Origin of the sequence: Pseudarthrobacter defluvii (genome assembly GCF_030816725.1) — a bacterium.
Taxonomy (GTDB): domain Bacteria; phylum Actinomycetota; class Actinomycetes; order Actinomycetales; family Micrococcaceae; genus Arthrobacter; species Arthrobacter defluvii_A.
In genome coordinates this window covers 4334211-4391881 of the sequence record NZ_JAUSYG010000001.1, presented here as the reverse complement: position 1 = coordinate 4391881, position 57671 = coordinate 4334211, and the positions used below count along the sequence as shown (strand labels likewise).

Annotated in this window: 44 protein-coding genes, 2 pseudogenes and 1 riboswitch (2 of these 47 cut by a window edge); of the genes and pseudogenes, 22 read left to right on the top strand and 24 right to left on the bottom strand. The window is 64.5% G+C overall.

The window, feature by feature from the left end; translation table 11 throughout:
- A pseudogene (locus QF031_RS21510) lies at window positions 1-1163 on the top strand (rhamnogalacturonan lyase) (its annotated part extends 649 nt beyond the left edge of the window); the annotation flags it as partial.
- Window positions 1164-1264: 101 nt separating this feature from the next.
- Window positions 1265-2239 (top strand): acyl-CoA thioesterase, encoded by a 975-nt coding sequence (locus tag QF031_RS20505; RefSeq protein WP_307432567.1) that lies wholly within the window; start codon window positions 1265-1267, stop codon window positions 2237-2239.
- On the opposite strand, the gene dnaB is transcribed toward QF031_RS20505, so the two are convergent.
- Window positions 2236-3621 carry a replicative DNA helicase gene (dnaB, locus tag QF031_RS20500; RefSeq protein ID WP_307432564.1) on the bottom strand — a complete coding sequence of 462 codons (1386 nt, stop codon included), beginning with the start codon at window positions 3619-3621 and terminating at the stop codon, window positions 2236-2238. The genes QF031_RS20505 and dnaB overlap by 4 nt on opposite strands.
- A 753-nt stretch (window positions 3622-4374) precedes the next feature.
- Between dnaB and QF031_RS20495 the strand changes: the two genes are divergently transcribed.
- Complete coding sequence (locus tag QF031_RS20495) at window positions 4375-4941, top strand: hypothetical protein (RefSeq protein ID WP_307433547.1); 567 nt, start codon at window positions 4375-4377, stop codon at window positions 4939-4941.
- A 54-nt stretch (window positions 4942-4995) separates the two neighbouring features.
- Here the strand turns inward: QF031_RS20495 and QF031_RS20490 are convergent, their stop codons facing one another.
- The 6 genes from QF031_RS20490 to rpsF all read right to left on the bottom strand — a co-directional run bounded on the left by QF031_RS20490 (window position 4996) and on the right by rpsF (window position 8453).
- Window positions 4996-5622, bottom strand: coding sequence for an FMN reductase (locus QF031_RS20490; RefSeq protein WP_307433544.1), 627 nt, complete (start codon window positions 5620-5622; stop codon window positions 4996-4998).
- Between the two features lie 116 nt (window positions 5623-5738).
- Entirely contained in the window at window positions 5739-6587 is an 849-nt protein-coding gene (locus QF031_RS20485; protein WP_307432563.1) for a PhzF family phenazine biosynthesis protein, read from the bottom strand.
- A gap of 79 nt (window positions 6588-6666) precedes the next feature.
- On the bottom strand, window positions 6667-7119 hold the full coding sequence (rplI, locus tag QF031_RS20480) for a 50S ribosomal protein L9 (RefSeq protein WP_018769834.1): 453 nt from the start codon (window positions 7117-7119) through the stop codon (window positions 6667-6669).
- A 17-nt stretch (window positions 7120-7136) separates the two neighbouring features.
- A complete protein-coding gene (rpsR, locus tag QF031_RS20475) occupies window positions 7137-7376 on the bottom strand; it encodes a 30S ribosomal protein S18 (RefSeq protein ID WP_003800144.1) in 240 nt (79 codons plus the stop codon).
- A gap of 125 nt (window positions 7377-7501) precedes the next feature.
- Window positions 7502-8077, bottom strand: a complete 576-nt coding sequence (locus QF031_RS20470; RefSeq protein ID WP_141158852.1) for a single-stranded DNA-binding protein — start codon at window positions 8075-8077, stop codon at window positions 7502-7504.
- Window positions 8078-8147: 70 nt separating this feature from the next.
- Entirely contained in the window at window positions 8148-8453 is a 306-nt protein-coding gene (gene rpsF / locus QF031_RS20465) for a 30S ribosomal protein S6 (RefSeq protein WP_013602900.1), read from the bottom strand.
- Window positions 8454-8830: 377 nt separating this feature from the next.
- Window positions 8831-8976: riboswitch (cyclic di-AMP (ydaO/yuaA leader) on the top strand.
- A 6-nt stretch (window positions 8977-8982) separates the two neighbouring features.
- On the opposite strand from rpsF, the gene QF031_RS20460 reads away from it, so the two are divergent.
- The 3 genes from QF031_RS20460 to QF031_RS20450 all read left to right on the top strand — a co-directional run bounded on the left by QF031_RS20460 (window position 8983) and on the right by QF031_RS20450 (window position 12915).
- On the top strand, window positions 8983-10104 hold the full coding sequence (locus tag QF031_RS20460; RefSeq protein WP_307432560.1) for a glycoside hydrolase family 16 protein: 1122 nt from the start codon (window positions 8983-8985) through the stop codon (window positions 10102-10104).
- A gap of 133 nt (window positions 10105-10237) precedes the next feature.
- Window positions 10238-11431 (top strand): glycosyltransferase, encoded by a 1194-nt coding sequence (locus QF031_RS20455; protein ID WP_307432557.1) that lies wholly within the window; start codon window positions 10238-10240, stop codon window positions 11429-11431.
- Window positions 11428-12915: a lipopolysaccharide biosynthesis protein gene (locus tag QF031_RS20450; protein WP_307432554.1), complete on the top strand. Its 1488-nt coding sequence runs from the start codon at window positions 11428-11430 to the stop codon at window positions 12913-12915. The genes QF031_RS20455 and QF031_RS20450 overlap by 4 nt, the downstream gene beginning before the upstream one ends.
- 28 nt (window positions 12916-12943) lie before the next feature.
- Here QF031_RS20450 and QF031_RS20445 read toward each other — a convergent pair whose 3' ends face one another.
- The 7 genes from QF031_RS20445 to QF031_RS20415 form a co-directional block, all read right to left on the bottom strand.
- Complete coding sequence (locus QF031_RS20445) at window positions 12944-13957, bottom strand: aminoglycoside phosphotransferase family protein (protein WP_307432552.1); 1014 nt, start codon at window positions 13955-13957, stop codon at window positions 12944-12946.
- Window positions 13954-15924, bottom strand: a complete 1971-nt coding sequence (locus QF031_RS20440) for a hypothetical protein (protein WP_307432549.1) — start codon at window positions 15922-15924, stop codon at window positions 13954-13956. Before QF031_RS20440 ends, QF031_RS20445 begins: the two co-directional genes overlap by 4 nt.
- Before the next feature lie 50 nt (window positions 15925-15974).
- Window positions 15975-16769, bottom strand: coding sequence for a glycoside hydrolase family 16 protein (locus tag QF031_RS20435; protein ID WP_307432544.1), 795 nt, complete (start codon window positions 16767-16769; stop codon window positions 15975-15977).
- Between the two features lie 16 nt (window positions 16770-16785).
- Complete coding sequence (locus tag QF031_RS20430; RefSeq protein WP_307432542.1) at window positions 16786-19014, bottom strand: hypothetical protein; 2229 nt, start codon at window positions 19012-19014, stop codon at window positions 16786-16788.
- 87 nt (window positions 19015-19101) lie between these two features.
- The gene (locus QF031_RS20425; RefSeq protein WP_307432539.1) at window positions 19102-20400 is read right to left on the bottom strand and encodes a glycosyltransferase family 2 protein; all 1299 of its coding nucleotides are present in this window, start codon (window positions 20398-20400) and stop codon (window positions 19102-19104) included.
- Window positions 20397-21407, bottom strand: a complete 1011-nt coding sequence (locus QF031_RS20420; RefSeq protein ID WP_307432536.1) for a glycosyltransferase family 2 protein — start codon at window positions 21405-21407, stop codon at window positions 20397-20399. Before QF031_RS20420 ends, QF031_RS20425 begins: the two co-directional genes overlap by 4 nt.
- Window positions 21400-22299 (bottom strand): glycosyltransferase family 2 protein, encoded by a 900-nt coding sequence (locus QF031_RS20415; protein WP_307432533.1) that lies wholly within the window; start codon window positions 22297-22299, stop codon window positions 21400-21402. The genes QF031_RS20420 and QF031_RS20415 overlap by 8 nt, the downstream gene beginning before the upstream one ends.
- 436 nt (window positions 22300-22735) lie before the next feature.
- On the opposite strand from QF031_RS20415, the gene QF031_RS20410 reads away from it, so the two are divergent.
- Window positions 22736-24979 carry a PKD domain-containing protein gene (locus QF031_RS20410; protein ID WP_307432530.1) on the top strand — a complete coding sequence of 748 codons (2244 nt, stop codon included), beginning with the start codon at window positions 22736-22738 and terminating at the stop codon, window positions 24977-24979.
- A gap of 106 nt (window positions 24980-25085) precedes the next feature.
- Here QF031_RS20410 and QF031_RS20405 read toward each other — a convergent pair whose 3' ends face one another.
- Window positions 25086-26096: a metallophosphoesterase gene (locus tag QF031_RS20405; RefSeq protein WP_307432526.1), complete on the bottom strand. Its 1011-nt coding sequence runs from the start codon at window positions 26094-26096 to the stop codon at window positions 25086-25088.
- A gap of 218 nt (window positions 26097-26314) precedes the next feature.
- Here QF031_RS20405 and QF031_RS20400 point away from each other — a divergent pair, with 218 nt between their 5' ends.
- The 15 genes and pseudogenes from QF031_RS20400 to QF031_RS20330 all read left to right on the top strand — a co-directional run bounded on the left by QF031_RS20400 (window position 26315) and on the right by QF031_RS20330 (window position 45302).
- Window positions 26315-29065: a helix-turn-helix transcriptional regulator gene (locus QF031_RS20400; RefSeq protein ID WP_307432523.1), complete on the top strand. Its 2751-nt coding sequence runs from the start codon at window positions 26315-26317 to the stop codon at window positions 29063-29065.
- 159 nt (window positions 29066-29224) lie between these two features.
- Window positions 29225-30745: a sugar transferase gene (locus QF031_RS20395; RefSeq protein ID WP_307432520.1), complete on the top strand. Its 1521-nt coding sequence runs from the start codon at window positions 29225-29227 to the stop codon at window positions 30743-30745.
- 27 nt (window positions 30746-30772) lie between these two features.
- A complete protein-coding gene (locus QF031_RS20390) occupies window positions 30773-31897 on the top strand; it encodes a Gfo/Idh/MocA family protein (protein WP_307432517.1) in 1125 nt (374 codons plus the stop codon).
- On the top strand, window positions 31894-32889 hold the full coding sequence (locus QF031_RS20385; RefSeq protein WP_307432514.1) for an NAD-dependent epimerase/dehydratase family protein: 996 nt from the start codon (window positions 31894-31896) through the stop codon (window positions 32887-32889). Before QF031_RS20390 ends, QF031_RS20385 begins: the two co-directional genes overlap by 4 nt.
- Window positions 32886-34049, top strand: a complete 1164-nt coding sequence (locus QF031_RS20380; protein WP_307432511.1) for a DegT/DnrJ/EryC1/StrS family aminotransferase — start codon at window positions 32886-32888, stop codon at window positions 34047-34049. Before QF031_RS20385 ends, QF031_RS20380 begins: the two co-directional genes overlap by 4 nt.
- A complete protein-coding gene (locus QF031_RS20375) occupies window positions 34046-34705 on the top strand; it encodes an acetyltransferase (protein ID WP_307432508.1) in 660 nt (219 codons plus the stop codon). The genes QF031_RS20380 and QF031_RS20375 overlap by 4 nt, the downstream gene beginning before the upstream one ends.
- Complete coding sequence (locus QF031_RS20370) at window positions 34702-35817, top strand: DegT/DnrJ/EryC1/StrS family aminotransferase (protein WP_307432505.1); 1116 nt, start codon at window positions 34702-34704, stop codon at window positions 35815-35817. The genes QF031_RS20375 and QF031_RS20370 overlap by 4 nt, the downstream gene beginning before the upstream one ends.
- A 47-nt stretch (window positions 35818-35864) precedes the next feature.
- Entirely contained in the window at window positions 35865-37289 is a 1425-nt protein-coding gene (locus QF031_RS20365) for an oligosaccharide flippase family protein (protein ID WP_307432502.1), read from the top strand.
- Window positions 37286-38620, top strand: coding sequence for a glycosyltransferase (locus QF031_RS20360; RefSeq protein WP_307432500.1), 1335 nt, complete (start codon window positions 37286-37288; stop codon window positions 38618-38620). The genes QF031_RS20365 and QF031_RS20360 overlap by 4 nt, the downstream gene beginning before the upstream one ends.
- The gene (locus QF031_RS20355) at window positions 38617-39792 is read left to right on the top strand and encodes a glycosyltransferase (RefSeq protein ID WP_307432498.1); all 1176 of its coding nucleotides are present in this window, start codon (window positions 38617-38619) and stop codon (window positions 39790-39792) included. The genes QF031_RS20360 and QF031_RS20355 overlap by 4 nt, the downstream gene beginning before the upstream one ends.
- 49 nt (window positions 39793-39841) lie before the next feature.
- Window positions 39842-40168 (top strand): annotated as a pseudogene (locus tag QF031_RS20350) (acyltransferase family protein); the annotation flags it as partial.
- Between the two features lie 112 nt (window positions 40169-40280).
- Window positions 40281-40511 carry a hypothetical protein gene (locus QF031_RS20345; RefSeq protein ID WP_307433589.1) on the top strand — a complete coding sequence of 77 codons (231 nt, stop codon included), beginning with the start codon at window positions 40281-40283 and terminating at the stop codon, window positions 40509-40511.
- 183 nt (window positions 40512-40694) lie between these two features.
- Window positions 40695-42212 (top strand): polysaccharide biosynthesis tyrosine autokinase, encoded by a 1518-nt coding sequence (locus QF031_RS20340; protein ID WP_307432497.1) that lies wholly within the window; start codon window positions 40695-40697, stop codon window positions 42210-42212.
- 55 nt (window positions 42213-42267) lie between these two features.
- Window positions 42268-43410 carry a glycosyltransferase gene (locus tag QF031_RS20335; RefSeq protein WP_307432495.1) on the top strand — a complete coding sequence of 381 codons (1143 nt, stop codon included), beginning with the start codon at window positions 42268-42270 and terminating at the stop codon, window positions 43408-43410.
- Window positions 43407-45302: a glycosyltransferase family 2 protein gene (locus tag QF031_RS20330; RefSeq protein ID WP_307432492.1), complete on the top strand. Its 1896-nt coding sequence runs from the start codon at window positions 43407-43409 to the stop codon at window positions 45300-45302. The genes QF031_RS20335 and QF031_RS20330 overlap by 4 nt, the downstream gene beginning before the upstream one ends.
- A gap of 28 nt (window positions 45303-45330) precedes the next feature.
- Here QF031_RS20330 and QF031_RS20325 read toward each other — a convergent pair whose 3' ends face one another.
- The 9 genes from QF031_RS20325 to QF031_RS20285 all read right to left on the bottom strand — a co-directional run.
- Window positions 45331-46623, bottom strand: a complete 1293-nt coding sequence (locus tag QF031_RS20325) for an O-antigen ligase family protein (protein WP_307432489.1) — start codon at window positions 46621-46623, stop codon at window positions 45331-45333.
- Window positions 46624-46787: 164 nt separating this feature from the next.
- A complete protein-coding gene (locus QF031_RS20320) occupies window positions 46788-48089 on the bottom strand; it encodes a M18 family aminopeptidase (protein WP_307432486.1) in 1302 nt (433 codons plus the stop codon).
- Window positions 48090-48111: 22 nt separating this feature from the next.
- The gene (locus QF031_RS20315) at window positions 48112-49515 is read right to left on the bottom strand and encodes an amino acid permease (protein ID WP_307432484.1); all 1404 of its coding nucleotides are present in this window, start codon (window positions 49513-49515) and stop codon (window positions 48112-48114) included.
- A 270-nt stretch (window positions 49516-49785) separates the two neighbouring features.
- Complete coding sequence (locus tag QF031_RS20310) at window positions 49786-50679, bottom strand: ABC transporter permease (RefSeq protein ID WP_307432483.1); 894 nt, start codon at window positions 50677-50679, stop codon at window positions 49786-49788.
- The gene (locus QF031_RS20305; RefSeq protein ID WP_307432479.1) at window positions 50679-51602 is read right to left on the bottom strand and encodes an ABC transporter ATP-binding protein; all 924 of its coding nucleotides are present in this window, start codon (window positions 51600-51602) and stop codon (window positions 50679-50681) included. Before QF031_RS20305 ends, QF031_RS20310 begins: the two co-directional genes overlap by 1 nt.
- A gap of 140 nt (window positions 51603-51742) precedes the next feature.
- Complete coding sequence (locus tag QF031_RS20300; protein ID WP_307432476.1) at window positions 51743-53239, bottom strand: bifunctional phosphatase PAP2/diacylglycerol kinase family protein; 1497 nt, start codon at window positions 53237-53239, stop codon at window positions 51743-51745.
- A gap of 22 nt (window positions 53240-53261) precedes the next feature.
- Window positions 53262-54533 (bottom strand): MFS transporter, encoded by a 1272-nt coding sequence (locus QF031_RS20295; protein WP_307432473.1) that lies wholly within the window; start codon window positions 54531-54533, stop codon window positions 53262-53264.
- A gap of 154 nt (window positions 54534-54687) precedes the next feature.
- Window positions 54688-56370 carry an ATP-binding cassette domain-containing protein gene (locus QF031_RS20290; RefSeq protein ID WP_307432470.1) on the bottom strand — a complete coding sequence of 561 codons (1683 nt, stop codon included), beginning with the start codon at window positions 56368-56370 and terminating at the stop codon, window positions 54688-54690.
- Between the two features lie 25 nt (window positions 56371-56395).
- Window positions 56396-57671, bottom strand: the 3' portion of a protein-coding gene (locus tag QF031_RS20285) for a penicillin-binding transpeptidase domain-containing protein (RefSeq protein ID WP_307432468.1). The gene runs 713 nt beyond the window's last position; the window shows 1276 of its 1989 coding nt (coding positions 714-1989); the start codon falls outside the window, past its right edge — the gene reads right to left on this strand; the stop codon is at window positions 56396-56398.

Genomic DNA, 57671 nt, shown 5'->3' with positions numbered 1-57671 from the left:
ACAGCAGCGGCTATGTCCTCAGTGGTCCGGAGTTCCTCACCGTATTCCACGGCGCAACAGGCACCATCATGGACACTGTTGCCTACGATCCGCCCCGCGGGGATGTCGGGGCCTGGGGAGACACCTACGGCAACCGCGTGGACCGGTTCCTCGGTGCCGTGGCATACCTGGACGGCGAGCACCCGTCCATGATGTTCAGCCGCGGTTACTACACCCGGGCAGTGCTGGCAACGTACGACCTGGTGGCGGGAAAGATCACCAAGCGCTGGACGTTCGATTCCGATATCGCCGGAACCCAGTACCGCGGGCAGGGCAACCACAACATGTCCGTGGCCGATGTCGACGCCGACGGCAAGGACGAGTTCATCTTCGGCTCCATGACCATCGACGACAACGGCAAGGCGCTCTACACCACAGGCCTGGGACATGGGGATGCGATCCACACCAGCGACTTCGACCCCTCACGCCCAGGCCTGGAGACCTTCGCCGCACACGAAGAAATGGGTGCCAGCGGAAACCTGGGCGCCACCTTCCGGGATTCAAGAACGGGAGAGGTGCTGTGGAGCATTCCTGCTGTCAAGGACACCGGCCGGGCCGCGATGGACGACATCGACCCCCGCTACGCCGGGGCCGAAGGCTGGGCCATCGGCGGGGATGCCGCCTGGAATTCCCCGGTTGGCCAACTCCGTTCCGTCAAGGGCGAGCTGATCTCCGAAAAGATTCCTGCGGCCAACTTCCTGGCCTGGTGGGACGGTGACCTGCTACGTGAGATCGTGGACCACGACTGGAATGCCACAACGAACACCGGAACCCCGAGCATCGGCAAATGGAACTGGGAAACCGGGTCCACCGACAGGCTGGTGACGGCAACCGGTGCCAAGTCCAACAACGGCACCAAGGGCACGCCAGCCATCCAGGCCGACCTCCTTGGTGACTGGCGGGAAGAAATTGCCTGGCCGTCCGCGGACAGCACAGAGTTGCGGATCTACACCACAACAGCTGCCACGGACGTTCGGCTCCGGACGCTGATGCACGATCCGGTGTACCGGCAGTCCGTGGCCCGCGAAAACGTGGCATACAACCAACCGCCGCACCCGGGCTTCTTTATCGGTGAAGGCATGGACCTGCCGGCCCAGCCTGATATCGTCTACACCCGCCACTAACGCAACCGCCCTATACTGCCCCGTCCGCCCTTCCGGCGGGCGGGGCAGTTTGTTGCAGGACCCAACCGGCCGGTAACCGGGGCCGTCAGTAAGATCGCAGCATGACTGAGACCGGCAGGCCCAACTCCGTGACCCTTCGCTTCCTCGCCGCGCCCATGGACGTGGGGCACAGCGGATCGGTGGATGCCGGCACGGTACTCGAGTGGGTGGACAAGGCCGCCTATGCCGCCGCGGTGGGTTGGGCCAAGTCCTACTGCGTGACCGCCTATGTCGGCAACATCCACTTCGCCGATCCTGTGAACAGCGGCGACATGGTGGAGGTCGAGGCAACCATCGTCTACACCGGCCGCTCATCCATGCACATCCGCACCGTGGTCTCCTCCGGCGACCCGAAAGGCGGCCCCGCCACAATGCGCAGCACGTGCATGGTGATCTTCGTTGCCGTAGGGGCGGACGGCAGGCCGGTGCCCGTGCAGCAGTTTGAACCAACAACTCCCGCCGAGATCGAACAGCGGGATCACGCGCTGGCCAGAATCAAGGTCCGCGAGCAGATCGTGGAAGCTATGAACCGACAGGAATATACCGACGCCGGTACGGCCGAGCGCGTAACGCTGCGGTTCATGGCTGCGCCCACCGACGTGAACTGGGGCGGAAAGGTCCACGGTGGCATTGTCATGAAGTGGATCGACGAGGCCGCCTACGTGTGTGCCTCACGCTACTGCGGCAGGGATACCGTGGCGGTATTCTCCGGCGGCGTACGCTTCTACCGGCCGCTGCTGATCGGCCATGTGGTGGAGGTGGAAGCCCGGCTGGTGTACACCGGGACCAAGGGCATGCATATCGCGGTCCACGTCCGTTCCGGCGACCCCAAGGGCCGGGAGCTTAACTTCACCACCTATTGCCTCACCGTCATGGTGGCGCGCGACGACGAAGGCACCTCCGTGCCCGTGCCCGCCTGGGTGCCGGTCAGCGATGAGGACAAACGGCTCCACGCCCACGCCCGCGAACTGCTGGAGATCAGGGGCACCGCTCCGGGCAACCGGCTCCCCAACCACCTGCTCGGGCAGGGCGCCTAGAAGCCACCGCCGCCGCCGGCGTCACCCGCCATGTTGGCGAAGCGGGAGTAGTGGCCCTGGAACGCGACGACGATGTCCTTGGTGGGTCCGTTACGGTGCTTGGCCACCAGGATGTCGGCTTCGCCGGCACGCGGGGACTCCTTGTCGTAGACATCCTCGCGGTGGAGCAGGATCACCATGTCGGCGTCCTGCTCAATCGAGCCGGACTCACGGAGGTCCGAGACCATGGGCCGCTTGTCCTGGCGCTGTTCGGATCCGCGGTTCAGCTGCGAAAGGGCGATCACGGGGACCTGGAGTTCCTTGGCCAGGAGCTTCAGTGCACGGGAAAACTCGGAGACTTCCTGCTGGCGGGACTCGACTTTCTTGCCGGAACTCATCAGCTGGAGGTAGTCCAGGATGACGAGTTTGAGGTCATGCTGCTGCTTGAGGCGGCGGCATTTGGCCCGGATCTCCATGAGGGACATGTTGGGACTGTCGTCGATGAACAGCGGGGCATCGTTCATCCGCCCCATGGTGGTGGCGATCTTGGACCACTGCTCGTCCTTGATGGTGCCCTTGCGGAGATCCTGGAGGCTGATGGTGGCCTCGGCGGACAGCAGGCGCATGGCGATCTCGTTGCGCCCCATTTCGAGGGAGAACATGACGGTGGCCAGGTTGTGCTTGATGGCTGCGGAGCGGGCGAAGTCGAGGGCGAAGGTTGACTTGCCCACGGCGGGACGTGCGGCGATGACGATCATCTGGCCCGGGTGGAGTCCGTGGGTCAGTTCATCAAGTTCGTAGAAGCCTGTGGGGACACCCACCATCCCTTCCCCGCGGTGGCCGGACGCCTCAATTTCGTCCACCGTGGACTCCATGACGTCCTTCAGGACCACGTAGTCTTCCGCGGTGCGGCGTTCGGCCACTGCATAGACCTCTGCCTGGGCCTGGTTGACCAGGTCTTCAACCTCGCCGTCCGAGCCGTAGCCCAACTGGACGATTTTGGTGCCGGCGTTCACGAGCCGGCGAAGTACCGCCCGTTCGGCCACGATCTCGGCGTAGTAGCCGGCGTTGGCCGCGGTGGGGACGGTCTGGATCAGTTCGTGCAGGTAGGCCGGACCGCCGATTCTGTTGATCTCGGCACGCTTGGTCAGCTCATCCGAGACGGTGACGGCATCTGCGGGTTCGCCGCGGCCGTAGAGATCGATGATGGCTTCGTAAATGGTCTCGTGGGCGGGCCGGTAAAAGTCCTGTCCGCGGAGGATTTCCACGACGTCCGCAATGGCGTCCTTGGAGAGCATCATGCCGCCCAGCACAGACTGTTCAGCGGCGATGTCCTGTGGGGGCTTTCGGCTGGTATCCGATCCACGGGTCGCCTCGACAGGGTCCAGATGCGCGATTGACAAAACTGCCGTCCTCCATTTGTACCGGGCGCGTGCCCGGTGATCCATCCTGCCCGGCGGCCTCCGGTAAACCGGCTCCCGCCACCTGTCCAGGTCTACCCGCTGGCTCTGACAATCAAGCCCCGACTGCTCCCACGTGACCTCCGCCTGGGAGTTATCCCCAGTATCCACAGCTTTTCCACAGGGTCGCCTGGGGAGCGGCACGCTGGGTCGCCACCGAAAGGATGATGGCCCAGTTTGGGACGCGGAGGACAGGTACCCCGCTACGCTAACGGCGGTCGTGTCAGGAGCAAAGCCAGCATGCTCGAACCCCTGTGGATAACCTGTGCAGTAAGGGGCATAGCTTGTGCACAGCCTGTGGGGAAGCCTGTGGATACAAAAATTTTTTATCCCCAAACAAGCCTTTGACCTGCGGAAACTCGAGATTAGGCATGTGGAGTAAATATTTCTTTGACGGAATTTCATCCACAGGCCGCACAACCCACTGTCGCCGGAGGAGCGCGTACCGGGCGCGCCGGAACGGTTCCGGGTCGACGCTGCGATACTCCTCATATTCCCCTTCGGGAGTTTGACGGGCAGGGGCCGACACTGTATGTGGACCCGTGCATATTGCTGTGGATAACCATGATCTGGATTAAGATCTAGGTAGCCAGACCATGCAGCTGGACGGTCGGCAGCAACAGGGTCGCTGGACGTATCGCCAGCGAAGCAACATCCCCTGGCGAGGCCAGAAAGTAAACAGAACGGCTCGTGAAAATGGAATCCCTTGTGGTCCCGGTCCTTATCCTGCTCGCGGTGGTTGCGGGGGTGACGGTGGCGTACCGTGCCGCCCGGAAACGCAAGACGGGACGCCCTGCTAGCCAGGCCGAACCGGCGAAGGCACCACAGGAGCTGGCCCGGGCAGCAGCCGACCGGTTGTCGGAAGACGAACACCGGCGCGTTTACGCCTTGATCGCGCAGGGCCAGGCCATGGCCGCCATCAAGCTGTATTACGAGATCACCGGGGAGGGCCTGCGGGCCTCGCGCGACGCAGTGGGCGCCCTGGCGGCCCACCCCCAGCCCTTCCGGCGCCAGGAGCCCGCACAGGCCGTCGAAGAGGACGACGACGAGCCGCAGCGGTTCCCTTACCGTTACCGTGCCATCGCCAGCAAGGGAGACGTCACGCGCGAGGTGAGCAGCAACATGCTCAATGACGAGATTTACGGCAGGATCCGAACCCTGGCCCGAAGCGGCGACACGGAGGCCGCGGCCAACGCCTTGACCCGGCACTCCGATATCTCGCTTACGCAGGCTCGGGAGTTCATTGCCTTACTGGACGACTGACCGCGGGACGGCCAATGCAGGACGAATCAGGCAGGACGGCAAGCTGCCGTGGGACTAGCGGGACCCTGAGATACCGGCGAGCAGCTGTTCGAACGGCAGGGACTCCAGCGGGGCCGGCTTCCGGCCTGGCTGCGGCCCTTCAAGCAGCCGCATAAACTCGGCGGCGGCGCGGTCAATGCGGTCCGCGAGAGACCCGCCGCCCTCTTCCGCAGTTCCCCAGTCCTGGGGTCCTGCGAACACGCCGGTTGCAGCGATGCGGGTGCGGAGATATGTGAAGAGCGGGCGCAGGGCGTAGTCCAGAACCATCTGGTGCCTGTCGGTGCCGCCGGTAGCGCCGAGCAGCACCGCCTTGCCGTCCAGCGACTTCGGGTCCAGGACGTCGATAAAGGACTTGAATAACCCGCTGTAGGAGGCGCTGAAGACGGGCGTCACCGCGATGATCCCGTCGGATGCCTCCACTCCGGCGATGACTTCCGCCAGGCGTAGTGGGGCGTAGCCGGTGACGAAATTGTTGGCGATGTCTACGGCAAGGTCCCGGAGTTCGATGACGTCCACGGCCACGTCGTAGCCGGCTGCCGTGAGCTGACGCTGGGCGGATGCTGCGAGCTGGTCGGCCAGCAGCCTGCTCGATGAGGGCACGCCGAGCCCTGCGGAAAGGACGGTGATGCGGCGGATTTCCATGGCATTCTCCTGGTGCTCGTTCATTTCATCATACATGTATTTGCATCTATACTCCTGAACTGCTGCCTGCACCGAAGTATTCCCGGCCGGATTGCGATTCCCTGATCAGACCCGGGTCAGAGCAGCACGGCCCCGCTGATGCAGGTGGTGGAATCACCGCCCACCCAGATTTCCCCGTCTTCGGCACTGACGTGGATGCGCCCCGCACGGCCCAGAACGGTCCCCTGGGTGGCCAGGTATTGCTCCGGCGCCCTCCCGCTTCCCATCAGCCACCGTGCGGCACCGGCGTTGAAGCTGCCCGTGACGGGGTCCTCCGTCACGGCGTCACCCGGAAGGAACGTGCGGACCTCAAAGTCGCTGCCGGCGCCCGGGGCGTGCGGCCCGATTACACCGATCTTCAGGTCGCCCATACCCGCGAAGTCCGGTTTAAGGGCCAGCACCTGCTCGGCGGATCCCAGGAGGACACCGATCCATTCGGGGCCGTTCACCAGCCAGGCGGCGTCCAGAACATCGGTCGCGGGCACCCGCAGCGCCTCCGCCAAGTGCCGGCGCACCGGCGCTTCCACCGGGCCGAAGCGCGTCATGGGAGGTGCGGCGAAAGCCAGCCTCCCGCCGTCACGCTTCACCCGGACCAGCCCAGCGGCACACTCCTGCACTACGTAGCCTTCCGCCTTCGGCACTCCCCCGGCGTCCAGCCAGGCATGGGCAGAGCCGAGCGTGGGATGGCCTGCGAAGGGGAACTCCTCCGAGCCGGTGAAGATGCGGACTTTATAGTCAGCCCGGGAATCCTCGGGCGGCAGGAGGAAGGTGGTTTCCGAAAGGTTGGTCCAGTTGGCGAAGCGCTGCATCGCGGCAGCATCCAGGCCTTGGGCTTCAAGGACGACGGCGAGCGGGTTGCCGCGGTAGGGCTGGCTGGCGAATACATCCACCTGGTGGAAAGGACGGCTGCGGGGTGTCAGGTTCACCGGAGCAGGCTACCACCGCCAAAACGAAAGACCCCCGCCGCCGGAATCCGGCAGCGGGGGTCTTGACGCACTCGGGAAATTACTTCCCGGCAACCACGTCGAGTTCGATCACAGCGGCAACGTCAGCGTGGAGGCGGACGTTGGCCTGGTAGGAACCAACCGACTTGATGTGTGCGGGCAGTTCAACCTTGCGCTTGTCGATCTTGCCAAGGCCAGCGGCCTCAACAGCGTCAGCAACGTCGCCCTGCTTGACGGTGCCGAACAGGCGGCCGGACTCGCCGGCCTTGACAACCAGCTTGACCGGCTTGGCAGACAGTGCAGCGGCCTGCTTCTGAGCATCTTCCAGGGAAGCGTGCTCGCGGGCGGCGCGGGCAGCCTTGATGGACTCAACCTGCTTCTCGCCACCCTTGGACCAGGTCAGGGCAAAGTTGCGGGGCAGCAGGTAGTTACGTGCGTAACCGTCCTTGACCTCGACAACATCGCCAGCAGCACCGAGACCGGTGACTTCGTGGGTCAGAATGAGCTTTGCCATGTTAGTTAATCCCTTCCTTAGCCGCGGCCAGCGCCGGAGTAAGGCAGCAGAGCAACTTCGCGGGCGTTCTTGATTGCCTGGGCGATCTTGCGCTGTTCCTGCACCGTGACGCCAGTGACGCGACGGGCGCGGATCTTGCCGCGGTCGGAGATGAACTTGCGCAGCAATGCTACGTCCTTGTAGTCGATGACAGTGATGTCAGCGGCCTTCAAGGGGTTGGACTTTGGTTTGGGCTTACGGAGTTCAGCCTTAGCCATCGTGGAGCTCCTATTCTAGGGAGCCCGTGGATATTGATCCACGGGATGGTGGTGGTCCGACGGCGGCAGCTGCTTTGGGTGCATTGCGCACCCTGACAGTCCCGCGCCGGGCCGTTGTTTGGGTTTTAGAAGGGAGGTTCGGAATCGGGGCCGTTGCCCCAGCCGCCTGCATTGGACACACCGGGCGTGGCCCAGGGATCGTCCTGTGCAGCCTGCTGGTTGCCGCCGCCCCAGCCTCCACCGGAGTTGCCGCCCTGGTTTCCACCAGAGTTGCCGCCTCCGAAGCCACCGCCGCTGTTGCCGCCGCCGAAGCCGCCGCCACCCTGGCCGCCGGAGCGCTGGGTGCGGTTGACCTTGGCGTTGGCGTAGCGCAGGCTGGGGCCGATTTCGTCGACCTCAAGCTCGATAACGGTGCGCTTTTCGCCTTCTTTTGTTTCGTAGGAGCGGCTCTTCAGGCGGCCGGTCACGATGACGCGCATTCCCTTGGTCAGGGACTCGGCAACGTTTTCGGCTGCTTCACGCCACACAGCGGCGCGGAGGAACAGGGTCTCCCCGTCCTTCCACTCGTTGGACTGGCGATCAAAGGTACGGGGGGTGGAAGCGATGGTGAAGTTCGCTACTGCCGAACCTGACGGTGTGAACCGCAATTCCGGGTCATTGGTGAGGTTACCGATGACCGTAATGGTGGTCTCGCCTGCCATCTACTGCCTCCTTGTTCGATCCTGGGTGAAGAGTGCGTTTCCTGCGGGGTAAAGAATGAAGACGGCTGAATTACTCAGCAACAACCTTCTGCTCTTCGGGGCGGGTGATCTTGGTGCGCATGATGGTCTCGTTAAGAGACAGCTGGCGGTCAAGTTCCTTGGCGGTTTCCGGCTTGGCGGTGAAGTTCACCACGGCGTAGATACCTTCGGACTTCTTCTTGATTTCGTAAGCCAGGCGGCGACGGCCCCAGATGTCAACCTTCTCGATGGTTCCACCATCGTTGGTGATGACGTTCAGGAACTTCTGAAGCGACGGCTCAACGGTACGCTCTTCGACCTCGGGGTCGATGATTACCATCAATTCGTAAGGACGCATATGTGAACCCACCTCCTTTGGGCTAAGCGGTTACGGCATTTCCGTAACAGGAGGTTCATTTGCGATTCCATGCAGTGGCATGCCACCGGAACGGAGGCAGGACGCAGCACAGACTTCAATATCTTAGTGCATTTGGGCCCGATAGGCGATTCGCGCTTGACTCAAGGCTAGGCGGGTGATGCCCGGAGCGGACAGCGCCGGTGCTGCCATGTGGAAAACCCGGCCAGGGCAGGGACGCCATCAAGTCGAGGCATTCCCGCGGGCCTGCGGCGTGAGTCCCGTTACCTAATTGTGATTTTACGCCGGAGTTCGTGTACGGTCGTGCGGGGGCCGCCCCCAGCCGGCCCTAATCCCGGATGTCGCCCAACTCTGCCGCTTCCGGCGATCCATCAAGTTCCAGGCAGAGGCGGGGGACCCACGTGTCACGGGCTTGGCTTGCGCCTGCCCTGGGGGTGAAGCCGCACGCGCGGCCGGATGCCTCATTCGAACCCGACAGCTAACTCCGCAGGCGTTGAGAGGTCACTTCCCCATGCCTGCAGACCGCAGCCACACTGCAAACCCGGCACCCCGTTATCAAGACGAGACAACTTCCGGCGCTCCGCTCCCTCCTTCCTCAAAGGCGAAACAAAGCCACGTACGGCGGCCCTGGCCGCTCGCTGCCGGCGTTGCCGCAGCACTCCTCGGTGCGGCAACCCTGGGCCTCGGCCTGACCCACAGCACGCAGCCCACAGCTGTGGCCCGGGTGGCGAGCGCCTCCGATACTGGCAGCGATGTCCCTGTAAACGATGTCCGCACGCAGGAACCTTCAGTTGCTGCTGCCCCCGCCACGCCTGCTCCGGCACCTTCCCCGGCCGACGTTCCTGCCGCAAGCCTTCCTCTTCCCGAGGCACCTGCCCCCGCCGCAGTGCCGCCGGCGCCCGCCGCCCCGGCTCCCCCGCAGGCCCCCAGCGCCCATGCACCCGCCGCCGCGGCCCAGCTGGCCAGCAGCGGCACGCCGATGCCCGCGGGAGTGCCCGGCAACTGGTCACTTGCCTTCGCTGATGACTTCAACGGCGCCGGCCTGGATACCGCCAAGTGGTCGAACTGCTGGTTCTCCCCAGGCTGCGGAACCATGAACAAAGTCTCCACCAGCCCCGCCAACGTCTCGGTGGCGGATGGAAACCTTGCCCTGGGCCTCGCATCGTCCACGTCGGGTGCGTTGGTGTCGACCAACCCGAAGGGCGGAGCAGGCACCGGCTTCCAGTTCACCACCGGCTACGTCGAGGCCCGCATCAAGTTCGCGGGTAACGCGAACGGCCTCTACAACTGGCCCGCCTTCTGGACCACGGGCCAGTCCTGGCCGGCCACGGGCGAGAACGACATCGCCGAAGTGCTCCAGGCCAGGATGACCGTTAATTACCACTCAAGTTCAGGCTCACAGAACCAGGGTGGCGTCGGCGGGAACTGGGCCAACGAATACCACACGTTCGGCCTGCACCGGATGGCCAACTCCTCGGATGTGTACTTCGACGGCGTCAAGGTCAAGTCCTACCCCACGAGCGACGGAAACGCCCCGCAGTACATCGTCCTGAACGTGGGCGCGTCGTCCACGAACCCGGCATACGGCCCGCAGTCCCAGATGATGGTGGACTACGTGCGCGCCTGGCGGTAGCCAACCACGCCCCACGCCAAGAAAGGACGACGGCGGGACCTCCCGCCGTCGTTCTTTCATCTTTCCTCTGGTTTCGCTCAAGGTTGCCCAAAGCAACCCTGCCAGGCGTGGTGTGATCCATTACACTCTTGCAATGAAGCTCCTGTACGTGACCGAAAGCGTGCCCAACCGGGACCCCGAACTCGGGGATGGAAGCTCCATGATCCCGTACGAGGTGATCCTGCACCTTCCTGCTGACGTTGCCGTCACGCTGCTGACGTTCTCGGGCCCCGTTCCGGTCCCGGCAGAAATTCGGGAGCGTTGTGAGACCGTGTACGAGCTGGCCCCGAGGGAAGAACTTTCCGCTTTCGTGCGCTCCGTGGGCGGCCTCACCGGTCTCGGGAAACAGCGGCGTGCCACACCATCCGCCCGAGCCGCAGCCGCCCGGCTCTCCGCGGGCAAGGACGCGACCCTCATCCACGGACCGCACGCCCTCTTCCTGTCCCACCACGTAACCGGGCCCTTGGCGCTGCAGACCGTGGACCCCTGGTCCATCCGGGCCGGGATGGACACGGCCATCGCACGCACGTTCCGGCCCGCCTACCGGCTGCGTGAAGAAGTGGCGGCCCGGGCTGAACGGCAGCTGCCGTCCAGGGCCCGCCTGCTGACCGTCGGGGCGCAGGATGCTGCAGCATGGTCCGCCAGGCTTGGCAGGCCGGTCAGGAGCATCCCGAACGGAACGGAAGTGGCGTCAGGTCCCCGCAGGCAGCGGGATGTACCGGTGGTGTGCTTCGCGGGCAGCCTCAACTATGCCCCGAATGTGGACAGCGCCACCGTTTTGGTTGAAAGGGTGGCACCGCAGGTGTGGCGGAAGGTGCCGGACGCCCGCTTCGTCATCGCGGGGCGCCGGCCAACGCCGGCGGTGCAGGCACTGGCCGGCCCCCGGGTGGATATCCTGGCCAACGTCCCCTCCATCCTGGACGTTTTCCATGGGGCTGATGTGGCAGTTTTCCCTGACGAACACGGCGTTGGCATCCGTAACTCCGTGCTGGAAGCCCTCGCGGCCGGGCTGCCCGTGGTGGCAACGCCGGTGGCTGCCAGGGAACTGCCCGCACACCCGCTGTTGACCGTTGAAGGCAACATGGACGAACTTGTGCGAAAAGTGGTGGAGCAGCTCACCCTCCCAAGGCCACCGGAAGGACCACCGGAAACCCGAACCACAGGAGGGCCCTCTGCCGCCGTCCGGTCCTGGGAAACGGTGGCAGCGGAATACCTGGAAGAAATCCGTGCGGCAGCGGCTGCGTCTCCCCAGGCATGGGAGCTCCCCCAACCGAACAGGCAACCGTGACGTACGCGCCGGGGGAATTGGAACGCAAGGGGGTCCGGGGCGCCCTGTGGCAGGGCCTGGCTTTCGCGTCCGGCAGGGTGATCGTGCTGGTCACCACAGTGGTGCTGGCGCGGCTGCTGTCCCCCGGGGAATACGGTCTCGTTGCCCTGGCACTGGTGCTTATGGCGTATGCAGAAACCATCGCCGATGCCGGCGTGGGCCAGGCATTGGTCTACCTCCCAAAGACACCGGTCATAGCGCGCTCGGCGCTGCTGCTTTCGGTTGCCCTGGGCGCGGCGCTTGCCGTGGCGGCGGTGCTTGGCGCCGACGCGGTCGAGGACCTTGTGGGGCTCGACGGCGTGGCCCCCCTGGTGCAGGTCCTTGGGGTTTCGGTGCTGGCCACCGCGTGCGGCGCCGTCCCGGAGGCCATCATGCGCCGGGACCTGAAGTTCAGGCAGCTGACCGCGGCGCCCGTGCTGCGAGCCGCAACCATGGGCACGGTAACGCTGTACCTGGCCTTCACCGGCCACGGCGCCTGGTCGCTCGCCGTCGGAACAGCTGCCGGATCCGTGGCCTACGCCGCCACCTGTTGGTTCCTGATCCGCCATGAAGCACCCTGGCAGCTTTGGCGGGTCAGCCGCAGCGCCATCGGCGAGAACGTCCGCTTCGGTGCCCCCGTTGCCGGCAGCACCCTGCTCGCCAGGGCGGTTTTCGATGTCGACTACCTGGTCATCGGCGTGGTGCTGGGCGCCCAGGCACTGGGCCTCTACACCCTGGCCTTCCGGCTGCCCGAGGCCTTGATCCTGAATGTCTTCTTCGTGCTTTCCACCGTCCTGTTCCCGCTGTACACGCAGGTCCGCGGCGACCGGCAGCGGCTGCGGGACGGGTACCTGAAGAGCGTCACGGTGCAGGCGCTGTATGGCATTACGGCCGGTGTGGGACTGGCAGTAGTGGCCCCCGTCCTGGTGCCGGTCCTTTTCGGGCCGCAGTGGGAGGGGTCAGTCACGCCGCTGGTATTCCTTGCCCTGTACGCGGCCGCCCGGTCCCTTGGTGCCGGGGCGAACGACGTTTACAAGGCCCTGGGCAGGCCCGGGCTCTCCATCTGGATCTCCGTGGTCCGCCTGGTGGTCCTCATCCCCGCCCTGATCTTCGCCACCCGTTGGGGCATTGTGGGCGTCGCGTGCGCCCAGATGGTGGTGGCCGTGGTCTTCGCGTTCGGCATGCAGGTGGTGGCCGTTAAGGTGATGGGCACCAGGATGCGCCGGATGATCCGCGCCGCGGCGCCTGGCCTGGTGTGCGGTGCCGCAGTGGGCCTGGTGGGCCTGCTGAACCTCGCCCGGCCTGCGCTGGGACCCGTCCCCACACTGGCAATCATGGTGCTTGCCGGTGTGGGCCTGGTGTACACAGTGCTGCGGTTCGGCTACCGGGACCTGCACGACGAGATCCTGCGGCTTTTCAAGCGCAATCATGAAGACTCAGGGGCGACTGAGAGCCGGACCTCCTAGCTCCGGACCTCCTGGCGGCTGGTCCGTCCTACGCCGCTTCCACGACGTGCCGCCACAGCCAGAAGTCCCTGTCGGCCTGGAGTGCGGCGCGGACTTTCCCGCGGCCCTGTGACGGGTCCGCTTCGGCTTCCTGCGCCAGTCGGTCGGCGAGCGTGGCGGTGGACCGTGCCCAGGTTGCGATGACAAGCAGGGGTAGGAGCGCCTGGTCCACTCCCCTCATGCCAAGGTGGCGGGACAGGGGGTCCAATGCCCAGCCGCCCTGGCCGAAGGCCTTATCAAAGGCAGCCAACTGGGCCTCCCTGTCGAACGCCTGTTCGCTGGACTCGCTCAGGTACTGGAGGTAGAAGACCAGGTCGTGCCCGGGCACGCCGTCGGTGAGCGACCGTTCCCAATCCATGACCTGCAGGGCGCCGCCGGGCTTGACGAGCAAATTCGGGTGGCTGAGGTCGCCGTGTTCGATCACAGCCGGGAGTTGCGCCTGGCTCAGGGGTCCCAGGAGTTGGTGCGTCCGCTCAACCAGTTCGCAGGTTTGGGCGTCCGGTCCCGCCAGGCCCTCGAGCGCCGCCAGCGGCGCGGCGACGGCGCGCCGGTACCAGTCCGCGTTATCGGCTGCTGCCCGGGTGCAGGGAAGGGCAGCGACGAATTCGGTCCCGGTGGCGACGGCGGAGGGCAGGTCTGCTGCCACCGTCCGGGGGTCGAGGGGCGTGCCGGTCAATGCGGTTTCGACGAGGACCGTGAAGGGCCCCGCATCCTTGATGCCCACCAGGCGCGGAACCCCGCCACCGGTGCTGTCGACGGCGGCCGACAGTTGGTCCAGCATGGCAGCTTCCCGGCGGACGCCGCTGTTGTCGCCGGGTTGGCGGGGCACCTTCACTACCAGGGCGGGTTCGCTCCCCCTGGAAGGAAACACCAGGGCCACCACATGCCGGGAGGTGGCGAAGCGCGGGGTCAGCAGGAGCGTCTCCCAGTTTTTCCCGAGGCCATACCGGTCAAGGGTGAACTCTTCAAAGTGGTCCTGCAGGAACTGGTCCACGAAGTTCATGGCTGCTCATTCCTTTCCGGCCGCCGGCCTGTGACCGTGCCCTCGGGGACCAGGAGGTCGAAGACCCGCAACGCCAGTGCCATGCGCACCGCAGCCGCTTTCAGTGCCCCGAACCGCACGTCCTTCCGCAGGGCCAGGGTGTCCCGGATGGACGCGCCGGACTCCATCGGAACCAGCCTGGCGGTCCGTTCCCGGTTGGGCGCATTCCAGTACAAGGCAACGTCCTGGTATCCCCGGCGCTCCAAGGTCCGTTTCCAGCCTCTCAGGGTGCGGGGGCCGGAGCGCCGAAGCAGGGACCGGTCGGCTTCCACGCAGATCCAGCCGCCCGGTTCCAGCGCCAGTCCGGCGCTTTCCAGCTGGCCGCCGTCGGGTGAGGCCAGCAGCACCACGTCACAGGTCCCGCCGGCCCCGGTTCCCGGTTCAGGCAGCCGCGCAGCTGCCGGGTCCAGCAGCCGCAGTGCTGACTCTGCCTCCGGGCTCACCTGTCCTGCGAAGCCGAGAGTGCGTGGCTGCAGGACGGGAAGAAGGAACCGCCAGTCCAGGAGCCGCCAGAGATGCAGGGACAAAGCCTCTCCCGCACCGGCTTCAGCGGCAGTGCCACCCTGGGATGGGGGCTCGACGGCGGAATCCGGGTGGGGAGGGCGATGGCCGGTTCCCGCACTGGCAGGAGGCGAGAACGAGTCCCAGATGATGCCGGTGGCCAGGCGCTGCACAGCCTCTGCCGGTTGCGCGGCATCCACCACCCTGCTGCCATGGAGCCGGGCGGCAAGCTTCAGGTAGTCGTTCCGCCACGATTCCAGGAGCTCGGGGCTGTGTTCCCCCTTCCGCGCAAACATGACTGCGCCGGGAACATCCAGCACAAGGAGCACATCCGGGGCAGGAATCACTGCCAGGGCCAGCGCATTGCTCACCCGGGCCAGCACACCGTCCCCTGGGCCTCCAAGCAAAGCGTCATACGCCACCCGGTCCATCAGCACCACCTTGCCGATGCGCCGGTAGAACCTGGCCAGGATGCCACCGCGCACCAGGCGGTATACCTTCTTGGCCGTCCGGCCTCCTGGAATCCGGTTGAGCGCCTTGTCCCAGGGCCCGGCCCCCCACAGGCCCATGTAGACGTATTTGGTGGGCAACGGCACGTCGGCGTGCAGCCCGTTTAGAAGAGTCGTCTTGCCGGCCCCATCCGGAGCCATGACGCCCAGCAAAGGGGTATGCCCCTGCAGCCGGGCACCCGATCGCCTCAGCGACCGGTTGGCTGCGGCAATGAGCCGGGCGTTTGCGCCGCCGCTCCAGGACCCCCGCATCCGGGCAGCGATGGCGGGCGCGTCGCTGAACCGTTCGGCCAGGACCAGGTTCAGCATGTCCGTTGCCAGCCCGGCACCCACCCGCCGCCGGACCGATTCCGCGATCCTGCCGCCGTCGGCCGCCACCCTGGCAGCCGCCCGGGCCAGTGCCTGCCGTTCCTGCGCCACGTCACCCTTGTCCATGAAAAGGTGCAGCAGCAGGAGCCAGGCCTGGTCCGTCGCATCCGGAAGCCAGTAGGAGCTGTTGCGGATCCGGCGCCGCAGGCACCGCGCCGCCCACGAGGTCCGCCACTGCTGGTAAGGCCCGAAAGCCAGTTCCGACACAACGTCAAGCTTGATCCAGGCGCCTTCATCCACGGAATAGCAGAAGTAGAACCGGTGGCTGCCGTGGCCCCATGCCAGGACCCGGCAGAACCCTGCATCCGCCATCAATCCGTCCAGGCTGGGCAGGAGCTGCCTGTCCACCAAAATGTCCACGTCCCCTGACGGCAGGGCCAAATCGTCCTCCCCGCGAAGCAGGAGCCAGGGCAGTCCCGCCCCGTCAAGGTCGTGGAATACTGCGGCCACCCGGGGGTGGATTTGTTGGCTTCCGGGGATGGGTTGCCCTACTGGGCGGCCGATGGCCCCCAGCTCTTCCGGAACGGGAAGGTCACTGGCGATATCCATGGTCGAATCCCCCAAGTTGTTCTGGGCCGCGGTCACGGCCATTGCTTCGTTTACGGCGTGTAGGCATACTGCGCCACCCAGTCGACCTGCAGGTGCCCGGAGACATCGGTGGCGGGAAAAGTGTCTGTGGCGTCGTCGGCCGTCTCTGCCTGGAGTGTCCAGCGCATCGGCGTGTTCGGCACACCCTTGGGTTTGGTTGTCTGGTCCACCAACTCGTCGTCCAGGAACCACCGGACCAGACCGGGCCTCCATTCGATGGTGGCAACGTGCCACTGGCCGGGGCGGGCCTCCGAGTATTTCTTATCGGCGGGATCAAACTGCATGCCGTTGGAGGTGCGGGTCCCCTTAATGGCGGAGTTGCCGTAGAGGGAGCCGTCCAGGGCCCCTTCCGGCCAGTCGATTTCCCCTTCATTCCAGTCATCGCTTGCCGGCCACAGGAGGAAGGCGATTTTGTAACCCGGGATGGAGTCATACCGGAACCGCACCGAGTACCTTCCGTACGTCTGGCCCGTGTAGCCGAAGGGAATAACGCTCGCCACCCGGGGCTTGCTGTTTGAGTGATGGAGGTAGAAATCGAGGTAGCCATCGTGGACCGAAAGGACATCGTCCGGCGTGTACGTCCCGTAGCCCGAGGAATCGGTGAACCCGGAATAACCCCTCATGTCCGGCCCGTACACCTGGCCCACGGCCCCCAGCGCTGCCGGGACGTCGAAGTCCTTGACCATGGTTTGCCGCCAGGAAGGCAGATCCCCCCGGGGCGCTCCGGTGACCCTTGAGGAGTCGCCATGAAGGACCAGCAACGCGGCCCCGACAATGGACAACGACGTTACGGTGATGAGCGACACCTGGCACACCCGCCCGCTATTTTCCCCAGTCAGCACGGGTGACCTCGTAGATCCTCACCGACTTGTTTTCAAACACCAACTCGGTGCCCCGTGCCACGTTCAAGTCGTGCTCAAGCGGCACCAGGACATCCTTGGGGAATTCGCGGGGAACGCCCGTGGAGCTCCGCTGCTGCAGGTCCGATACCACCACGAAGACCCGGTCGGAGGGCCGCATCTTCGCCGCTGCCCTGGTCTTGTCGACGTAGGCGAGCATGTCGTCACCCGTGAATGGCTGGCCACTGTTGTGCAACTTTGATGCGACCGAAACAAGTTGGCCGCTGCGCAGGTAGAAGGAATAGTGCGAGCCGACCAGCAGCGGAAGGTGGTAGTTCGTCTCCACCACCGCGTCGCCCTTCCGGACGTTCGAGTCAAGCCAGCGGCTGGCCGATACGTCCGACGCCGGCACCCGGACGTTGGCTTCGTTTTGGAAGTACACGGTGGTGAACATGACGGCCATGACCGAGATCGCGGACGCGGCCCCCACCACGGCCTTCCTGCCCGGGAGCTTCCCCGACCAGAACAGCCAGGCTGCGCCGATGGCAAGCCACGGAAGGGCAAACATAAAGACGCGGAGCCGGCCCTCGCCACCGTAGGACGTTCCAAACAGTCCGACGATGGGGCTTGCCGCCAGCGTGCCCACGATCAGGGTGGTGCGGACGTTGCCGCGGAGGAAGTTGCGGAGGAACCCCAACCCCGCAAGCAAGGCGGTGAACAGGGACAATGCCAGGGCCTCCCGTGCCAGCCACCGGCCGGCGAGCAGGGATGGACCCGCCGCTCCGTCCGCGGGTTTGTAACCGGCATTGGCAAAGATATCGAAGCTGTTGAGCAGGCCGTACTTGTCATCCACGAACTGGGCGTTGGGGAGGAGATAGAGCAAGGCCATCATGAGCAGTGCCGGCGCCAGCCACGCGGGCTTGAAGTAGCGCGCCAGGAAAAGGGGGAAAAGTCCCAGGATGGCCAGGTAGGGGGTCAGCTGGTGGCTCATGACGATCATGGCCTGGAGGACCAGCACGGCGGCAATTGCCAGTCCCTGCTGGCGCCCGCTGTAGGTCCTGACCTCTTCGGGCTCCGGCGCGGACCTGGAAAACCGGTTGGCGAGCTTGTCCTCGAGCCTTAGCATCCAGCCGGCCGGGGTGCCGCGAAGGAACGTGAGGATTACCAGGCACATGGTCAGGTGCAGCGTGTAGGCAAATGCCTGCGGTGAGTAGTAGTTCTGGTTAAGCCAGTTGGAGAGTGCGAAAATAACGGCACTTGTCCAGTAAATCCGGGGATTCTTCGTCAGGGTCTTGGCAATCGCAAGCACCAGGGCCACGTTCATGAGGGCAAACACAGGCTCTGCCCAGCCGGCGTAGGACAGGGCGTCGTTGTAGCCGCTGGACTCGCCGAGGAACGCGCTGAACAGAAAGAACCCGGGCCAGCGGTTGTAGATGTCAATGTTGGGATCGAACTGGCCGGTGGTCTGGATCAGGTCCGTTACTGCAATGTGCTTGTACGTCCAGGGCAGCCGGGGAACGTCGGTCAAGAGGCCGGCGGAAGAGTAGAGGATGACCACCAGCCCGGTAATCGAAGCTCCGGCGAGCCACCCCGAGTGCACGCCCTGCCGGATAACGCTCCAGATGCACAGTGCAACAACCAGGGCCAGCGAAATGTACCAGGTGGCCGGGAAGGCAGTCAGGAGGCCAAAGTCCCCCAGACGCGGGTTTGTGGACTCGAGTGTGGCTGCCCACATGACCATGGCTGCCAGGAGAACCAGCCAGGGCACAAGGGTGATGAGCTGCGGACGCGGCAGCCGGACAGGGGCCTGCCGGGTATTGCCTTGGCCTCCGTCCTGCGGCCCGGGAACCAGCAGGGCGGCCACGGACACCAGCAGGATGCCGACGGCGGCGGGGCGGGGATTCCAAAGCTGGAACCACCCCATGACCGAGGCAGTGAGGGCGAAGGCGGTTGCGCCGGCGACGATAGTGAAGACGAAGCGGGCGACCGGATCCACATGGCGCAGCCACCGCACCAGTGCCCATCCAGGGATGGCCAGGCACGCCAGGAGTTTGGCTCCGGCCAGGGCCTCGCCGCCGGCGTCGAACAGGATCAGGACCGCCGTCACGGCACCGAGCAGGGCCGGGACGTAATCCGGATAGCCTGGCCTGCGCCGGCGTGAAGTGCGTGAGTTCATCGGGCCGGACACGTCACCCCTGATGAGAAGCGCCATATTGTTTCAACTCCTGGATATTGCTTGCCGCTGGCGGAGCAAGCCTCCGCGATCAGCACCTGTGGACTGTTGTCTTGGCTGCTTGCCTTAGCCGCCTGCAGCCCTGCGCGACTGCAGATATTTGTAGGGTCCGAAGGCCACAGCCAGCAGCTGCAGCCAGACCAGCCTGGAGACCTGGGCCTCGAGGGAACTGTGCACCGGGGACACCTGGACCGCGGGCTGGGCGGCCTGCGGGCGGCGGTTCAGGAACTCAAGTCCTACCCCCCAGCTCCTGGCCAGTGCCAGCCGTGCCGTGCGCGGGTCCATCATCACCTTGGTCATCCACGCACCAAGCCCGTTGCCGTAGCCCCGCGCTTGTACCCGCAGGTCTTCCAGCCCATCCCTGTGGCGGTGCCACACAATGGCGGCCGGCTGGACCACCAACGCGTGCCCCTCGAGGATTACGCGGGTGAACATATCGATGTCCTCACCGCCGCCCGTGGGCGTGCCAACACCCAGCGCGGGATCGAAGCCCCCGAGACGGAGTGCAGCCTGGCGCCTGAGGGCAAAGTTGGCGCCTGTTCCGAAAGCACCGGGGCTGAAAGGGAATTTGGGCAGTGCAGCCGGCGGGTCCGCCAGCGAGTAGACCTGCGGGACCAGGCTCCTGGACCAGCTGACCTTCGAATCAAAGTAGCCCTGGGCCGGGGTACGGAGCTCCCCGGCCGGCACCAGCCCCGTCACGCAGGCCGCGCCCGGAACGGCCTCGAACGCGGATGCGATCTCCCGGAGCCAGGACCTGTCCACCACCACGTCGTCATCGGTGAAGGCCACCAGGTCCCCCTTGGCATGCCGGAGGCCGGTATTCCTTGCATGGGAGAGGCCCGGAACGGGTTCCGTCACCAGCCGAACGCGCTGGTCCCGGAACTCCTGGCGCACCAGTTCCTCGGTGGCGCGCGTTGCCGGGGCATTGTCCACCACCACCACGTCGAAGCGCGGGTAATCCAGGGCCAATATCGTCATCAAGGCGCTGCGCAACTGCTGTGTGCGGTCCCTGGTGCACACCACCACGGTGATGTGCGGCGCTGTCACAGCCGGCGGGAACGATGGGACTGGCGGCAGGGCCGCCAGGGCGTCCTCGAAGACAGCCCGATCCACGATTCCCGCCGGCGATGGCACATCGACAAATCCCCGCACAGCCCCCGACGCGCGCACCAGCAGCCGTGCCCGTTCGTATCCAGCATGGTTCTCCAGTTCAAAGCGCGAACAGTCCGCGAGGTCTTCCAAGTCCACGGACCCGATCCACCTCGCCCCCGGCCAGGCCGGCGGCAACCGGGACTCCATGGCGGGCACAAGGATCAGTGCCTCGCCCCGGAGTTCCTCAAGCACTTGGCTGGCGCCCTCGCTCATTGCACTTCCCTCCACTGCCCGCCGGCCACCACCAGCACCTGGTCCTGGTTCTCTTCCTCCGGTCCGGTCCAATGCTGGAGCCGGCGCCCCCGGAAGTACCCGGCGGCGGTGCAGGCCAGGACCGCGATGACGGCCCCGGCGCGGCCCAACCCGTCGGCGCTGCCCTCCCGCCCCCACGACTTGAGGCCCGTGAATACTGCGCGCGGGAGCACGCTGCGTACATAGCGGCGCTCAGGTCCGAGTGCCCGTTTGTGGCCCACCAGCTGGCTGACCTGGGCTTTGGACAATCCCTCGGACCAGGACCTGGACATCATGTAGCGCCAGGTTCCCCTGGATGCGGGAACGTGGTGGCGGACCAGTGCCGCCGGCTCGTAAACAATGCGCGACCCGGGTGAGCCCATCCTGGAGCGGATGCAGATCTCGGTCTCCTCGCATCCCAGCGGCAAAGTGCCCTTGCGGCCAAGCGACTGGTTGAAGCCGCCCACTTGCAGCAGCACTTCCAGCCGGAACGACATGTTGGCACCGATGACGTTGCGGACTTCCGACGCCACGCGGGGCAAGCCGCGGTGGCTGCATCCAACAATCCAGTCAAGCTCCTCGGCGAAGTACCCCGGCCGGCCGGATTCCCAGAGTGGGACCACCTTCCCGCCTACGGCCAGGACGTCTGGATCGTCATAGAGCGCAACCAGGCGTTCGAGCCAATCCGGCGCCGCCTCGGCGTCGTCGTCAAGGAAGGCGACGATGTCCGATTCGGCGAGCCCCACCCCCGTATTGCGGGCCCCGGACAACCCGGGGAGGCCTGTGCTCTCGACTACCGTGACGTCGTCGACGATCTCGATAAGCCGCTCGTACAGGTCTTCGTTGTGGTCGATGACCACCAGGATTTGGTCGGGAACAAGTGTCTGGTTGCGGACCGATTCGATGACGTCCAGCAGCATTCCCCACCGCTCGGACGTGTAGGCGCAGATCACCACTGTCACGGACAGCGGTTTGATGCGGTCAAGCATGCTGACCCACCGCCGCTGCGACAAGGGATTCCTGCGGTTTCACGGCCGGGGTCAGGACGCTGTGCGGATCCACGGGGAGCCTGGGGAAGCGGACGTTGGAGTAGGTGTACTTCACGCGGCGGAGGGCCTCGGGACGGGCACCTGCAGTGGGCGCCTCCCAAAGTGCGCATTCCCGGGCCAGCGTGTGCAGGACCCGCCAGCCGTCGCGGAACGTCTGGAGGTTGGAGGCCCCCGAGATCCGGTCCAGCTCAAGGCTGGGAACCTCGGCGATCCGCAGGCCTGCCTTGGCCGCCCTCACAATGAGCTCGGTTTCGATCTCGAAACCGTCGGACTCCAGCTCCAGCACCTCCAGGCATTCCCGCCGGAAGGCGATGTACCCGTAGCAAAGATCGGAGTAGTTGCTGTGAAGCACAGCGTTCGCGAGTCCGGTCAGCGCCCTGTTGCCGGCCTTCCGCAGCCGGGTCAGGTCTTCCGACCCGCCACCGGTCACGTGGCGGGAGCCTTTCACGAAATCGAAATCATGCTGCAGTGGCGCAACGAACCACCCGATCTCCTGGGGGTCCATGCTCCCGTCCGCGTCCAGCATCACGATGATGTCCCCGGTTGCGGCGGCAAAGCCCGCCCGAAGGGCCACACCCTTGCCTTTACGGGCTTCGTTAACTATCACCACGTCAGCCCGCAGTGCCTTGGCCACTTCAACAGTTTTGTCCTGCGAGCGCCCGTCAACGATGATCACCTCATCGACGTAGGAGGGCATCCGGCGCAGAACCCAGGGGATGTTCTTTTCCTCGTTCAGCGTCGGGATGACAACGCTGATTGAGGCTTGTGAAGATAAAAGTCCAGGCTCGGAAAAAAGAGCTGGAAGTTGGGGCGAAATCGACAATTGCCTCACCACTTCATGACAGTTCGGATTTTCTTGACAATGCCGCCGGCCGTAATGGCAGCGGCATCAACGCTTTAATCCGGTCATGGTCTGGTCGCTGTCCCCCAGCAAACCATCGCCAATCCTCTGGCCGTTCCGAAACAGTACCCCCTACCTAATGCGGGTATCACGAGTAGTAGGTACTCGCTTTTCACCTAGGGTTTACCCCCTGTTAGGCAAGTAAAGGGGTCCGTTGCGGCGCATTTGGTTAGGTATAGGGGATTTGATGCGGCCGAAAAAGATTAGGTAGGGGGCGATGGAATACCCCTAATTAGGTACGGCAACTGCATTGCCCTGGTAGGAGTCCGGGCATACGCTTCTCGGTACTTGGGGGCTGAGAGCTCATTGTGACTGGACCAACGGGCGGACGTTCCCCGATTCTTACCTATGCCCCAGGAGTTCCCTTATGAAGCTCAGACGCAGACAAATTATCGGCCGGACGGGACAGGCCCTGGCCGTCGCACTGGTTCTTGCAGGCACCATCCTCGGCGTACCCGGTACCGCCGTGGCCGACCCGGTTTACGGCACGCAAAGCATCGCCTACTCGGGGGTTTCCAATCCGCCAACATCCGACAAGCCGCAAAGCAAGCTGTGGTGGAACGATGGCTCCTGGTGGGCGGACATGTGGAAGTCCGGCTCCGGGTGGAGCATTTACCGGCTGGACCGGGCCTCCAGCACGTGGGTGGACACCGGGGTGGTCAACGACACCAGGGCCAGCACCCTGGCGGATACGTTGTGGGACGGATCCCACCTCTACATCGCTTCCCATGTTGTGACCATCACCGGCGATGGCACCCCCAAGCCGTCACTTTCGAACTCGCCGGCCAAGCTCTACCGGTACAGCTACGCCGGCGGCAAGTACACGCTGGACAGCGGCTTCCCCACCACCATCACCAACAATTCCAGTGAATCCATGACAATCGACAAGGACACCACCGGCCGGGTCTGGGCGACCTGGACGCAGGTGGGCGGCAACTCGACGTCGGGATACACCAACACCGTGTACATGAACGCTGCCACCAACAGCGGCGCGTCCTGGGGAACACCCTTCGTCCTTCCCGTCAGCAACCCAAACCCCGCACCGGACGACATCTCGGCAATAGTCGCCTTCGGCAACGGGCAGATCGGGGTGATGTGGAGCGACCACAAGGCAAACACCGTCTGGTGGGCTACCCATAAAGACTCGGACGCTGCCAACGCATCCTGGAAGCTTCAGCCGGCACTGCGCGGCAACGGCCAGTCTGACGACCACCTGAACCTCAAGACCCTGCAGGCCGATACCACCGGCCGGGTGTTCGCCGCCGTCAAGACGAGCCTCAACGACATCTCGAGCGACAAGACCCTGCCGCAGGAGATCCTCCTGGTCTTCAAGCCGGGCACGGGAGCCTTCACACAGTCCACGATCGCCAAGACCGGCGACTGTGTGTCCCGCCCCCAGATCATCCTGGACACGCAGAACAACCTGGTGCGGGCGTTCCACACGGCTCCGCCCACCTCAGTTTCGGGCTGTGCCTACTCCGGCGTCGCGGGCAGCATCTATGAGAAGACCGCGTCCATGGACAATCCTGTTTTCGGCTCAGGCCGCGGGACGCCCATCATGCAGGCGGCGTCGTCGTCGAACATCAACGACGTGACCACCAGCAAGCAGAGCGTGAACAACACCACCGGCCTGGTGGTCATGGCCAGCGACAACGTGGCCAAGCGCTACTGGTTCTCGGACCGCTCCCTGGGCAGCACGCCGCCGCCCGCGGGCCAGGCACCGGTTGCCTCATTTACCGCCAACCCGACCTCCGGTGCGGCGCCACTGAACGTCACCTTCACGGATACGTCCACCAACACACCAACCTCCTGGGCGTGGAACTTCGGCGACGGCGGCACGTCCACCGCGCAGAATCCAACCCATTCGTATGCGGCGGCCGGGACGTACACGGCTAAGTTGACGGCCAGCAACAGCAGTGGATCGTCGTCTGCAAGCACCACCATCACGGTCGGCTCTGCACCGCCGCCCGCCTCCGGTGGCATCACCGTGGTGAATTCCAGCACCGCAAACTCCGGGACGGCCGTTACCACGGCGTCGCTGCCGGTTCCCGCAGGCACCGCGGCAGGTGATGTCCTGGTTGCCTCCATCACCACGGACCTCAACCCCAACCTGACGGCGCCGGCGGGCTGGACGGCCATGGTGAATGCGAAGTCAATCAACAGCACGTCAACGTCCGGGGCGCGGGCGTTCGCCTACTACAAGGTGGTGGGTGCTTCGGATCCGGCAACCTACAGCTGGACCCTCAGCTCCGCCGCCAAGTGGGGCGGCGGCATCACGGCCTACCGCGGCGTAAACAACACCACGCCGCTGGACAGCTCCGTTGTCACCGCGGCTGACACCAGTTACTCGGCCACCAGCATCACGGTTGGCAGCATCACCACTGCGACGAACGGTGCGATGCTGATCGGCGGAGTGGCGTGCGATTGCAGCAGCCCAGTTGTCACTGCCCCCTCAGGGTGGACAGAACGCTGGGAGGCTGCTGCCGGGCAGATCGCCGAGCAGGCGGACAAGCCGCAGGCGACGGCGGGAGCCAGCGGAACTGCCACCTGGACCCTGAGTGCCTCACGGGCCGTGGCCGCCTGGCGGGCCGCCCTCAAGCCTGCCGGCTAATAACTCATAACTGAATACACAACTGAACAGATAACTGAATAGGGAGGGGCTCCTGTCCGCCATCCACGGCGGACCGGAGCCCCTCCCACTTAACGCAGCCGGTTCCTCATCGAACGATGGAAAACTGGTCTGTGAACGAATACCCGGCCGCGGGTACGAAACGGGCATCCAGCCGGGCGTCGGTAATCGTCACGTCCAGCGTCCCCAGCGCCGGGTCCGTGTTGGCCCCGGACCATGCAGCAAAATAGCCCGCCTCCGGGTCGTCGGCCCGGACTTTATGCCCTCCCAGCCCGCCGGTGCCGACCCCCGCAAAGACTGTTCCCTTTCCCTGCGTTGCCGGGCTGCCGTCGTCGGAAATGCAGGCCTCCTCCACGCGGCCGGGAGTGATCCAGCCGCAGTCGCCGCCCACCGCCAGCTGGTGGCTGCGCTGGTACACGTGCTCATGCGCGGTCAGGACGAGGTCAACCTTCTTACTGAGCAGGAGGTTGGTGATGTCCTGCCCCGCAACGCAGCCGTACTTGCCCAGGCTGAAACAGGGCGCGTGCATGGCCACCAGCGTCCAGCGGATGCCCGCGCCCCGGGCGCCGTCGATTGCGTCTTCGGTCCAGGTCCAGCGATCGCTGCCGCGCGAATAGTCCAGCTCCTTGCCGTCCTGGAACTCCAGCCCGGGTGAAATCAGGATGATCCGGGCCAGCGGCCGGTCCTGCGGCACGTCCACGTACCACTGGACGCCGTACTCGCCCTGGAGGCCGGGCAGCCGGCTGGGGAGGCACTGGGCAAAGTTGCCGATCAGGCCATCATGGCCGTCACTTTCGTGGTTGCCTGTAATCAGCTGGAAGGGAAAGTCCGAGCCGAGCTTGCTGGTCACCATCCGGCAGAATTCCTTCTCAGCACCTGCCTTGTAGGAGAAGTCGCCCAAGGCCACGTTGAAGTCCGGTTTGAGGCGGGCCACAACGTCCAGGACCTGCCGCGCCCCCGACCCCATGCCCAGGTCCCCCGCCGCTGTGAAGTGCACAGACCCGGCGTCAGGAACCGGCCGCTCCTGGCAGGCCGAAAGGCTCATCCCAAGTGCACCCAAAAGGACGGCGGTGCCGATGCGCCAGCCACCAGTACTCATGACAATTCCGTCGGTAGAACCATTCCCAAACCCGGGATTTCTAGAGCATAACGGCCACATAGGCCCGATGACGAGCGGTCTCCCGCACCTGCCACAAACCCGGGTCTTGATCAAGGACAGGATCCAATCTTGATGGAATCCAGCGGTTACATTGTGGTGTCGCTGCCGGTTACGGCGTTATATTCGCATGTACCGGCTGAATCCGCACTGGGGAGCGGATGCCGCAACGTGAACTGGTAGTGCAAGAATGCGGTCTCTTTCTTCGACGAATTGGGGACCCGATGGCACTGATCGGCAGAAACAAAGAACTGGACCGCATACTGTCTGTCATCCGCGGACCCAAAGATACCGCGCTTGCAGTGATTGGTTGCAGGGGCATCGGTAAATCGGCGCTGTTGTCGGAAATACCCACGCTCTCCGATTACCGGACAGTGTTGCTGGCCGCCACTGCTGCCGAGTCGGAATGGCCGTTGTCCGGGCTCACCGCGCTCCTGAATGACATGGACGATCCTGTCCTGAACCGCATCGTGGATGAACTCCTGCGGGACACGGCCGGGGCAATGAGCGTGCCGGCTGTTTCCAGCATGCTGTTGAACGGTCTTCACCGGCGGTCGTCTTCCCGCACCGTGATCGTGATTGACGACGTGGACCAAATGGATCCCAGCAGCCAGGCGGTGATCGGCTTCATAGCCAGGCGATTAACAGGAACGGACATCGTCCTGATTGTAGGGGTACGGGAGGACTTTCCCGAGAGCCCCTTCAGCGGCCTGTCGGCCCTGCGGCTTGGCCCGCTCAGCTACAGCGACACTGTGCGGATGCTGGAGAGCCTCCCCGCCAAAAGGACTACGACGGCGGCGGCCCACGCGGTTGCCGCAGCGACCGGCGGCAAGCCGCTTGCCGCCGTCAACCTTTACGAACGGCTGATGGAGCGGCACGCCGAAGGCAAGTACGCGCTGCCCGTCCCGCTGCCCTCCAAGGGCAGCTTTGACGCAGACTACGCCTCTTCCGTTGCGGCACTGACTCCCGGCGCACAGACCGTCCTGAACCAGCTGGCCCTTTCGTTTCGCAGCGACATTTCCACCATCGAGAAAATCGACCGTGACGTGTGGACCAGCGTGGATGAGTTGTTGGCCGCAGGCTTGGTGAAGCGTTCCGGACCCCATCTGGGGATCGGCGACCAACTGCTTCGGGGATATGTGTTCACCGCCATGACACCAGCGGTCCGAACCGCAAACCACCGGTCCCTCGCAGAAGCGGCGACGGACACAGATCCCTACGCCCGCAGGTGGCACCTGAGCTTTACGGCTCTTGAACGGCAAACCCCTTTCCAGCTGCTCCGGCACGCCGTGGACCTGATCCGGGGCGGTGAAGTGCCTTTCGCCGTGGAGTACATCGAGCGGGCGCTCACCATCAACCCTTGGGAAGCGGAAACGGCAGCGCGCCTTACCAGCGTGGCAGAACTGCTGTTCAACCGCGGTGAGTTCGTCTACGCACGCCGCTACCTTGAATGGGCACAGCGGGTAACCCGCAACCCCGCACTCATCCTCCGGCTGACCGGGCTGTCGTTCGAAATCCAGTTCGCCCAAGGGGCTGCCGTACGTCCCAGCATGGTGCTTCGCCTGGTCAAAGAGTTCGGCCAGCACGATCCCGCCTATTCCGCCAGCCTGTTGGCCATCGGCGCCCTTTACTATGCAGAGCGGTGGGAAGTGCAGGAAGCCTCGGACCTCCTGCGCCATGCCGGCGCCTTCCGTGGGTCCGCGTCCGCGCAGTGCCTTGGCATTGCCGAGCGGGCCAAACAGCTGATCGAAGCAATCAGCGGTGACACGGCCAACCTTGGGCGGAAGTACGAACAGGCCGGAACTGCAAGGGTCACCGGCCTACTGATGCACGGCCGCGCCCTCACTTATGCCGAGCACTACGAAAACGCCCATGAGGCCTTTGCCATGCTCCAGGGTTCGGCTGAACCAGGCCACATCAACTGGCAGGAAACCGCAGCCTTCATGGCCGTGGACAATGAAATTCGCGCCGGCAACGTGCGGGCGGCAATCAGGCTGATCGACGAACTGGAACTTTCCGATCCTGAGCTCAAGTACCACCGCGGGACACGTCTCCTCTTCCGGGCATGGCGCGCACACTCCCTCGGCGACGATGCGCAGGCCCGTGCCTATTCAGCCGAAGCACTCCGGTCTGCCGGCGCCGACAGCCACCCTGCCCTCACCGCGCAGCTTGCCGCCTGCCAGGGACACTTTGCGCTGCTGCGGGGCGACCTGGCGGAGTCCGCAGCCCAGTTGTCCCGGGCCGCCGAGCTCGGGATGCGGTTCGGCAACCCCACCCTCCTGCGATGCGAGGCGGACCTCGTGGAGGTACTCATCCGCCTGGGCCGTCACCACGAGGCCACGCAGGCGCTCCTGCGCCTCGAGAGCCGCTCCGTGGGACTGCGGTCGCCATGGCTGATGATGGCTGTAGCCCGCAGCCGCGCCATGCTTGCCGACGGGGAACAGTCCCTGCAGCTTTTCAGCCAGGCTCTCGAAGGCAGGAACGGGCACACACTTGAACGGGCAAGGACCCTCCAGTGCTACGCGGAGCGGTTGCATGCCTTTGGCCGGCTCCGCGACGCGCGGGACGCGCTGCTCCGGGCCAAGGTCATGTTTGACGAGGCCGGGGCGGATGCCTGGACGCAGCATGTGGACGCCCTCCTCCTGGATGACCGCATGGAGCCAGTCCGTCCCCAAGGCAACCCGGCGATGCTCCTGCTCGCCGACCACGAGCGGGCGCTGGCCAAAATGGTGGCGCGCGGCATGCGCAACAAGGAAATCGCAGCCACCTTGTACGTCTCTGTGCGCACGGTGGAAGTACGCCTCACCGCCATCTACCGCAAGCTCGGTGTTGAGTCCCGGGCGCAGCTGACGGCCCTCGCAGCCGGCAAGGGAACTACGGCCGCCGAGCCGTACCTCCTGCCCGTTCCATAGGCCAAAAGTCCTGCAATTTGCAGGTCCCCGCAGTTTCCACATCCTTGCTCCGCGGTAGCCACATAGGCCTTCCCGATCCCCGTCAAACGCGCCGGTCCGAGGCTAGTTTTGCTACACGGCCAAGGACAGACGGCACGCTACGCCGGAAAGGGGCACACCATGGCTGAAATACCACTGGCTGAAGCACGGCCCGCTGCATTCGACTGGCCTGTGTCACCGCTTGTCCGGACCGCCACGGAATCAAAAGCCCGGAACCGAAGAGCGTCCGCAGCCTGGATCTCCCGACATGTCAATCTTCTCCGCGGAGCTGACGCCATCATGGTGACGGCAGCCGTTTACACCGGCTTCATCCTCTCGGAAGCCGGTTTCGCACCGGAGGGGCCCAGGGACGGCGGGGCAGCAGTAGCCGCCGCAGCATTAGCAGTCATCTGGCTGGGGGCGCTGGAGGCTTATCGCACGCGAGACCCCAAGGTGCTGGGCATTGGTGCCGACGAATACAAGCGGGTGGCATCAGCTACCCTGCGCATCTTTGGCCTGATGGCCCTCGCGGCTGTGGTTTTCTCCGTCCACGGCGCCACGGCGTTCGTCACGGTGTCGTTGCCGGCGGGCCTCGTGGCCCTCACTGCCAACCGCTGGGCGTTCCGTAGGCGGCTGGCCGCGGAAAAACTGCGGGGCAGGCACCTCTCGCGGGCTGTTGTGGTCGGCGAACCGGAGGACGTCAGATACGTGATACAGCAGGTGTCCCGGAAGTCGGGAGCCGTGTACGAGATCCTTGGGGCCTGCCTCCCGGGCGCGCGGCGGGGAGCGGGCCTTCGGGTGGACGGGCGGACTGTCCCGGTCCTTTCGTCCACGGACGCCATCTCCCGGACCGTCCGCCTGGTTGACGCGGACTCGGTAATCGTTGCCGGGCCCCTCCCCGGCGGAAACAGGTTCATCCGGGAGCTGGGGTGGAAACTCGAGGAGTCCTCCACGGAGCTGATCCTGGCGGCCACCCTGACCAACGTTGCCGGTCCGCGGATCCACTGGCGTCCGGTGGAGGGCCTCCCCCTGATGCATGTGGACATTCCGCAGTACGGCGGCGCAAAGCACGCCCTGAAGCGGATCATGGACGTCATTGCTGCGCTGGCTGCGCTCCTGGTGCTCTCTCCAGTGCTTCTGGTGCTTGCCGCAGTAGTCCGGCTGGACAGGCCCGGCCCGATCCTTTTCAGGCAGGACCGGATCGGCAAGGGCGGACAGGTGTTCGGGATGTACAAGTTCCGCTCCATGGTTGTCGACGCCGAGGCGCGGCTGGCTGCCCTGAACCAGCAGAATCAGGGGGCCGGGGTGCTTTTCAAGATGAAGGATGACCCCAGGGTTACCCGCTGCGGACGCTGGATGCGTAAGTACTCCCTGGACGAGCTTCCCCAGCTCTGGAACGTGGTGCTGGGCGATATGAGCATGGTGGGGCCGCGGCCGCCGCTGGACCGTGAAGTCAGCGGCTACGAGCGGCACACCCACCGTCGGCTCCTGATCAAGCCTGGAATCACCGGGCTTTGGCAGATCAACGGACGGTCCGACCTTTCCTGGGAGGAAGCGGTCCGGCTTGACCTCTACTACGTCGAAAACTGGTCCCTTGCAGGCGACCTGCTGATTCTCTGGCGGACGTTCAGGGCCGTCGCCCGGCCGTCCGGGGCCTACTAGCAAATTCAAGAAATGGGAAGAAGACACATGAGGTCATTTACGAATCGAACGCACGTCCCCCAGCAGCCGAAGCCTGCGCGCAAACTCCGCATCGCCGTCGTCGGTGCCGGCTATTGGGGACCAAACCTGGCGCGAAACCTCCAGGCAAGCCCTGACTGGGACCTGGTGGCTATCTGCGACCTGGACCTCGAACGGGCGCGGAAACTGGCTGCCACTCTCGGGGATATTCCCTGTGTCGAGTCCATGGATGAGCTGCTGGACTTTTGCGATGTGGACGCCGTGGCCATTGCGACGCCAGCCCGTACCCACCACGGGACTGTCATGACGGCACTCCGCGCCGGAAAGCACGTCCTGGTGGAAAAACCGCTGGCGGACAGCAGGGTTCACGGGCTGGAAATGGTGGCCGAGGCCGAAGCCAACGGGCTGGTGCTGATGGCTGACCACACCTACTGCTACACCCCTGCCGTCCTGAAGATGCAGGAGTTGGTGCAGTCCGGCTCCCTCGGAGAAATCCTGTTCGTTGATTCCACCAGGATCAACCTGGGGCTCGTACAACCTGACGTGGACGTTTTCTGGGACCTGGCTCCACATGACCTCGCCATCCTGGATTTTGTCCTGCCCGGCGGACTCAACCCGGCGGAGGTCTCGGCGTTCGGCGCGGATCCGCTGGGAACAGGGCGCGACTGCGTGGGACACCTGAACTTCCGGCTGCCCAACGATGCAACCGCCCACGTGCATGTGAACTGGCTGAGCCCCACCAAGATCCGCCAGATGGTCATCGGCGGATCCCTCCGGACCCTGGTGTGGGACGACCTCAACCCACAACAGCGGCTGAGCGTCTACGACCGTGGCGTAAGCCTTGACCGGCAGCCGAAATCCGTAGGGGAAAAAGCATCAACTGCAGTTTCCTACCGCTTGGGCGATACCTGGTCCCCCGCACTTCCTGAACGGGAGGCCCTGGGCCTGGTGGTACAGGAACTGGCATCCTGCATCCGCAGCGGCCAGGAGGCCAGGACCGGGGGCGCCTCCGGGCTCAGGGTGCTGTCTGTCCTGGAGGCGGTTTCGCGCAGCCTTGGCATGGACGGGCAAGCGGCCCCGGTGGCTGGTAGCGCCATGGCCGGAACCGGACCGGATCTGGAGGGGGCACTGTGAGCGCCTTGGAGGGGGCCCGCGTCCTGGTCACTGGTGGTGCGGGGACCATCGGATCAACCCTGGTTGACGACCTGCTTGACGCCGGCGTGCAACACATCGACGTCCTGGACAACCTGGTCCGCGGCCGCCTCGGCAACCTTTCCGGTGCCCTGGCAACCGGTCAGGTGGACCTGGTGCGCGGCAACATCCAGGACCGGGACCTGGTGCATGACCTCACCAAGGGGAAGGACCTGGTGTTCCACCAGGCCGCCATCCGCATCACCCAGTGCGCCGAGGAGCCGCGGCTGGCCCTAGAGGTGCTAGTGGCCGGAACCTTCAACGTTTTGGAGGCCGCCGCGGAGCACAAGGTGGGCAAGCTGGTGGCAGCCTCCAGTGCCTCCGTGTACGGGATGGCTGAGGAGTTCCCCACCCCGGAACGGCACCATCACGCCAACAACGACACCTTTTACGGTGCCGCCAAGTCCTTCAACGAGGGCATGGCCCGCAGCTTCCGCGCCATGACCGGACTGGACTACGTGATGCTCCGCTACTTCAACGTTTATGGGCCCCGGATGGACGTCCACGGCCTGTACACCGAGGTCCTGGTGCGGTGGATGGAGCGGATCATGGACGGTCAGCCGCCGCTGATTTTTGGGGACGGCCTGCAGACCATGGACTTTGTGCATACCGCCGACGTGGCCCGCGCCAACGTGCTGGCGGCCGCAAGCAGCATCACCGAGGGGATCTACAACGTGGCCAGCGGCACGGAAACCAGCCTGCTGGAAATGGCGCAGGCGCTGCTGCGGGCCATGGGGTCGGGGCTTGAGGTGGAGCACGGGCCTGCACGCCAGGTCAACGGCGTGGTGCGGCGGCTTGCCGATACGTCCGCCGCCGCACGTGATCTCGGTTTCAAAGCCGAGGTGGAACTCGAAGAAGGACTCCGGCAACTAGTCAGCTGGTGGATGCCGCTGCGCGACGAGATTGCCGCTGCACGGAAGGTGGGTGCGCCATGACTGCTGAAACATTCCTGAACAGGATCAACGTCATGAAGCCGTGGCTTGGTGACGAGGAAGCCCGCGCCCTGGCTGAAGTGGTGGCCTCGGGGTGGGTGGCGCAGGGACCCAAGGTGAAGGAGTTCGAGTCCCGCTTTGCCGAATACCAGGGCGTCCGCCACGCGGTGGCCACGTCCAGTTGCACCACCGCCCTTCACCTGGCGCTGGTGGTAGCGGGGATCGGGCCCGGGGACGACGTAGTGGTTCCTTCGCTGTCCTTCATTGCCACGGCGAATGCGGTGACATACGTCGGTGCCCGGCCGGTGTTCTGTGATGTGGACCCGGCCACCGGGAACGTGACCGCGGAAACCATCCACGCGGCACTCACTTTGGATACCCGCGCCGTGATCGTCGTGGACCAAGGCGGCGTTCCGCTGGACCTGGACCCCATCCGTGAGCTGTGCGACCGCCACGAGATCACCGTGATCGAAGACGCGGCGTGCGCCGTGGGGTCAACATACAAGGGTCGGCCTGTCGGTGTGGGCGCCGATGTTGCGGTGTGGTCGTTCCATCCGCGCAAGATCCTCACCACCGGTGAAGGGGGCATGTTGACCACCAACCGGGCCGACTGGGCAGCGAGGGCCAGGACTTTGCGGGAGCACTCAATGAGTATGTCCGCCGCAGACCGGCATGGTTCGCTGCTGGCCCCGCCGGAGTCGTACCTGGAGGTGGGGTTCAACTACCGGATGACGGACCTGCAGGCCGCCGTCGGAATCGTCCAGCTGGGACGGTTGCCCGAGGTTCTTGCACGGCGCCGGGAAATTGCGGCACGGTACGTGGCCGGCCTCGCCCGGGTGCCAGGCCTGCGGCTGGTGTCTGACCCGCCCTACGGCACCACCAACTTCCAGTCGTTCTGGGTTGAGGTGCTCCCCAGCTTTGGGACCACGCGGGACGGGTTGATGGAAGAGCTGGCCGAGGCCGGGATCTCAGCCCGCCGTGGCATCATGGCGGCGCACCGCCAGCCCGCATACCGGTGGCGCGACTCGGGTGGAACCCTGCTGCAGCACACGGAACGGCTCAACGACAGGACGCTGATCCTGCCGGTGTACCACGAGCTGGACGACGACGGGCTGGACAGGATCATCAGCACCATCCGGGCGGCAGCCGGGACGCGCACATGAGTGAGCTGATCCTGATAGCTGCCAGCGGCCTGGCCCGCGAAGTCCTGGCGATGGTGCGCAGCAGCGGCCAGTACGACGTCGTCGGCCTGCTTGATGACGACAAAGAAATGGCGGGAGTCAGCGTGGACGGTGCACCCGTGCTGGGAACCATCGATGACGCTGCCAGGTACACGCACGCGTTCGTGCTGGTGTGCATCGGCTCCGGGCGGGCACGCGAATCAGTGGTGGAGCGGCTGACGGCGCTGGGCCTCACCGAGGCCCGCTATGCCACCGCCGTTGACCCTTCGGTCCAGTACCCCGAGGGGTGCCGGGTGGGCAGGGGCAGCATCCTGCTCCGGAACGTCACCCTGACCGCCTCCGTCACGCTGGGTTCGCACGTGGTTGCCATGCCGTCAGTGACGTTCACGCACGACGACGACGTGGCGGACTTCGCCACGTTCGCTGCGGGAGTGTCGCTGGGCGGCGGAGTCCGCGTTGGCCGGGCAGCCTACCTGGGCATGAACGCCAGCGTGCGCGAACGGACCTCCGTGGGGGCCTACGCCACCGTGGGGATGGGAGCGGCGGTACTCAGCAACGTCCCCGACGGGCAGACCTGGGTAGGCGTGCCGGCCCACGAAATCGACGGGGACGTCTTCCGGGTGGGAGGGATGTCATGAATCCCGATGTCGACTTGCAGCCAGTGCCGTTGGTGGATCTAGTGGCCCAGCAGGCTGAAATCCATGAGGAAGTTATGGCGGAACTGGCCGATGTTTTGTCCTCGGCTGCCTTTATCGGTGGACCTGCCGTCTCAGCTTTCGAGGAGGCGTACGCCTCGTTCGTGGGCGCCCGGCACTGTGTGGGTGTTGCCAACGGAACTGACGCACTGGAACTTGCCTTGCGCGCAGGAGGGGTACGTCCCGGTGGGGAAGTCATTCTTCCTGCGAATACTTTCATCGCGACTGCGGAGGCCATCAGCCGGATCGGAGCACTTCCGGTGCCGGTGGACATCGACCCAGCCTACTTGCTGATCGATCCTGATGCCGTTGCCGCCGCGGCAACGTCCCGCACCCAGGCAATCGTACCGGTGCATCTGTTTGGGCAGACCGCATTCGTGGAACGATTGATTCCTGTTGCGAACGCCTGCGGTGCTGTGGTTATCGAGGACGCAGCGCAATCCCAGGGTGCAACCCGCTTTGGAAAGCATGCCGGTACGTGGGGTCTTGCCGCCGGGACGAGCTTCTATCCCGGGAAGAATCTTGGCGCCGCCGGGGACGCGGGCGCCGTGCTCACGGACAATCCTGCAGTTGCGGCCCAGGTGCGTCTGTTGGGTGCACACGGGAGCTCCGAGAAGTACCGGCACGAAGCCGTCGGATTCAACTCGCGGCTGGATACGGTGCAGGCCGTGGTCCTCAAGGCCAAGCTGGCAAGGTTGCTGTCGTGGAACCTGCGCAGGCGGGCAGCGGCAGAGCGTTATGCGGCCCTGCTGGCGGACGTTCCCGGGGTTCAGTTTCCCCTGGAGGCACCGGGGAATGTGGACGTCTGGCACCTGTATGTGGTGCGCGTACAGCACCGGGATCAAGTCCTTGCCGCTCTCCACCGGGCGGGAATCCAGGCAGGGATCCACTATCCGGTGCCCGTGCATATGAGCGGTGCCTATGCCGGTGCTTCTTCCGGTTCGTTTCCTGTGGCGGAGGAGGCTGCCGGGCAAATCCTGTCCCTGCCGCTGTTCCCTCATATCACGGAGCAACAGCAAGAGCGGGTGGTTGAGGTCCTGGTGGAAGCAACATGACAGCGGCAGCGCGCCCCGGGGCCTCGCACGCCTTCCTTTGGAGTGTTTTGAACGCGATGCTTTCCAAGCTCGGAACCCTCGGCATAGGCATTGTCCTCGCCCGCGTCTTGGGGCCGGAGTCCTTTGGTACCTTTTCAATCGCCCTCGTCGCACTCGTGGCCGTCCTGAGCTTCAACGAATTGGGCGTTTCATTGGCAATCGTCCGCTGGCCAGGTGACCCCAGCCGAATTGTCCCCACGGTCAACACCATTTCGGTTGGCAGCAGCGCTCTTTTCTGCGCTGCGGCATACTTTGCAGCTCCGCATTTCACGTCAGCCATGGGCGACCCCTCTGCCACCGTAGTAGTCCAGGTTCTCATTCTCAGCGTCTTAATCAATGGCATCGTGGCATCACCAGCCGCACTTCTTCAGCGTGAGTTCCGTGAAAAGACCCGACTCGGTATCGATCAGGTCAATGTCTGGGTGGGGGCAGTACTCTCACTGGTCCTGGCGTTCGCGGGTATGGGAGCCATGGCTCTGGCAGTAGGGAGGTTGGTCGGCAGCCTTATCTCCGGGGCGATGTTCCTGGCAAAGTCACCTCTTCCTTATCGGTTCGGCCTGGATCCGGCCCACTTTGGGCATCTCCTCCGATTCGGGTTGCCACTGGCAGGAACCAGCATCGTGTTCTTTGTTGTTGGTTACGCTGACCAACTTTCCGCAGGCATTCTGCTTGGCCCGATAGCACTCGCGTTCTACACAATGGCCTTCAACCTATCGAACTGGCCCGTGAGCATCTTTGCCCAACCGCTGCGGCGGGTGGCCCCCGCAGTGCTCTCCTCAGTGCAGCAGGACAAAGAGGCCATGCATTCATCCCTGGTTTCCATCATTGCGGTGGTGGCGGCCGCTGCTTTACCTGGGGTCTTCTTTCTGGCCGGTGTGGCAACGCCTCTTGTGAGGTTTGTCTACGGAAGCGATTGGGTGCCCGCTGCTGCTGCACTCGCCTGGCTTGTTGTTGCAGCGATGTGCAAGATCTTCAGCGATCTCTCGTACGACTACCTGGTGGTACGCGGAAAGTCGGGGCGGATACTCATGATCCAGACGGGAAGCATGCTGATCCTCATTCCCGTGCTCGTCGCCGGAGCAACTTGGTACGGCCTGCCCGGACTGGCAGGCGCACAAGCCATGGTGGCCGCGCTTGTAGTCCTCCCCCTTTACTTCTGGTGTCTATCCCGCGAAGGCATTTCGCTGCGGGGGATTTTTTACGCAACGTGGGTGTCATTGCTTGCGTCGTTGGCGGTGGGCGGGGCGTCCCTCACCGTGGCGTTATGGCTTCCCGGCGATTTTCTCATGCTCCTCTTTGCGGGCGTCCTCACGGCCGCGGTAACCGGACTGCTGCTCTTTCTTCGCCGTTCGGATTTGGGCACACTGCGCAGAATTGGACGCTCCACGCCGGCAAAGCCGGTAGAAATGCTCGCGAAAGGTTCGGCTGGGTGAAAATACTCGTTTACGCTCATGACCTCGGCGTTGGGGGCAGTCAACTGAATGCCATAGAACTGGCTGGTGCACTTCAACGTGACGGGCACGAGGCCGTCATTTTTGGCCGGCCTGGGCCTTTGGTGGACATCATCTCTGACTTGGGGCTGGAATTTGTGCCCGCCCCCATACTTCGGAGACGTCCCTCCGTTGCCGCGATCCGGGACCTGGTAGCCCTCTCACGAAGGCGCCAGTTCGACGTCCTCCACGGCTACGAATGGCCCCCCGCGTTGGAATGCTATCTTGCCGCAAGGCAACTGGCCGGAACGGTGGCGGTTTCCACCGTACTTTCGATGCGGGTGGCACCTTTCATTCCTGCTCATCTTCCACTTGCCGTCGGCACTCGGCTCATCGCTGATACGGAATCAAGCTCGGGCCGGACCCGCATCGCACTCATGGAGCCCCCGGTCGACACGGAGGTTAACCGTCCGGGTCTGGCTCTCGGTCAGGCAGAGTTCAAGAAGAACCTGAAACTCGAACCGGATACATACGTCGTATCACTGGTGTCCCGCCTGGCCCATCAGTTGAAGCTGGAAGGCATCCTTACAGCCATGGAAGTTGTGGCTGACCTGTCCCGCCTCCACAAAGTAACCCTGCTTGTTGCGGGCGACGGCCCTGCACAGGCTGAAGTTGCGAAACGTGCAGCACAGGTCAATCAACAGAGCGGGCGAAGGACAGTGATTCTGTTGGGTGAACTTAGCGACCCACGACCTGTCTACGACGTTGCAGATGTCTGCCTGGGCATGGGGGGATCTGCTCTCAAGGCGTTGTCTTTTGCCAAGCCTCTGGTGGTGCAGGGTGAGGGTGGCTTCTGGGAATTGCTGACGCCATCATCACTGCCTACCTTTCTTTTTCAGGGCTGGTACGGCGCCGGAAGCGATCCGACCTCTGGCCGCCGCGAGCTGGGCCGGATTCTTACAGGGCTCTTGCCGGCAGAAGAACTCCGAAAGGAACTCGGCACCTTCGGCCTGCAGGTGGTTCAAAGCCGATTTTCGCTGCATCGGGCCAAGGACGTGCAGCTGGCTATCTACTCCGATGCCGTCAGAAATAGACAGCAGCCGGCGAAGGAACTCAAAGGAGATGTCATCGCTGCCAGTCGGTTCATGAACTATGAAACCCGACGGATCGCCTCCCGGATCATGGGACGGTCGATTGCAGAGGATTTCAACGCTCGGCCCCTGACCGGGCCCTTGCTCAGCCCGCATTACGCGGAGGAGGCCCCACCTGCCACGGATACGTTTCGACTGCAGGAAACACAGGAGAAACCAGTGCGGAGGACACCACTGTCATGACGGTACTTGGCCCGATCGTTTGGATAGCCGGAACCAGCTGGGATGAAGTAGCTGCGACTGACAAATGCCTCGTTTCAGAAATTGCAGAATCCCGCTCAGTACTGTGGGTAGACCCGCCTGGTCCTCTCAATGGGAAAACCCTTATCGGCACCGCAAAGTGGAATGACGAGTTTGCTGAGGTCAAGAAGAACGTCTGGCGGCTGCGCGTTCCTCCTATGAAAGGAGCCTCCCGGCCGGTGATCCGGCATGTAAAGGCGTACTTGCTGGACCGAGTTACAAAGGCTGCTCTAAAGAAGCTCGGTTGGGAGCCGGAGGCAGTGGTTGTCTCCCACGCTTGTACCACCTTTCCCCGGTCAATTAGTGGGAAAAGGATTTACTTTGTGACCGACGACTGGCTTGCAGGGTCAAAGCTGACAGGGATCAGGCGCCAGGAGCTGCGACGGGTCTTGACACAGAATATGTCCCGAGCGGACACAGTTGCAGCAGTTTCCGACTCGCTGGTGATGCGACTGCAGACACTCAAATCCACCATCAGGAAGACGACAGCGCCGGACAGTCCCGCGTTCGAGATGCTGCCCAATGGTTGTTCGCCGTTTCCCGCTCCGGTCAAATTGATAAAACGGACCTCTTCGGCATACCTGGTGGGCCAACTGAACGAGCGTCTGGACCTTGGCGTTTTGAAGGCCTTACAGTCCGCCCGAGTCTCTCTTGTCGTCATTGGGCCACGAACGGACAGGGACCCGTCTTTCGGACGGCAGCTTGACGCTTTTCTGGCCTTGGACAATGTCCAGTGGCTGGGTCGCTTGGAGTCGGACGAGGTTCAAGGGCACCTGCAGATAGCGGGAGTAGGAATAACCCCATATGCCGATACACCGTTTAATCGCGCCAGCTTTCCTCTCAAGACTTTGGAGTATCTCGCGGCCGGCGTAGGCACTGTTTCGACGGATACACCTTCTGCCAGGTGGCTCAATACCGATCTGGTCGCCATCGGTGCGACCCCCAAGGAGTTCGTCAGCTCCGTGATCGCTGCACTCGCGGAAAAGGATGACGAGGAGCTGGACCGCAGGAGGAGGGAGTTTGCTTCCCTCCACAGTTGGGCAGCCCGGGCAGCCCGGTTCAACGAACTCGTAGGTCAACCCACAAGCGAGCTTTGCTCCACGCGCTCCAACTGACCCCGGGTGGAGCGATTACCGAATTCGAACGTGTCAAAGGAGACTACGGATGCGAATACCCGATGCTTTCTCGTGGTTTTCGACTGCTCTTATCGGTGAGGCGCCAGCGATAAGTTCACCCAAGTCATCGAAGCCCGTGTCTATTCCGCAGGGGCTGCAGTATGTTCCTGCCCTTGATGGCCTGCGCGCCGTGGCCATCCTGCTTGTCCTCATCCATCACGGGCTCCAGCCGCTGCCGTTCGCAGGATTCCTGGGCGTTGACATCTTCTTTGCCTTGTCCGGGTTCCTCATTACGACGATATTGCTCGCGGAACTGAACCGGAATCACCGGATCAGGTTAGGCCTTTTCTATTGGCGCAGGGCAGTTCGTTTGTATCCCGCACTGCTCGTCGCCATCGTGGCAATACTTCCTTTCGGCTTGCTCATAAGGGGAAGCAAGCATCTGTTCGAGGTCGCCTTGGCAGCCAGTGGCGGGTACCCGGAGCCCCTTGGCACTGAAGTCTGTCCTCTCAGTGCCGCCTGTCGTCTACGTGGGAAAGATCAGTTACGAGTTATACATCTGGCACTACCCCGTGGCAATCCTGTTCATGCTGGCCATAGGGACCGACCGGCTCATCGACGTCGGATGGTACGCCATACCGGCAAGTGCGGTCCTGGCAGTCCTCACCCACGAGGCCCTTGTTAAGCCCGCCGCCAAATGGAAGACAAAGTTCTCCTGACGGCCTGAAGGCTGTCCGACGAAACCCGGCGCGGAGGCCCGCAGTTTCCACACTGTTGCAGTAGTCAGTCCACAAAGCGTCAACGGTTCATCCCGGCGGCAACCAACGCCGCGTTAGTTTTGCAGCCAGGCCGACGGGTTCACCCGCCTTCAGGCGCTCCGAAAGAGGAAAGGAACGAACATCGTGACAGGCAAGCATGAGGTCAACAGCGATGACTCCACAACGGGAATGGGGGTGCGCGGCTATGTCCGGGTGGCAAGGCTCTACTGGCGGTCCATCGCGGTCATAGCAATTGTGGTCACGGCCTTGGTCACGCTCTGGGGCGCCCTCCAGCCGCGAATTTATGCGGCCGAGTCCAGCGCCCTTGTCCTCACCGTCGGTTCAGAGAATGTGAACACGCTCCTGACAGGCGATGCACTGGCGAAGTCCAAGATCAAGAATTACGAGTCGATTGCGGAATCCCGCCTGATCGCAGACCAGGTCATCGCGTCGGTGGGACTAAACACCACCGCTGACGCCCTGCTCCCCACGATTTCGGTGAATGTCCCTGTTGAAACGGCCGAAATCCGCATTACCGCCACTTCCCCGGATCCGGTGATGGCCCAGCGGGTAGCCGATGCGTGGATCAGCGAGCTGGCCAAACAGGTCCAACTACTTGAAAGCTCCGTTACCGCCGGACAGACATCCTCGCCAGCACTCCCGGTAGGCCTGGTTCCGCTCGATAAAGCGGTCCGTCCCGTTGCACCGATTTCCCCGAACATCCAACTGGCACTCCTGTTGGGTGCGGCTGCGGGTCTGCTCCTGGCCTACGCCACAGCCCTCCTCCGCCATCACCTTGACCGCCGGCTGCGAAGCTCCAGCGAAATCGAGCGCCTCTTCGAAGTTCCGGTGATCGGGACGCTCCCCTATGACCCGGACATCAGCGGGACCTTCAAGGTACTTGGCACTGAGCGCCATGAACTCCAGCAAACAGAAGTTCAGAACCGTGCCTTCATAGAGGCACTTCGGGCACTCAGGACGAACCTCAGGTTCCTCGACGTTGACCACCGTCCCCGCGTCATCCTGGTAACAAGCCCAATGACCTCCGAGGGCAAGTCGACGGTCGCCGGAAACCTGGCCGTGACAATGGCTGCCACCGGCGACCCCGTCGTTCTCGTCGATGGGGACCTCCGCCGTCCCCGCATTGCCGGAGCCTTCAATCTTGTTCCGGGGGTCGGGGTGACCAATGTACTGAGCGGACAGGCCCAATTGGTCGATGTGATCCAGGCCCCCACCGTCCTGTCGAACCTCTCCATTGTGGGCTCCGGACCAACCCCGCCGAACCCAAGCGAACTGCTGGGCACGAATGCCATGAAGCAGCTGCTCACCACCCTTGCCGCCGGGGCCACGGTGCTCATTGATGCTCCCCCTTTGCTTCCCGTCACGGACGCTGCTGTCCTCTCACGCGCGGCCGACGGTGTGATCGTTGTGGCCAAGGCCGGAGGAACCACCCGGGACGAACTTGAAAGGTCGCTGAAGACACTTCACACAGTCAAAGCCTCGGTCCTCGGGGTGATTTTCAACTGTGTTCCCACGAAGGGCGTTGATTCCTACGCCTATTACGGCTCCTACCTGGCAGCCCCGGATGTGTCAGTCTCCGGAAACCCGGACAGCACCGATTCTCACAAAGGCGCTCCCAAGGAAATCCGGGAAGCGTCCTAGCTGCCGCCAGCGGGAGGTTTCTGGAGTGGCTCCAACGCGAAACAGGAGAAGGAAGATGGCCAAAACTGTCGCAGTCGTCGGCACACGTGGTTATCCGAGCTATTACGGGGGGTTCGAAACCGCCGTCAGGAAGATCGCACCCTTTCTCGCCGACCAGGGCTGGGATGTCAATGTGTATTGCCGGCCCGGTTCGACCAAGGATGATGACGCCGCCCGCGACCCCCGTGTCCGGACCACCACAACTCAGGGGTTGGAAAGCAAGTCACTGAGTACCCTGTCATTTGGGCTCACCGCCGTTCTGCACTGCCTCCGGGAGAAGCCCGACGTCGCGCTGGTGATGAATGTGGCGAACGGGTTTTGGCTGCCACTGCTGAAACTGCGTGGCATACCTACGGTTGTGAACGTTGACGGAATTGAGTGGGAACGCGCCAAATGGAACGGCTTTGCAAAGCTCGTTTTCAAGCTGGGTGCCCGTCTTACTGCCCGTTTCGGGACTCTTCTGGTGAGTGACGCCGTCGAAATTCAACGGCGCTGGAAAGAGGACTTTGGCCGGGAATCGGTATTCATTCCATATGGGGGTGACGTTCCGGCTCCGTTGGAGGTAGTCCCGGGCCTCGCACACGACTCGTATGTACTCATGGTGGCCCGGTTCGTCCCTGAAAACACGGTGTCGGAGTTCTTTCAGGCTGTAGAGGACATAGCCGGTGAACATCCAGTGGTCATTGTGGGCTCCAGCGGATACGGAGGTTCCTTCGACGAGGACGCGAAGGCACTGGGCGCGCGGCACCCGAATGTCACCTGGCTTGGTCACCTCAGTGATGACAACAAGCTGCTCTCGCTGTGGCAACATGCAGGAGTTTACTTCCATGGCCACAGCGTGGGCGGGACAAATCCTGCCCTGGTGCAGGCAATGGCATGTGGAGCACCGGTGGTGGCGCGCCGCACCGCGTACAACAGCGAAGTCCTCGACAGCCCCGAGCATCTAGTGTCTGCGGATCCGGCCGTCATCGCGGGCGCACTGCGCCACATGTTGTCGGATGACGACCTCCGGCTAAAGGCAAGGCACGCAAACAGGGAGCGCGCCATCCTCCACTACAACTGGGCGGATGTTTGCGGCCGTTATGAACGCGCGCTTGTGTCGGCGATGGAGCCGTCGGGAAAACCAGCAAACCAGTTGGCGGTTGGGAAGGCCACATGACCATCCCGGACCTGGCGGCCGTGGTGGTGCACCACCGCAGCTACGGAACGCTGGGGCCCACCCTCGCAGCCCTGGCCGCCGGTGGCGTAGCCCCGGACCGTATCCTCGTGGTGGACAACAGTGAAGAGCCCGACCAACGGGCCGAGGTGGAGAATCTCATGCCCCCGGGCGCGCACGTGATCTACTGCGCGAACGCGGGTTACGGTGCGGCCGTCAACCGTGGGGCATCCTGGCATGAGGAAAACACCCCCGGATGGCGGTACCTTCTGGTCGCCACCCATGAGTCCCGGCCCGAGGCGGAATGCCTGCCCATCCTCCGCAGCGCCCTCGTGGAAGATCAGGGGACAGCCGTGGTTGGACCGGTCCTGGTCACGGGAGAGGAAGGGAAGACCATCTGGTCGGAGGGGGGACAATTCACCAAAGTCCTGGGCCTGCCCCGCCACCGCGGCCATCTGACGCGACGGCCTGAAACGTCTCCCGGTCCCCCGCACCCCGTGTCGTGGCTTGACGGCGCCTTCCTGATGTTCCGGCGCGGCATACTGGCCCACTACCCCATCGATGAAACCTATTTCCTCTATATGGAGGAAACGGACCATCATCAAACCCTCCAGCGCCACGGGTGGAAGGTAAAGGTCTGCCCGCAGGCTGTAGCTTGGCAGCATTCAAACGGAATTCCGCCGTTCTACCTGACCCGGAACATCCAACTCTTCCATGCGAAGAACGGGTCACGATTCCAGGCCCGGGCATCCGCACCGTATCTTTTGGTGCGGTCTACGGCCCGGGACCTCATCAAACACCAGCACCTGGACACGTTCCGTCCCCTGCTGTCCGGGCTTCGCGAGGGAAGCACGCTGGCTGCCGGAGCCCGGGCCATGCAACCGCAGGGGGTGATCATCGTAAACCCCCTGGGGGGCGCCCTTAAGCATTACACCAACGCGCTGCATCAGCATCTGGTGGACGCCGGAGTTCCGGCGCAGGTCCGCTCCCTTGACGAGCCCTCTGTCTCCGGCAAACACCGCCTCGCGTGGCTGCTGGAATACGTGGAACTGCTGGCGCGGGCCGGTTGGCAGACACGGCGTCGCAGCGCTCCACCCAGGATTTTGGTCACGTGGCCCGTTTTAGGGTTTTGGGACATCCTCCTGGTCAAGGTGATGTGCGGGAGTACCTCGTGGGTGGTCTACCACGACCCCACCCCGCTGGTCAGGTCGGCCGGAAGTGGCCGGGCCGCGTCCGCCCTCATGCGGAGGCTGAAAAGCCGGCCTGGAACGCTGGTGCACAGTGAAGAGGGTGCCAAAGCCATGCGGGCAAGGGGACTCGACACGTTGGCATTGGTACGCCACCCCGTTCTTCCACTCTCAACGGAGCAGTCCGCAACCCGTATGGGCGGCCGCGGGCCAGCCCCTCGGCCGCGGATCCGCGTGCTGGGGCAATACAAGCGGGACCGGGATCTGGACCTTTTGGAATTGCTCGCCGAACACCTTGGAGCCGACTACGACTGCGAGATCGTTGGCCGTGGGTGGCCGGCAGTCAAAGGATGGTCGGTGGATGCGCGATTCGTTCCGGAAGACGAGCTGGACCAGCTGATTGCAGGCAGCACCGTCATACTCATCCCCTATAAGCGGTTCTTCCAGAGCGGGATTGCCATCCGGGCCCTTGAGCACGCCGTTCCGGTGGTAGGGCGCTCCGAAACGAGCCTGGCGGAACTCTTTGGAGCGGAGTCACGGCTGCTGGTCAGTGAACAAAACGGCTCCGCGGGCGACGTGCACGCCTGGCTTCGGGCCATTGAATTCGCCGTTACCGACGGACGGGCAGAAGCCTCTAAGGCTGCCGAATCATTCCACCATCAGGCAGCGTGTGATTGGGCGCGCCTGGCAGCTCCCCGCACTCCCTGATGTAGCCCTGTCCCCATCACCAAGGGGCTTACTCCCTGCCGACGAGGGTGTCTTCCAAGCGGTGGCGGGGACCCGCTAAGGGCCCCCGGTTGGGGGGAGCAGCGATCATCGCGAGTCCGACAAACAGCCACGTCACGGGGAAGAATACGGCGTTGGAAAACAAGCTGCACACGAGCGTGAACAGCAGGAGTTGGCCCGGTATAGTGCGCACCCGCACCAACGCAAGACCTATCAGGAAGGCCATCAGGGGAAGGGCGAATAATGCGCCGTCCACCCACATCCCCAAGACCCAGTTGCTGGCCACGTTGTTCTGCGACTCGCCCACTGTATCTATTTGGCCCCAAACACCTACCCGTCCCGCAGAGCTAAGGCCATGACCATACACCGGGATGGACCGGGCCAGTTCGAAGAGCGAATCGTTTTGCCTGATCCGTGCCTGCCCGGAAATATCGTCCTCCTGGACCGTCCCCAGCATCGTGGACGCCCGGGCAGCCACATCCTCCTGCAATTGCGGAACTGCCGCTACGGCCACGATGGCAGCGACAGAGGCAACAATTATGGCGGCGCGTCGGCCCCGCCTTGGGCCCGTTCCGGCAGTGGTCGATCCGCGGTACCTGTGGACCGCGGATGCCACAGTTGCGGCAGCTATGCACACCAGGAGTGCAATCCACGAAGCCCGGGCCATGGCCAGGACAAACACGGTGATATTCGGCAGGAAGAGTGCCACCTTTGCCGGCTGGGACATCGAGAGCCGCCAGCTGAGAAGCACGCCCACGCCGGAGAACATTCCAAGCCAGTCAGGTTCAGGGTAGATCCCTGTGGGCCGGCCGATGGAGCTGACGTGAAGGTGCCAGAGATCCAAGGGGATGACTTGGAAGACCTGCAGTACTCCCACGGCGCTGCCGACGGTGGAGACGGCCAGCAGGCCCCACAGCATGGCCGTCACATCCTTACGGTTGGACGTCAGGGCTACGAGCGCCGCCGACACCGCGAGTCCCAGAAGCTGAAGGCCAAGGGTTGGGCTGTTGACCAGGTCGCCGAGAAGTGTGGTCGAGGCCAGCAGCAATGCGGCTGCCAGTAACGCCGCAACCGGCTTGAAGGCGGCTCTGTTCCTTGCCCGGCCGGGTAGGAAGACCCAGGCAACGGCGAGGAGCGTGAAGATATGGACCTTGAAAATCTGGACTCCAACGAGCCCTGCGGAAACGCCGAGAAGGAACGCAAGAATATTCCGGCGGCCCGGATGCGTGAGGGCAACCACCGCCCCCAGCGCGGCCGCAGCGAATCCCAACCCAAGGTAAAGAGCTTCGGTGAACAGCCCCATGAGTTCCAGCCTTTCCCTGCCAGCCAAGGCGCAACTGCAAAGCGGGGTCCGCCCTGCCGGCGTCTGCCCTCTTACCGTAAAGCGGGCGCAATGCAGGAACTAGGGCGTCTGCCAGGGCATGTGGCTACCCGCAAGGACCTTTGTGGTGCCGCAAAGTACGGGAACTACGCGGCGGTCCCGTAGAACAGCTCCGTGACGGCAGCCAGGCGGTACGGATCCTCGACGCCGCACAGCTCACGGGCCGAGTGCATGGACAGGAGCGGCACGCCCACGTCCACGGTCCTGATGCCCAGGCGGGTGGCGGTGAGCGGACCGATCGTGGAACCGCACGGAACCACGTTGTTGGACACGAACTCCTGGTACGGCACGCCGGCATCGCCGCAGAGCCGTGCCCAGAAGGCAGCACCGAACGCGTCCGTGGCGTAGCGCTGGTTGGCATTGATCTTCAGCAGCGGGCCGCCGTTCAGCACGGGGTGGTTGGCGGGGTCGTGCCGCTCGGGGTAGTTAGGGTGCACTGCGTGCCCGGCGTCAGCGGAGAGGCAGAACGACGCCGACAGGGCCTGCCGCCGCTGGCCCGACGTTGCGCCCAGGCTGTCCGAGATGCGGACCAGCACGTCCTCAAGGATGGGTCCGCACGCACCGGAGCGGGAGTTCGAGCCGATTTCCTCGTGGTCGAAGGCGGCGAGCACCGCAATGGGGCCGCCGGTGCCGGCGGAACCGGCGTGGGCAACCAGCGCCGCCAGCCCTGCATGCGTGGCTGAAAGGTTGTCCAGCCGCCCTGACGCGAAGAACTCCCCCTTGCCCCCGAAAACCGCAGGCGCCTGCGTGTCCGCAATGACGACGTCGTACCCGCCAATCTGTCCCGGATCCACGGAGGCGCCGGCAACCGAGTCCGCCAGGACGCCCAGCAGGTCAGCCTCCGAGGGATTCCCCAACCCCCACACCGGATTCATGTGCCGCTGTTTGTCCAGGGTGAGCCCCTCGTTCACCGCCCGGTCCAGGTGGATGGCCAGCTGCGGGAACCGGAGCAGCGGGCCCGTGGCCGTGAGGTGCTCAGTGCCATTGAGCATCACCAGCCGGCCCGCAAGCCGGAGCTCGCGGTCGAGCCAGGAATTCAGCAGCGGTCCGCCGTAGATTTCCACCCCGGCCTGGAGCCAGCCGTGGGCGCCGGTGGTGGGCTTGGGCTTGAGTTTGAAGGACGGCGAATCTGTGTGCGCCCCAAGGATGTTGAACCCGGTGGTCGGTCCCGCACCTTCGGGGACCGACCACGCTGTCAGGGCGCCGTCCCTGATGATGAAGAAGGAACCTGCCCCGCCCTCCCACGGCTGCCGCTCATCCAGGCGGGTGAACCCAGCCTCCTCGAGCCGGCGGCCCCCCTCATGCGCGGCATGGAAGCTCGACGGCGATGCGCTGACATAGGCGCCAAGGTCCTGGATGTGGTCTGCGGCAGACGAAGGCAAAGGCATGGTCCCGAGTCTAGCGCCGCGCCTACTCGGCGGGTGCCGCTGCAGGCTCGGCCGGCACGGCCGACTGGCTGGCAGCAACGCCCTTCCGCCGGTAACGAAGGACGCCCAGTACCACCACCACGGCCGCCAGCGCCAGTGACAGCAACAGGGATTCCCGCGTGGATTCCACGATCACCATGCCGATGAGCAGGGCCACGATGCTGATGATCGCTGCCCAGGTGAGGTACGGGAACAGCCACATCTTCAGCTGCAGGTCCTTGGCCGCGGCCCCCATGCGGCGGCGGAGGACCAACTGCGAGGCCGAGATAACCAGCCACACGAACAGGGCGATGGCGCCTGAGGTGTTGACCAGGAAGAGGAATACGGTGTCCGGGGCAATGTAGTTCAGGCCCACGGTTACGAAGCCGACCACCGTTGAAGCAAGGACAGCCGCAGCGGGGACGCCGCGCCGGGAGATGCGGGTCCATGAGCGCGGAGCGTCACCGCGGGTGGAGAGCGAGAAGAGCATGCGACTGGCAGTGTAGAGGCCAGAGTTCAGGCAGGAGAGCACGGAGGTAAGCACCACGACGTCCATGATGGTTCCGGCGCCGGGAATGCCGAACAGTTCGATGACGGCGACGTAGGGGCTCTTTGCCACGGAGGCAGAGTTCCACGGAAGCAGCGTAACCACCACGGCAATGGAGCCGATGTAGAAGACCAGGATGCGCCACACGGTGGACTTCACGGCCTTCTTCACGGCATCCACGGGGTTCTCGGATTCGCCGGCTGCGATGGTGGCGATCTCAGCGCCAAAGAAGGAAAAGACCACCACCAGGATGCCGGCCAGGACCGCGCCCGGACCGTTGGGCATGAACCCGCCGTTATTGATCAGGTTGCTCAGTCCGGGAGCGGGGACGCCGGGAATGAGGCCCAGGATGGCGGCGGCGCCGAAGAGCAGGAAGAGGACGATTGCCGCCACCTTGATGGAGGCGAACCAGAATTCGAACTCGCCGTAGGACTTCACGGAACCAAGGTTGGTAAGCGTAAGCAGCACCATGAGCACCAATGCCCAGACCCACTGGTCAATGCCAGGCACCCAGCGGTGCATGATGGCGGCGCCGGCCGTGGCCTCGATTCCCAGGACGATGATCCAGAACCAGGCGTAGAGCCAGCCGATGCTGAATCCGGCCCAGCGGCCCAGTGCCTTGTCCGCATAGGTGGAGAACGAGCCTGTTTCGGGGTTGGCTGCGGCCATCTCGCCCAGCATGCGCATCACCAGGATGACCACCAACCCGGCGGCTGCGTACGCCACGAGGATGCCCGGGCCGGCCTGCTGGATGGCTGCCCCCGAGCCGACGAAAAGGCCTGCACCAATGACGCCGGCGATGGCGATCATGGACAGGTGCCTGGGTTTCAGGGACTTTGAGAGTTGCTGGTCAGCATGCATGGAAGCGCCGTCCTGTTGGGAAATAGCATGGGTTGAGCGACGTACCTTGGTGGACCACCGGCGGACCGTGTGGTGCACCACATCGTCGTTTCACCCTAGATCCGCCATTATGCGCCTTGCTTTGTGCAGTCCAACAGATCTGGTTCCCCGGAACAGGACGGCTCTCCAAGCAAGAACCATCAGCGGCAAGAAAAGTTTCCTGGCAGGCATATTTGTAATGTGCCAGAAACCACGCGCACGCCGCGAGGCGCGAGGCGGAAGCAGGGGTAGCTACACGTCCCGGCGCTTCAGCAGGACGGCAGCCAGCAGGAGGGGAATGACCACCCAGGCGCCGAGGACCAGCCCGGCCTGCCATGCCTCAAGGGTGTCCGGAACGTGCTGGGAAGCCGTCAGGGGATCGACGGTGTTGCCAGGCAGGTACTTGCGGGCTTCCTCGAAGAAGTCCCCCGGGATGAGCTGGAAGGCGATCGGTGCCACGAAGAAGATGCCCACAAGGCTCATGATGCCGCCCGCGGAATTCCTCAGCAACGTTCCCAGTGCCATGCCGATCGCGGCGACGGCTGCCACGTAGATGCTGTTGACCAGGAGCAGCTTCACGGACTGGGAGCTGGCCAGGTCCAGTGTGAGGCCGTAGTTGTCCAGGATGGGAACAGCCACCAGGCCGGCAATCCAGGTGGACACGGCGGTGACGGCGAAGGAGGCCACGATCACCACCACGAGCTTCGCGGCGAAGGCGGGGAGCCGCTTGGGCACGGCTGCGAAGGTGGACCGTGCCATGCCGGTGGTGAATTCCGAGCTCATCAGGAGCACGCCCAGGGACCCCAGGATCAGTTGGGCGAAGGCGATGCCCGAGGTGGGCACACTGACGGCAAGGTCTCCGCCCTGGCTGGCCATCCTGGCGGCCGCCTGCGGATCGCGGGTGGCCGCATCAGCGAACTGGCCGGTCCCCCACGCGGACAGCGCACCGAACCCCACCATGACCACTGCGGTGGAAGCAAGCAGGATCAGGGTGGAAAGGAGGCTGCGGAACTTGATGATTTCCGAGTTGAGGACCCGGAAAAAGGTGGGGCCCGGAAGCGGCCGTCCCGCCTTGCTGTGGACCGGGCCGGCGGGAGAGGCCGCCGGTTCGCGGGACGGTGTGGATTCAGTGGTCAGGGAGCTCATTACTTGCTTACCTCCGCAGCGGGCAGGGAATGGTATTCGACGTCGTCCTTGGTCAGTTCCATGTATGCCTCCTCGAGGCTGGCAACGAGGGGCGTGAGTTCGTAGACCATGACCTGGTTTTCCAAGGCCGTCGAGGCGATTGTCCTGGGCTCCAGGCCCGTTACTTCGAGCAGCTCCCGTTCCGGGACGTTGATGAATGCACCCCTTGCGGCCAGCAGCTGATGGAGCCGGTCGGGTTGATCGGTGCGGACGCGGACGCGGGACTGGCCCTTGCCGGTGATGATGTCCCGGATGGGGGCGTCAGCAATGACCCGGCCTCGGCCGATGACGATGAGGTGGTCGGCGGTCTGTGCCATTTCGCTCATCAGGTGGCTCGAGAGGAATACGGTGCGCCCCTGTCCGGCGAGGTAGCGGACCAGGTTCCGCACCCACACCACGCCCTCAGGGTCCAGTCCGTTGACCGGTTCGTCGAGGATCAGGGTCTGCGGGTCCCCCAGGAGGGCCGCCGCAATACCCAGCCGTTGGCCCATGCCCAGGGAGAAACCACCTGCCTTCTTGCGTGCCACAGCGTCCAGGCCGGTCATTTCGATTACCTCGTGCACCCGGGCTTTGGGGATGCTGTGCGTTGCCGCCATGGCCAGCAGGTGGTTGTAGGCACTGCGGCTGGTGTGGACCGCTTTGGCGTCAAGCAGGGCACCCACCTGGCGCAGGGGTGCTTTGTGCCGGACATATGGCAGGCCGTTCACCGTTACAGATCCGGACGTGGGCCGGTCCAGTCCCATGATCATGCGCATGGTGGTGGACTTTCCTGCCCCGTTGGGGCCCAGGAAGCCTGTGACCTGCCCTGCACTGACGGTGAAGCTGACGCCGGCCACGGCGGTTTTGGCGCCGTAGACCTTGGTCAGCCCGTTTGCCTCGATCATGAATCATCCTTTGAACAGCAGCGCGGGGCCGCGGAGGGTTTCGGTGGGTGTTCATGGCCCACGCTACCGAGGTCCAGGCGGCTTTTCGCCGGAATCAGGGATGATTCAGGGGAGAATCAGGGTCCGCCGTGGCCGCTGAGTCAGGAACGGGGTGAGTAGTACGTCAGTGCCCTCGGCCGGACATGGTAGGCGACGCTTCGGACTCCGGCCAGCGCCTCCCCGTCCACCGCCAGCGCCATGGGTGTGCCATCGGCGTCAACCCTGACCTCCTTGGCCTCGCGGAGGTGGGTGATCCTGGAACTTGCCACTGTTCCCGTGAGCACGGACCAGAGCAGCCGGAGCCGGGCGAAGGACTCGTCAGCCGTGATCAGCCGGACATCCAGCACTCCGTCGTCCATGACGGGCCGGATCAGGGGTGCGTGGTCGCGTGGGTAGTAGCGTCCCCGGCCCAGGTAGGCAATCCACACCTTGTGCCGGACGCCGTCCACCGTCAGCGTGGTGGGCGTGCCCCCGGCAAAGGTCCTGAACATGGCAACAACACCGGCCAGCGGCTTTCCGAGTGCGGGCTGCAGGTGCTCCCGGCGCCGGACAAAGTTTGGGTAGAGGCCGATGCTGGACGTGTTCAGCATTGCCACTTCCGATACTTCGGGATCCCCGGCAAGGCCGCGTTCCGCGGATACCACCCCAATGTCCGCCAAGGCCGCCTCACCGTTGCTTGCCGCCCGCACCGCGTCCTTCAGGCTGCCCGTCCCCGCATCCCGGGCAAAGTGGTTGAGGGTTCCGCCGGGCAGGACCAGCAAGGGCAAGGATCGTGCGACGGCGGCAGCGGCCGCGGCGCCGACGGTCCCGTCACCACCCCACACGCCAAGCGCGCGGGTGCCGGTGAAATCGGCGGTGTCCGCGATCCGTTTCACCAGGTCTTCATCAGGCTGCACCGTGTTTATATGCGCTTTGGGAAATACTTCCTGGAGTGCGCTGGCTGTTTCCTCTTTGAAGGATCCACCCAACGTGTTCACGACGATGCTGAGGCCTTCACCGCCAGGCAGCTCGGGCGCGGTGGTCCATGCGCGGGTAGTTGCCGGGGTCGGCGGGCGGACCGGCCACCAGTGGCGGGTCACCAGGGCGGCACCGGCCCCCAGCGCTGAACCGAACAGGACGTCGGAGGGCCAGTGCGCGCCGGTGTGCACCCTCGAGTACGCCACCCCCAGGGCCGCCGGGGCAAGCGCGGCTCCCAGGGTAGGCCGGACCAGGCCAGCACCCACAGCGAACGCCACGGCGGATGCTGAATGGCCGGACGGCATTGAGGAACTGGTGGGTTGCGGGTGCACGAAGCGGAAGACCGGCAGATGTTCAGGCAGCGGACGGGTTCGGGGGAGCAGCGTCTTAAACACCACGTTGGTCACAGCCGAGGCCACCCCTTGGGCAATCAGGCCGTGCAGCGCCGCCCTCCGCGTCCTGCCAGGAAAGAGTGCCAGGACCGCCGCAGTCCCCATCCACAGCTTGCCCTGGTTGGCTGAGGCGGAAAGCCGTCGGAAGAAGACATCGTGGTTGCCGCCCGGCAAGCGGGAAACATGCGCCAAAAGGTATCTATCGAACCGGCTGATCCACGTCCGGCCTCGCGGCCTGCTGCTGTGCATGTGATCACCCTAACCCCAACGGTTACTCCCGCTTGCTGGACTCCGGGGCCGCGGCGTCCCCGGACATCGACTCCTGACCCGGATCCAGCACACCGGGCTCCTGATCCACTTGCAGGGGCCTCGCAGCTCCGGCGAGCAACAGTGCCACCAGGATGGGCGCCATGATGGCCAGCAGTGCCGTGTGGATCCCCGTGAGGTCACCGAGGTAGCCGAGCAGAGGCGGCCCGGCGAGGAACGAAATATACCCCAACGTGGATACAACGGAAACCCGCGCCGCTGAATGTTTCGGGTCGTCAGATGCCGCGGACATCCCCATTGGAAAGGCGAGGGCGGCACCCACGCCCCAAAGCGCCGCACCAATTCCAGCCAGCCAGATGTTGGATGCCAGTACAAAGAGTCCCAGGCCCGCAGCCGCTGCCGCCATGCTGGCCCGCAATACCGCAACACGCCCGTACCTGTCGATGACCTGGCCGCCCAGGAAACGCATCGCCGTCATGGCCAGGACGAACAGGGCGAACATGAGGGCACCCGTGGATTCGGAGGCGCCAATGCCGTCCACGGACGCCTTGGCGATCCAGTCGTTTCCGGCCCCCTCCGTGAGAGTGGCGCCCAGAACCACCACCCCGATCAGCAGCGTCCTGCTGTCCCGCCACGCGGAAGGCCCCTTGGCAGGTTTCGGCTCTCCCACCGCGACGGCCGTTGACAGGTGGGGAAGGAAGTGGCGTGGCACGACCAGGGCCACCACCACCACCACGGCTGCGATCACCAGAAGATGCAGCGGAAGGTCCACACCCAAAGTGGACAGCGCTGCCCCGATGAGCGCCCCCACAAAGGCACCGCCGCTGAAGGCCGCATGGAACTGCGGCATGATGGTCCGCCGGAGCTTGTGCTCTACGTCGGCCCCTTCTATGTTCTGCGCCACGTCCCATAGCCCGATCCCGATGCCGAAGAAGAACAGCGACACCGCCGTTCCGGGGATGGATGTCAGCGAAAGGGAGAGGGCAATGCCCATGCCTGCTGCCGCCGCCAGCACGCCCGCAAAGCGCACGGTGTTGGCTGTACCGATCCGGCCGACCACCAGGCCAGCCGTGGGAAGCGCAAGCAGCGAGCCGATGGCCGTGCACAGCAGCAGGGTGCCCATTTGGCCGGAGGTGATCTGCAGCGTTTGCGTAACGGCGGGAATCCTGGCCGCCCAGCTGGCGAAGACCAATCCGTTGACGCCGAAGACCACGAACGTGGCCGCGGCCGCTGCTTTTAATCCTGCCCGCTCTTCGGTTCCGGTATTGCTGCTCATACACTCACTACTTCCACTGGGTATTTGTCGAGTTCAGCGCGGTCCTGTACGCTGAATTGCCGGTCTGTCACGATGAGGTCCGCCCGGTCGAGGCCCGCCACGAGCGGCAGACGGCGTAACCACGGCACCTGCGCTTGAGACAATGGGCGCTCTATCAGCGGGTGCGCTGTACGCGCTGCTCATCCCACACGGGTTCTGTGGACTCGTACACTTTGCCGTCCGAGCCGAACACCAGGAACCTGTCGAACGTCCGCGCGAACCACCGGTCGTGCGTCACAGCCAGCACAGTGCCCTCGAAGTGGTCGATGGCACGTTCCAGGGCTTCGGCCGAATGCAGGTCCAGGTTGTCCGTGGGCTCGTCCAGCAGGAGCAGTGTGGCACCGCTGAGCTGCAGGAGCAGGATCTGGAACCGTGCCTGCTGCCCGCCGGAAAGGGACTCGTACTTCTGCTCCGACTGCGCCGCCAGGCCGTAGCCGTCCAAGGCGCCCGCGGCGGCCTCGCGGCCCAGCCCGGAGCGGTGTTCGTCGCCACGGTGCAGGATCTCCAGCAGGGTTTTGCCCAGGAGATCGGGGCGAACATGGGTCTGGGCGAAGAAGCCGGGGCGGATCCGCGCACCCAGTTTCACGGTCCCTTCGTGCGGCACCTCGGCTATGTCCACGTCCGAGACGGGCAGGTGTTCGCGTTCGGGGTCCGTGCCGCCGGTGGCCAGCAGCCGCAGGAAGTGTGACTTTCCGGAGCCGTTGGAACCCAGGACGCCCACCCGGTCGCCGAACCACACCTCGGTTGAGAACGGCTTCATGAGGCCCGTCAGCTCGAGCCGCTCGGCCACAATGGCGCGTTTGGCGGTCCGCCCGCCCTTGAGCCGCATCTGGACGTTCTGCTCGATGGGCAGGGCCTCGGGCGGTCCCACTTCCAGGAACTTGGCCAGACGCGTCTGGGCAGCGTGGTAGCGGTTGGCCATGTCGGAACGGAAGGCGGCCTTGTTCTTGTACATGTTGACGAGTTCCTTGAGCTTGATGTGCTCCTCGTCCCAGCGTTTGCGCAGTTCCTCAAAGCGCGCGTTGCGGTCTGCGCGCGCCTCCACGTAGGAGCCGAAGCCGCCGCCGTGGATCCAGGCCCCTGCCCCGTTGATGCTCGGTTCCAGGGTGACGATGCGCCCGGCGGCGTTGTTCAGCAGTTCCCGGTCATGGCTGATGAAGAAGACGGTTTTCTTTGAGTCGTTCAGCTTTTCCTCAAGCCAGCGCTTCCCCGGGACGTCCAGGTAGTTGTCCGGCTCGTCCAGGAGCAGGAGGTCGTCCGGGCCGGCAAACAGTGCCTCCAGCACCAGACGCTTCTGCTCACCGCCGGAAAGGCTCGACGCCGGGCGGTGCTGCGCACGGTCAAAGGGCATTCCCAGCGCGGCCGTGCAGACCTCGTCCCAGACGGTTTCGACGTCGTAGCCGCCCGCGTCCCCCCAGTCGACGATCGCCTGGGCGTACCGCATCTGGGTGGGCTCGTCGTCGTGTTCGATCATGGCCAGTTCTGCCTCATCAACCTCGCGGGCAGCGGCCGCGAGGGCCGGAGGAGCGGCAGAGACCAGGAGGTCCCGCACGGAGGAGCCGTCCCGGACCTGGCCCACGAACTGGCGCATGATGCCCATGGTTCCGGAGCGTCCCACCACGCCCTCGTCGGGAACAAGATCCCCGGCGATGATGCGGAACAGCGTGGTCTTACCTGTGCCGTTGGGCCCGATCAGGGCGGTCTTGGTGCCGTCCGGAACCTTGAAGGTCACCCCGTTCAGGAGCTGGGTGCCGTCGGAGAGGAAGTAGTCGATGCCGGAAACGTCAATATGGGCCACGCCGTCAATCCTCCCATGCCTGTTCCTAGCCGGCGGCGGTAAGGAACTGCTTCAGCAGCGGGCCGGAGGTGGTGGCGCCCAGGCCGCCGTCCTCCACGAAGACGGCCACGGCCAGGTCGCCGTGGACGGCAACGATCCAGGCGTGGGTCTTGGGCGGGTTCTCTGTGCCGAATTCGGCGGTTCCGGTCTTGGCCCCCACCGGTGCCCCCGGGACGCTGGAGAGGAAGCCTGCGTGCCCGGACGTTACGACGGCGCGCATCATGTCGGCCAGCGAGGCCGCTTCGGCTGCGGTGATGGGTTTGTCCGACGCCGTTGAGGGCGCTTCAGCCGTAGCGGTGGCCGACGCTTCGGCTGCTGGAGCGGTCGAGCCTGCGGTCGTTCCGGCGGCGGGAGCACCGGCGTCGGGATTAAGGACCAGTTGAGCCGAAACCGGGGCACCCTTGGCGACGGATCCGGCCATGATCGCCGCAGCCAGCGGGGACAGCAGCACCTTGCCCTGGCCGATCATGGATGCCGCGTGTTCGGTGCCCTGGGCCTCACCGGGGACGGAACCCAGGAAGGCTTCCGCACCAAGTTTGGGCGCCTCGACCGCCACTCCCATGGACGTGGCGGCGGCTTCGAGCTGGCCCTGTGAGACGGAATCGCGCTGCGAGATGAAGGCCGTATTGCAGGAATGCGCGAAGGCATCCCGCAGTGTCACCGCCCCCAGCGAGGATTCCGGATAGCCTTCGGAGTTCTTGAAGGTCCGTCCGTCCACGGTAAGGGTGGGGGTGCACTGGACGGTGGAGTCCGGCGTCATGCCGTTGCGGAACATGGCAAGGGAATCAACCATCTTGAAGATGGAGCCCGGGGCGTACTGCCCCAGCATCGCAGTGTTGTAACCGTTGCTGCCCGGCCCGGAGGCCGCTGCCAGCACGGCCCCCGTGGAAGGACGCAGCGCCACGATGGCGGACGCGGGCCCCACTTTGTCCAAGGTGCTCTCGGCCAGCGTCTGCAGCCGGGGATCGAGGGTGGTCTTCAGCGGGGTCCCGGGCTTGGGGTCCACCTGGAAGAGGACGCGGCGGGGGTCGGTGCCCGCGGACTGGATCTGTTCGCGGGTCAGGTCGGCACGCTGTGCACGGACCACGACGGCATCCGATCCGCGGAGCTGTTCATCGTACTGCTGCTGGAGCCCGCCGATGCCGGTGACGTCGCCGGCAACCAGGGCGCCGTTTGATGCCTCGATCTGCTCGGCGGAGGCTTCCCCCACCGAGCCGAGCACGGCACGGGCGAACGTCCGGCTCGGGGCCAGCGGGATTGAT

Excerpts from the sequence above, each read along its gene's own strand:
- QF031_RS20440 (WP_307432549.1), bottom strand. The coding sequence starts at position 15,924 with ATGGATATCGCCAGTGACCTTCCCGTTCCGGAAGAGCTGGGGGCCATC.
- QF031_RS20375 (WP_307432508.1), top strand. The coding sequence starts at position 34,046 with ATGAGTGAGCTGATCCTGATAGCTGCCAGCGGCCTGGCCCGCGAAGTC.
- QF031_RS20305 (WP_307432479.1), bottom strand. The coding sequence starts at position 51,602 with ATGATCGAGGCAAACGGGCTGACCAAGGTCTACGGCGCCAAAACCGCC.
- QF031_RS20410 (WP_307432530.1), top strand. The coding sequence starts at position 22,736 with ATGAAGCTCAGACGCAGACAAATTATCGGCCGGACGGGACAGGCCCTG.
- rplI (WP_018769834.1), bottom strand. The coding sequence starts at position 7,119 with ATGGCAAAGCTCATTCTGACCCACGAAGTCACCGGTCTCGGTGCTGCT.
- QF031_RS20320 (WP_307432486.1), bottom strand. The coding sequence starts at position 48,089 with ATGCCTTTGCCTTCGTCTGCCGCAGACCACATCCAGGACCTTGGCGCC.
- QF031_RS20460 (WP_307432560.1), top strand. The coding sequence starts at position 8,983 with ATGCCTGCAGACCGCAGCCACACTGCAAACCCGGCACCCCGTTATCAA.
- QF031_RS20405 (WP_307432526.1), bottom strand. The coding sequence starts at position 26,096 with ATGAGTACTGGTGGCTGGCGCATCGGCACCGCCGTCCTTTTGGGTGCA.
- QF031_RS20390 (WP_307432517.1), top strand. The coding sequence starts at position 30,773 with ATGAGGTCATTTACGAATCGAACGCACGTCCCCCAGCAGCCGAAGCCT.
- QF031_RS20430 (WP_307432542.1), bottom strand. The coding sequence starts at position 19,014 with ATGGCGCTTCTCATCAGGGGTGACGTGTCCGGCCCGATGAACTCACGC.
- QF031_RS20380 (WP_307432511.1), top strand. The coding sequence starts at position 32,886 with ATGACTGCTGAAACATTCCTGAACAGGATCAACGTCATGAAGCCGTGG.
- QF031_RS20470 (WP_141158852.1), bottom strand. The coding sequence starts at position 8,077 with ATGGCAGGCGAGACCACCATTACGGTCATCGGTAACCTCACCAATGAC.
- QF031_RS20395 (WP_307432520.1), top strand. The coding sequence starts at position 29,225 with ATGGCTGAAATACCACTGGCTGAAGCACGGCCCGCTGCATTCGACTGG.
- QF031_RS20300 (WP_307432476.1), bottom strand. The coding sequence starts at position 53,239 with ATGCACAGCAGCAGGCCGCGAGGCCGGACGTGGATCAGCCGGTTCGAT.
- QF031_RS20505 (WP_307432567.1), top strand. The coding sequence starts at position 1,265 with ATGACTGAGACCGGCAGGCCCAACTCCGTGACCCTTCGCTTCCTCGCC.
- QF031_RS20445 (WP_307432552.1), bottom strand. The coding sequence starts at position 13,957 with ATGAACTTCGTGGACCAGTTCCTGCAGGACCACTTTGAAGAGTTCACC.
- QF031_RS20325 (WP_307432489.1), bottom strand. The coding sequence starts at position 46,623 with ATGGGGCTGTTCACCGAAGCTCTTTACCTTGGGTTGGGATTCGCTGCG.
- QF031_RS20490 (WP_307433544.1), bottom strand. The coding sequence starts at position 5,622 with ATGGAAATCCGCCGCATCACCGTCCTTTCCGCAGGGCTCGGCGTGCCC.
- QF031_RS20295 (WP_307432473.1), bottom strand. The coding sequence starts at position 54,533 with ATGAGCAGCAATACCGGAACCGAAGAGCGGGCAGGATTAAAAGCAGCG.
- QF031_RS20355 (WP_307432498.1), top strand. The coding sequence starts at position 38,617 with ATGACGGTACTTGGCCCGATCGTTTGGATAGCCGGAACCAGCTGGGAT.
- QF031_RS20315 (WP_307432484.1), bottom strand. The coding sequence starts at position 49,515 with ATGCATGCTGACCAGCAACTCTCAAAGTCCCTGAAACCCAGGCACCTG.
- QF031_RS20455 (WP_307432557.1), top strand. The coding sequence starts at position 10,238 with ATGAAGCTCCTGTACGTGACCGAAAGCGTGCCCAACCGGGACCCCGAA.
- QF031_RS20425 (WP_307432539.1), bottom strand. The coding sequence starts at position 20,400 with ATGAGCGAGGGCGCCAGCCAAGTGCTTGAGGAACTCCGGGGCGAGGCA.
- QF031_RS20420 (WP_307432536.1), bottom strand. The coding sequence starts at position 21,407 with ATGCTTGACCGCATCAAACCGCTGTCCGTGACAGTGGTGATCTGCGCC.
- QF031_RS20310 (WP_307432483.1), bottom strand. The coding sequence starts at position 50,679 with ATGAGCTCCCTGACCACTGAATCCACACCGTCCCGCGAACCGGCGGCC.
- rpsF (WP_013602900.1), bottom strand. The coding sequence starts at position 8,453 with ATGCGTCCTTACGAATTGATGGTAATCATCGACCCCGAGGTCGAAGAG.
- QF031_RS20495 (WP_307433547.1), top strand. The coding sequence starts at position 4,375 with ATGGAATCCCTTGTGGTCCCGGTCCTTATCCTGCTCGCGGTGGTTGCG.
- QF031_RS20400 (WP_307432523.1), top strand. The coding sequence starts at position 26,315 with ATGCCGCAACGTGAACTGGTAGTGCAAGAATGCGGTCTCTTTCTTCGA.
- QF031_RS20370 (WP_307432505.1), top strand. The coding sequence starts at position 34,702 with ATGAATCCCGATGTCGACTTGCAGCCAGTGCCGTTGGTGGATCTAGTG.
- rpsR (WP_003800144.1), bottom strand. The coding sequence starts at position 7,376 with ATGGCTAAGGCTGAACTCCGTAAGCCCAAACCAAAGTCCAACCCCTTG.
- QF031_RS20335 (WP_307432495.1), top strand. The coding sequence starts at position 42,268 with ATGGCCAAAACTGTCGCAGTCGTCGGCACACGTGGTTATCCGAGCTAT.
- QF031_RS20330 (WP_307432492.1), top strand. The coding sequence starts at position 43,407 with ATGACCATCCCGGACCTGGCGGCCGTGGTGGTGCACCACCGCAGCTAC.